Source organism: Aeromonas sp. QDB03 (assembly GCF_027707985.1).
Lineage (GTDB): Bacteria > Pseudomonadota > Gammaproteobacteria > Enterobacterales > Aeromonadaceae > Aeromonas > Aeromonas hydrophila.
Genome location: NZ_JAPCJG010000002.1, coordinates 170,569 through 228,239, shown reverse-complemented (window position 1 = coordinate 228,239; position 57,671 = coordinate 170,569). Strand labels below are relative to the sequence as shown.

At 57.9% G+C, this 57,671-nt stretch carries 49 protein-coding genes (1 of these 49 running past the window's edge); 21 read left to right on the top strand and 28 right to left on the bottom strand.

Annotated features, from left to right (window positions below):
- The first annotated feature begins 424 nt into the window (after positions 1–424).
- From glpT to tyrA, 6 genes are all read left to right on the top strand, one after another.
- Positions 425–1,780, top strand: coding sequence for a glycerol-3-phosphate transporter (glpT, locus tag PG900_RS05745; protein WP_076359829.1), 1,356 nt, complete (start codon positions 425–427; stop codon positions 1,778–1,780).
- Between the two features lie 101 nt (positions 1,781–1,881).
- Positions 1,882–2,640 carry a DeoR/GlpR family transcriptional regulator gene (locus PG900_RS05740; RefSeq protein ID WP_011705542.1) on the top strand — a complete coding sequence of 253 codons (759 nt, stop codon included), beginning with the start codon at positions 1,882–1,884 and terminating at the stop codon, positions 2,638–2,640.
- Positions 2,641–2,961: 321 nt separating this feature from the next.
- Positions 2,962–4,449 carry a glycerol-3-phosphate dehydrogenase gene (glpD, locus tag PG900_RS05735; protein WP_011705543.1) on the top strand — a complete coding sequence of 496 codons (1,488 nt, stop codon included), beginning with the start codon at positions 2,962–2,964 and terminating at the stop codon, positions 4,447–4,449.
- A gap of 102 nt (positions 4,450–4,551) precedes the next feature.
- Entirely contained in the window at positions 4,552–5,631 is a 1,080-nt protein-coding gene (gene glpQ, locus PG900_RS05730) for a glycerophosphodiester phosphodiesterase (protein WP_270831065.1), read from the top strand.
- Positions 5,632–5,950: 319 nt separating this feature from the next.
- Positions 5,951–7,024 carry a 3-deoxy-7-phosphoheptulonate synthase gene (locus tag PG900_RS05725; RefSeq protein WP_011705545.1) on the top strand — a complete coding sequence of 358 codons (1,074 nt, stop codon included), beginning with the start codon at positions 5,951–5,953 and terminating at the stop codon, positions 7,022–7,024.
- Between the two features lie 118 nt (positions 7,025–7,142).
- Positions 7,143–8,282, top strand: coding sequence for a bifunctional chorismate mutase/prephenate dehydrogenase (gene tyrA / locus PG900_RS05720; RefSeq protein ID WP_270831064.1), 1,140 nt, complete (start codon positions 7,143–7,145; stop codon positions 8,280–8,282).
- Between the two features lie 72 nt (positions 8,283–8,354).
- On the opposite strand, the gene hdfR is transcribed toward tyrA, so the two are convergent.
- The 10 genes from hdfR to PG900_RS05670 all read right to left on the bottom strand — a co-directional run bounded on the left by hdfR (position 8,355) and on the right by PG900_RS05670 (position 21,713).
- Positions 8,355–9,230, bottom strand: a complete 876-nt coding sequence (gene hdfR, locus PG900_RS05715; RefSeq protein WP_016350308.1) for an HTH-type transcriptional regulator HdfR — start codon at positions 9,228–9,230, stop codon at positions 8,355–8,357.
- The gene (maoP, locus tag PG900_RS05710) at positions 9,230–9,592 is read right to left on the bottom strand and encodes a DUF413 domain-containing protein (protein WP_016350309.1); all 363 of its coding nucleotides are present in this window, start codon (positions 9,590–9,592) and stop codon (positions 9,230–9,232) included. Before maoP ends, hdfR begins: the two co-directional genes overlap by 1 nt.
- A gap of 302 nt (positions 9,593–9,894) precedes the next feature.
- On the bottom strand, positions 9,895–10,377 hold the full coding sequence (gene eco / locus PG900_RS05705; RefSeq protein ID WP_005299572.1) for a serine protease inhibitor ecotin: 483 nt from the start codon (positions 10,375–10,377) through the stop codon (positions 9,895–9,897).
- Positions 10,378–10,608: 231 nt separating this feature from the next.
- Entirely contained in the window at positions 10,609–11,166 is a 558-nt protein-coding gene (locus PG900_RS05700) for an Lcl C-terminal domain-containing protein (protein WP_029301308.1), read from the bottom strand.
- On the bottom strand, positions 11,163–12,536 hold the full coding sequence (locus PG900_RS05695) for an Lcl C-terminal domain-containing protein (protein ID WP_024943715.1): 1,374 nt from the start codon (positions 12,534–12,536) through the stop codon (positions 11,163–11,165). The genes PG900_RS05700 and PG900_RS05695 overlap by 4 nt, the downstream gene beginning before the upstream one ends.
- A 60-nt stretch (positions 12,537–12,596) precedes the next feature.
- Positions 12,597–15,011: a proprotein convertase P-domain-containing protein gene (locus PG900_RS05690; RefSeq protein WP_270798345.1), complete on the bottom strand. Its 2,415-nt coding sequence runs from the start codon at positions 15,009–15,011 to the stop codon at positions 12,597–12,599.
- A gap of 32 nt (positions 15,012–15,043) precedes the next feature.
- Complete coding sequence (locus tag PG900_RS05685) at positions 15,044–17,122, bottom strand: prolyl oligopeptidase family serine peptidase (RefSeq protein ID WP_270831063.1); 2,079 nt, start codon at positions 17,120–17,122, stop codon at positions 15,044–15,046.
- Complete coding sequence (locus PG900_RS05680; protein WP_270831062.1) at positions 17,122–19,284, bottom strand: TonB-dependent hemoglobin/transferrin/lactoferrin family receptor; 2,163 nt, start codon at positions 19,282–19,284, stop codon at positions 17,122–17,124. Before PG900_RS05680 ends, PG900_RS05685 begins: the two co-directional genes overlap by 1 nt.
- A gap of 307 nt (positions 19,285–19,591) precedes the next feature.
- Complete coding sequence (locus PG900_RS05675; protein ID WP_016350314.1) at positions 19,592–21,442, bottom strand: DUF3413 domain-containing protein; 1,851 nt, start codon at positions 21,440–21,442, stop codon at positions 19,592–19,594.
- A 43-nt stretch (positions 21,443–21,485) separates the two neighbouring features.
- Complete coding sequence (locus PG900_RS05670; RefSeq protein WP_011705556.1) at positions 21,486–21,713, bottom strand: DUF1414 domain-containing protein; 228 nt, start codon at positions 21,711–21,713, stop codon at positions 21,486–21,488.
- Between the two features lie 73 nt (positions 21,714–21,786).
- Here PG900_RS05670 and yejK point away from each other — a divergent pair, with 73 nt between their 5' ends.
- The 5 genes from yejK (at position 21,787) to PG900_RS05645 (ending at position 28,250) form a co-directional block, all read left to right on the top strand.
- Positions 21,787–22,836: a nucleoid-associated protein YejK gene (yejK, locus tag PG900_RS05665; RefSeq protein ID WP_016350315.1), complete on the top strand. Its 1,050-nt coding sequence runs from the start codon at positions 21,787–21,789 to the stop codon at positions 22,834–22,836.
- Positions 22,837–23,231: 395 nt separating this feature from the next.
- Entirely contained in the window at positions 23,232–24,413 is a 1,182-nt protein-coding gene (gene malE / locus PG900_RS05660) for a maltose/maltodextrin ABC transporter substrate-binding protein MalE (protein WP_011705558.1), read from the top strand.
- Between the two features lie 75 nt (positions 24,414–24,488).
- On the top strand, positions 24,489–26,141 hold the full coding sequence (gene malF / locus PG900_RS05655; RefSeq protein WP_024943710.1) for a maltose ABC transporter permease MalF: 1,653 nt from the start codon (positions 24,489–24,491) through the stop codon (positions 26,139–26,141).
- Between the two features lie 12 nt (positions 26,142–26,153).
- Positions 26,154–27,044 carry a maltose ABC transporter permease MalG gene (gene malG, locus PG900_RS05650; RefSeq protein WP_005299600.1) on the top strand — a complete coding sequence of 297 codons (891 nt, stop codon included), beginning with the start codon at positions 26,154–26,156 and terminating at the stop codon, positions 27,042–27,044.
- A gap of 69 nt (positions 27,045–27,113) precedes the next feature.
- A complete protein-coding gene (locus PG900_RS05645) occupies positions 27,114–28,250 on the top strand; it encodes an ABC transporter ATP-binding protein (RefSeq protein ID WP_011705560.1) in 1,137 nt (378 codons plus the stop codon).
- A gap of 115 nt (positions 28,251–28,365) precedes the next feature.
- Here PG900_RS05645 and ppk2 read toward each other — a convergent pair whose 3' ends face one another.
- Positions 28,366–29,181 (bottom strand): polyphosphate kinase 2, encoded by an 816-nt coding sequence (gene ppk2, locus PG900_RS05640; protein WP_270831061.1) that lies wholly within the window; start codon positions 29,179–29,181, stop codon positions 28,366–28,368.
- 112 nt (positions 29,182–29,293) lie between these two features.
- Here ppk2 and PG900_RS05635 point away from each other — a divergent pair, with 112 nt between their 5' ends.
- On the top strand, positions 29,294–30,094 hold the full coding sequence (locus tag PG900_RS05635) for an alpha/beta fold hydrolase (protein WP_270831060.1): 801 nt from the start codon (positions 29,294–29,296) through the stop codon (positions 30,092–30,094).
- A gap of 85 nt (positions 30,095–30,179) precedes the next feature.
- On the opposite strand, the gene PG900_RS05630 is transcribed toward PG900_RS05635, so the two are convergent.
- From PG900_RS05630 to PG900_RS05620, 3 genes are read right to left on the bottom strand one after another with little or no spacing between them, the layout of a single operon-like run.
- Positions 30,180–30,983, bottom strand: a complete 804-nt coding sequence (locus PG900_RS05630; protein WP_270831059.1) for a MipA/OmpV family protein — start codon at positions 30,981–30,983, stop codon at positions 30,180–30,182.
- Between the two features lie 39 nt (positions 30,984–31,022).
- Positions 31,023–32,093 carry an AI-2E family transporter gene (locus tag PG900_RS05625; protein WP_029301299.1) on the bottom strand — a complete coding sequence of 357 codons (1,071 nt, stop codon included), beginning with the start codon at positions 32,091–32,093 and terminating at the stop codon, positions 31,023–31,025.
- Between the two features lie 15 nt (positions 32,094–32,108).
- Positions 32,109–32,351: a sulfurtransferase TusA family protein gene (locus tag PG900_RS05620; RefSeq protein WP_011705565.1), complete on the bottom strand. Its 243-nt coding sequence runs from the start codon at positions 32,349–32,351 to the stop codon at positions 32,109–32,111.
- Between the two features lie 128 nt (positions 32,352–32,479).
- Here PG900_RS05620 and PG900_RS05615 point away from each other — a divergent pair, with 128 nt between their 5' ends.
- A complete protein-coding gene (locus tag PG900_RS05615) occupies positions 32,480–33,934 on the top strand; it encodes a beta-barrel assembly-enhancing protease (RefSeq protein ID WP_348981351.1) in 1,455 nt (484 codons plus the stop codon).
- 119 nt (positions 33,935–34,053) lie between these two features.
- Here the strand turns inward: PG900_RS05615 and PG900_RS05610 are convergent, their stop codons facing one another.
- The gene (locus PG900_RS05610; RefSeq protein ID WP_270831058.1) at positions 34,054–34,536 is read right to left on the bottom strand and encodes a TlpA family protein disulfide reductase; all 483 of its coding nucleotides are present in this window, start codon (positions 34,534–34,536) and stop codon (positions 34,054–34,056) included.
- 60 nt (positions 34,537–34,596) lie between these two features.
- Between PG900_RS05610 and arsC the strand changes: the two genes are divergently transcribed.
- The 3 genes from arsC (at position 34,597) to PG900_RS05595 (ending at position 36,705) form a co-directional block, all read left to right on the top strand.
- The gene (gene arsC, locus PG900_RS05605) at positions 34,597–34,947 is read left to right on the top strand and encodes an arsenate reductase (glutaredoxin) (RefSeq protein WP_103827723.1); all 351 of its coding nucleotides are present in this window, start codon (positions 34,597–34,599) and stop codon (positions 34,945–34,947) included.
- Positions 34,944–35,339 carry a DUF2069 domain-containing protein gene (locus PG900_RS05600; protein ID WP_016350325.1) on the top strand — a complete coding sequence of 132 codons (396 nt, stop codon included), beginning with the start codon at positions 34,944–34,946 and terminating at the stop codon, positions 35,337–35,339. The genes arsC and PG900_RS05600 overlap by 4 nt, the downstream gene beginning before the upstream one ends.
- A gap of 295 nt (positions 35,340–35,634) precedes the next feature.
- The gene (locus PG900_RS05595) at positions 35,635–36,705 is read left to right on the top strand and encodes a linear amide C-N hydrolase (protein ID WP_270831057.1); all 1,071 of its coding nucleotides are present in this window, start codon (positions 35,635–35,637) and stop codon (positions 36,703–36,705) included.
- Positions 36,706–36,741: 36 nt separating this feature from the next.
- Here the strand turns inward: PG900_RS05595 and PG900_RS05590 are convergent, their stop codons facing one another.
- Positions 36,742–37,362, bottom strand: coding sequence for an acyl carrier protein phosphodiesterase (locus PG900_RS05590; RefSeq protein WP_270831056.1), 621 nt, complete (start codon positions 37,360–37,362; stop codon positions 36,742–36,744).
- Positions 37,363–37,538: 176 nt separating this feature from the next.
- Here PG900_RS05590 and iadA point away from each other — a divergent pair, with 176 nt between their 5' ends.
- A complete protein-coding gene (iadA, locus tag PG900_RS05585) occupies positions 37,539–38,669 on the top strand; it encodes a beta-aspartyl-peptidase (RefSeq protein WP_270831055.1) in 1,131 nt (376 codons plus the stop codon).
- 109 nt (positions 38,670–38,778) lie between these two features.
- On the opposite strand, the gene PG900_RS05580 is transcribed toward iadA, so the two are convergent.
- Positions 38,779–39,681, bottom strand: a complete 903-nt coding sequence (locus tag PG900_RS05580; RefSeq protein WP_043119622.1) for a lysine exporter LysO family protein — start codon at positions 39,679–39,681, stop codon at positions 38,779–38,781.
- 533 nt (positions 39,682–40,214) lie between these two features.
- Between PG900_RS05580 and PG900_RS05575 the strand changes: the two genes are divergently transcribed.
- The 4 genes from PG900_RS05575 (at position 40,215) to PG900_RS05560 (ending at position 43,465) form a co-directional block, all read left to right on the top strand.
- Positions 40,215–40,985: an ABC transporter ATP-binding protein gene (locus tag PG900_RS05575; protein ID WP_270831054.1), complete on the top strand. Its 771-nt coding sequence runs from the start codon at positions 40,215–40,217 to the stop codon at positions 40,983–40,985.
- 65 nt (positions 40,986–41,050) lie between these two features.
- Positions 41,051–41,824, top strand: coding sequence for an ABC transporter substrate-binding protein (locus PG900_RS05570; protein ID WP_011705575.1), 774 nt, complete (start codon positions 41,051–41,053; stop codon positions 41,822–41,824).
- A gap of 204 nt (positions 41,825–42,028) precedes the next feature.
- Positions 42,029–42,769: an ABC transporter permease gene (locus PG900_RS05565; protein ID WP_011705576.1), complete on the top strand. Its 741-nt coding sequence runs from the start codon at positions 42,029–42,031 to the stop codon at positions 42,767–42,769.
- A 3-nt stretch (positions 42,770–42,772) separates the two neighbouring features.
- Positions 42,773–43,465 carry an ABC transporter permease gene (locus PG900_RS05560; protein WP_270831053.1) on the top strand — a complete coding sequence of 231 codons (693 nt, stop codon included), beginning with the start codon at positions 42,773–42,775 and terminating at the stop codon, positions 43,463–43,465.
- A gap of 60 nt (positions 43,466–43,525) precedes the next feature.
- Here PG900_RS05560 and PG900_RS05555 read toward each other — a convergent pair whose 3' ends face one another.
- The 11 genes from PG900_RS05555 to PG900_RS05505 all read right to left on the bottom strand — a co-directional run.
- Entirely contained in the window at positions 43,526–44,839 is a 1,314-nt protein-coding gene (locus PG900_RS05555; RefSeq protein ID WP_270831052.1) for a capsule biosynthesis protein, read from the bottom strand.
- Between the two features lie 7 nt (positions 44,840–44,846).
- On the bottom strand, positions 44,847–46,931 hold the full coding sequence (locus PG900_RS05550; protein ID WP_270831051.1) for a capsular polysaccharide biosynthesis protein: 2,085 nt from the start codon (positions 46,929–46,931) through the stop codon (positions 44,847–44,849).
- Between the two features lie 89 nt (positions 46,932–47,020).
- Positions 47,021–47,767: a glycosyltransferase family 2 protein gene (locus PG900_RS05545; RefSeq protein ID WP_270831050.1), complete on the bottom strand. Its 747-nt coding sequence runs from the start codon at positions 47,765–47,767 to the stop codon at positions 47,021–47,023.
- Between the two features lie 3 nt (positions 47,768–47,770).
- Positions 47,771–49,381 (bottom strand): phosphotransferase, encoded by a 1,611-nt coding sequence (locus tag PG900_RS05540; protein WP_270831049.1) that lies wholly within the window; start codon positions 49,379–49,381, stop codon positions 47,771–47,773.
- On the bottom strand, positions 49,378–49,773 hold the full coding sequence (locus tag PG900_RS05535; RefSeq protein WP_270831048.1) for an HAD-IIIC family phosphatase: 396 nt from the start codon (positions 49,771–49,773) through the stop codon (positions 49,378–49,380). The genes PG900_RS05540 and PG900_RS05535 overlap by 4 nt, the downstream gene beginning before the upstream one ends.
- Entirely contained in the window at positions 49,770–51,455 is a 1,686-nt protein-coding gene (locus PG900_RS05530) for a hypothetical protein (RefSeq protein WP_270831047.1), read from the bottom strand. Before PG900_RS05530 ends, PG900_RS05535 begins: the two co-directional genes overlap by 4 nt.
- Positions 51,456–51,502: 47 nt before the next feature.
- Positions 51,503–53,779 (bottom strand): bifunctional glycosyltransferase/CDP-glycerol:glycerophosphate glycerophosphotransferase, encoded by a 2,277-nt coding sequence (locus tag PG900_RS05525; RefSeq protein ID WP_270831046.1) that lies wholly within the window; start codon positions 53,777–53,779, stop codon positions 51,503–51,505.
- 13 nt (positions 53,780–53,792) lie between these two features.
- Positions 53,793–54,875, bottom strand: coding sequence for a stealth family protein (locus PG900_RS05520; RefSeq protein ID WP_270831045.1), 1,083 nt, complete (start codon positions 54,873–54,875; stop codon positions 53,793–53,795).
- Between the two features lie 53 nt (positions 54,876–54,928).
- Entirely contained in the window at positions 54,929–55,807 is an 879-nt protein-coding gene (gene galU / locus PG900_RS05515; RefSeq protein WP_270831044.1) for a UTP--glucose-1-phosphate uridylyltransferase GalU, read from the bottom strand.
- A 92-nt stretch (positions 55,808–55,899) separates the two neighbouring features.
- Complete coding sequence (locus PG900_RS05510; protein ID WP_372588107.1) at positions 55,900–57,528, bottom strand: polysaccharide biosynthesis/export family protein; 1,629 nt, start codon at positions 57,526–57,528, stop codon at positions 55,900–55,902.
- 32 nt (positions 57,529–57,560) lie between these two features.
- A protein-coding gene (locus PG900_RS05505) for a sugar transporter (RefSeq protein ID WP_323937457.1) crosses the window boundary here: on the bottom strand, positions 57,561–57,671 show its 3' portion. 1,083 nt of this gene lie beyond the right edge of the window; only the last 111 of its 1,194 coding nucleotides appear in the window; the start codon falls outside the window, past its right edge; its stop codon occupies positions 57,561–57,563.

Below are 57,671 nucleotides of genomic sequence, written 5' to 3'. Positions count from 1 at the left end.
ATTATTGCGTCCGAAAACGTTTCTTCTTGTTTTTTGAGCTGACGCAAACGTTATGCTCGTTTACGCTCGTTCTCGGACGAGAGAGAAAATAAACCTAAATCGCCCATTCACCACACCCTCCCCGCAGGAAATGTGGACAAGATCCCACTCATTGCTAAGAAAATGTGACGGAAAGCAAGTTGATACAGTGGTTATACCACTTAGTGGGTAGCCAAAAGCCTTGCTACACAAGGGATTGCGGCTGATGAGTGATTGCTCATTTGGCACTTTCTTTTGTAATAAAACTGCAATATTTCAGCCTCCATCACAGATTAAATGTTCACATATGAGCACAATAGGCTCGCTTTCGAATCAGGACTCATCTGATTGGTCAGTATGGACAGGGCACCCTCAACCGCCCACAACAACAATAAGGAAGCAGAACATGCTTAGTCTCTTCAGGCCTGCACCACACATAGACAGGCTCCCGGCCGACAAGGTCGACCCCTTCTACAAACGCATGCGTTGGCAGGTGTTTTTCGGGATCTTCTTCGGTTATGCCGGTTACTACCTGGTACGGAAAAACTTCAGTCTGGCGATGCCCTATCTGATCGAGCAGGGCTTCTCCCGCGGCGATCTGGGTCTGGCGCTGTCTGGCGTCTCCATCGCCTACGGTCTCTCCAAGTTCCTGATGGGGAACGTGTCGGACCGCTCCAACGCCCGCTACTTCCTCTCCGCCGGTCTGCTGCTGTCGGCCGGCATCATGTTCATGATGGGGACCATGCACTGGGCCACCTCCAGCATCGCCATCATGTTCGTGCTGTTGTTCCTGAACGGCTGGGCACAGGGCATGGGCTGGCCGCCCTGCGGTCGCACCATGGTGCACTGGTGGTCACAGAAAGAGCGCGGCGAAGTGGTCGCGGTCTGGAACGTGGCCCACAACGTGGGTGGCGGCATGATAGGCCCGCTGTTCATTCTGGGGATGGGCTGGTTCAACGACTGGCGCAGTGCCTTCTATGTGCCGGCTGCCGCCGCCGCCGCCATCGCGGTGATCGCCTTCTTCGTGATGCGTGACACCCCGCAATCGGTCGGCCTGCCTCCCATCGAAGAGCACAAGAACGACTATCCGAAGGACTACAACGAAAGCCACGAGCAGGAGTTTTCCGCCAAGGAGATCTTCGTCAAGTACGTGCTGCACAACAAGCTGCTGTGGTATATCGCCATTGCCAACGCCTTCGTTTACCTCATCCGTTACGGTGTGCTGGACTGGGCGCCGACCTACCTGAAAGAGGCCAAGGATTTCAGCGTCGACAACTCCTCCTGGGCGTACTTCCTGTACGAGTGGGCGGGTATTCCGGGCACCCTGCTGTGCGGCTGGATCTCTGACAAGATGTTCCAGGGCCGCCGTGCGCCGGCCGGCATCCTGTTCATGGTGTTGGTGACCCTGGCCGTGCTGGTCTACTGGTTCAACCCGGCCGGCAACCCGACCGTCGACATGATGGCGCTGGTGGCCATCGGCTTCCTGATCTACGGCCCCGTCATGCTGATCGGCCTCTATGCCCTGGAGCTGGCGCCGAAGAAGGCGGCCGGTACTGCGGCAGGCTTCACCGGTCTGTTCGGTTATCTGGGCGGTGCGGTCGCGGCCAACGCCATGCTGGGCTACACCGTCGACCACTTCGGCTGGGATGGCGGCTTCATGGTGCTGACCGCCTCCTGCGTGCTCTCCATCATCCTGTTGGCGATGACCCTCAAGCACGAGAACCAGTCGATTGCCGCCAAAGCGGCTGCCCATAAGGCATAAAACGTGATCCTGCCCTTATCGATTGGAAAAGGGATCAGGTAAACTCCCCAAGGCCCCGCATCTGCCGGGGCCTTTTTTCGTCTCATCATCGGAGTTCAAGCGTGAAGCAAACCCAACGACATCTGGAGATCCTGGACGTCCTGACGCGGCAGGGCTTTGTCTCGACCGAGGATCTGGTGACCCACTTTGACGTCAGCCCCCAGACCATTCGTCGGGATCTCAACGATCTCGCCGAGCAGAACAAGATCCGGCGCCACCATGGCGGGGCCTCCCTGCATTCGAGTACCGTCAACACCGCCTACAGTGCCCGCAAGGTGATGCAGCTCAAGGAGAAAGAGCGTATCGCCCGTGAAGTGGCCGCCAATATTCCCGACGGCTCGTCGCTCTTTATCGACATCGGCACCACCACCGAAGCCATCGCCCGCGCCCTGCTCGATCACCGCGAGCTGCGCATCGTCACCAACAACCTCAACGTGGCCAGCATCCTCACCGCCAAGGATGACTTCACCGTCATCATCGCCGGCGGCGAAATTCGCAACCGGGATGGCGGCATCGTCGGGGAGGCGACCCGCGACTTCATCGGCCAGTTTCGCATGGACTACGGCGTCATCGGCATCTCGGGCATCGACAGCGACGGCTCATTGCTCGACTTCGACTACCACGAGGTGAAGATTGCCCAGGCCATCATCGCCCACTCCCGCCAGGTGTTCCTGGCCGCCGACCATACCAAGTTCGGCCGCAACGCCATGGTCAACCTCGGTAACCTCAGTCAGATCCACGCCCTGTTCACCGATCAGGAGCCGCCGGAGAAGCTGATGCGGTTGATGTCCCAACATCAGATCGAGTGCCACATCTGCTGAGTTGCCGTTAACCCGTTCCAGCACCAGGCCGCCATCGGGCGGCCGCTTCGTTTTCAGCCTTCCCGCGTTTCTGCCCGCCCTCATCCCACCGCCAATGTCGTGTTGATGTCCCCAAAAGCGCGATCTCGCTCACAGCCTTGCCCCCGTTTTCCCCAGACTGCGTCTCTTTATTACCGACCGGCAGCATTTTTAGCATTGCCAAAACAATCGCGATCACATTTTCTCCATAAAATGTTCGTTTATCATTTTTTCATGCTCTAATATGAGCGAAATCAAACATTGCGACGGTTTCGCAAGGTCAAAATAAGAAAGTAGGTGAACATGAGCGAACATTATGATCTGGTCGTCGTCGGCGGCGGCATCAACGGGGTAGGCATTGCGGCTGATGCAGCGGGGCGGGGTCTGAAGGTTGCCCTGTTCGAGGCACGCGATCTCGCCTCTGCCACCTCTTCCAACTCCAGCAAGCTGATCCACGGCGGTCTGCGCTATCTCGAACACTACGAATTCCGGCTGGTGAAAGAGGCGCTGGCGGAGCGGGAGGTGCTGCTCGGCATGGCCCCTCACATCGCCCGTCCCATGCGTTTCCGGCTACCCCATCGTCCGCACCTGCGCCCGGCCTGGATGATCCGCGCTGGCCTGTTCCTCTATGACAACCTGGCCAAGCGCGACAAGCTCAAGGGCAGCTGCGGCGTGCGCTTCCTGCCGCAGGATGGCCTCACCGCCGGCATCAGCAAGGGGTTCGAGTATTCCGACGCCTGGGTCGACGATGCCCGCTTGGTGGTGCTCAATGCCATGATGGCGCGCGACAAGGGCGCCGACGTGCAGACCCGCACTCGCTGCGTGAAGGCGGTGCGCGGCTCCAAACACTGGACCCTGACGCTGGAGCGGGAAGGGGGCGAGCAGTTCAACGTCACCTGCCGCGGTCTGGTCAATGCGGCCGGCCCCTGGGTCAAGACCTTCTATGACGAGAGCCTGCACGAGAAATCTCCGCGCGGCATTCGCCTCATCAAGGGCAGCCACATGATAGTGCCGCGCATCCATGAGCGCGAAGAGGCCTACATCCTGCAAAACGAGGACAACCGCATCGTCTTCGTCATCCCTTATCAGCAGGACTACTCGCTGATCGGCACCACGGACGTGGAGCACAAGGGCAGCCCGCGCGAAGCGAAGATCAGCGACGCCGAGATCAACTACCTGTGCAAGGTGGTCAACGCCCACTTCACCCGTCAGATCGCCCCCAAAGACGTGATCTGGACCTATGCCGGGGTGCGCCCGCTGTGCGATGACGAGTCCGACTCGCCGCAGGCGGTGACCCGCGACTACACCCTCGAACTGTCCGGCGAATCCGATGGTGCGCCGCTCTTGTCGGTGTTTGGTGGCAAGCTCACCACTTACCGCAAGCTGGCCCAGGCTGCCTGCAACAAGCTCAAGCCCTGGTTCAGCCAGATGGGGGATGACTGGACCGCCAACAGCCGGCTGCCCGGTGGCGAGTTCGACTGCTCGGTTCGCGAGCTGGCGCGTGCCTTTGCGCTGGAATTCGACTGGCTCGATGATCGCAGTGCCCTGCGCATTGCCGAGGCCTATGGCGCCCATGCCCGCCTCTGGCTGCACCAGGAGCGTGGCCAGCACTTTGGTGCCGGACTATACGAATCTGAGGTGCGCTACCTTATCGAGCGGGAGTGGGCCTGCAGCTTGGAAGACATTTTGTGGCGCCGCAGCAAGCTGGGGCTGCGACTCTCCGAAGCCGAGCAACAGCAACTGGCTGCCTGGCTCAGCGAACACCACCACGCCCTGCCCGAAGCCTGCTGATCACCCCCGGTGGGCGGCCCTGGCCGCCCGCCGTAAAAATGCAATAAACCTCTGTTATAACAATAACCTACATCCCATAAACAATAACAAAGAGCACCGCGCATGAAAAAACACACTCTCTCCCTGCTTGCCCTTGGTCTGGGGGCCGCCCTGGCATTGCCCGCACTGGCGGCCGATGAAGGCAAGATAGTGATCGCTCACCGGGGGGCCTCCGGCTACCTGCCCGAGCACACCCTGGAGTCCAAGGCATTGGCCTATGGCATGGGGGCCGACTATCTGGAGCAGGATCTGGTGATGACCAAGGATGACCAGCTGGTGGTGATGCACGATCACTTCCTCGATGGCATCACCGATGTGGCCGAGCGCTTCCCCGGCCGGGCCCGCCCGGATGGTCGCTACTATGTGGTGGATTTCACCCTGGACGAGGTGCGCTCTCTGCGCATGACCGAGCCGTTCCTGCTGGTGGACGGCAAGCAGGTGCCGGTCTACCCGGCCCGCTTCCCGCTGTGGAAGTCGAACTTCAAGATCCATACCTTCCAGGAAGAGATCGAGATGATCCAGGGGCTCAACAAGAGCACCGGCAAGAACATCGGTATCTACCCGGAGATAAAAGCCCCCTGGCTGTTCCGCCACGAGGGCAAGGATATCTCCAAGGCGGTACTCAAGGTGTTGAAGGAGTACGGCTACACCAGCAAGAACGACAAGGTCTATCTGCAGTGTTTCGATACCAACGAGCTCAAGCGCATCAACAGCGAACTGATGCCCGCCATGGGCATGGACTTGAAGTTGGTGCAACTGATGGCCGAGACTGACTGGAACGAGACCATGGTCTATGACGCCAAGGGCAAGGCGACCCCCTACAGCTATGACTGGATGTTCAAGCCGGGCGCCATGAAGGAGATTGCCGGCTATGCCGAGGGGATCGGCCCCTGGAAGCCGATGATAGTGCCGGAGCCGGGTACCTTGGGCAAACCGACCTTCACCGGCATGGTGAAAGAGGCACACGCGGCTGGCCTCAAAGTGCATCCTTATACCTTCCGTCAGGATGAGGGCCAGATCCCGGCCTATGCGAAAGACTTCACCGACCTGCTCAACATCTTCCTCTATCAGGCCGATGTGGACGGGGTATTCAGCGACTTCCCCGACAAGGCGGTCGAGGTGATCAAGGCTCACGGCAAATAATAAAAGAAGAGCAACACGGGAATGCAAGCGGGGCCAGGTGCCCCGCTTTTTTATGTCGGTTGGCAAGGGAAGACAGAATGAGTGTAATGATATGTTTACGATTTTGATGTGTGGAGCATGCGCGGAGCACTACTTTCTGGCCAAAAGGCTCTCTTTCGTGGTCGTTTATCCATCTGTCAGCGAATAAATCCACTGGTTTCACTTGATTGTTTGTTTTTAATTGGTAAGGTGAGGGCGGTTGCGTAACAAAGCGCTGACTTGTGTAAATAAAAGTGAACAGTCGGTGCGATTGGCTTAAAACAGTAGAGAGAATGAGAACATGCAAAGAGATCCCCTGAACAACATCCATATCCAGTCCGAACAAGTGATGATCACGCCTGCCCAGCTCAAGGAGAAACTGCCCATCTCCGATCGCGCGCTGGCATTCGTGCAAGGGGCCCGCAATACCATCGCCGACATCATCCACCGTCGCGATCACCGCTTGCTGGTGATCTGTGGTCCCTGCTCCATCCACGACATGGACGCCGCCAAAGAGTACGCAACCAGACTCAAAGCGCTGCATGATGCCTATCAGGACTCTCTCTACATTGTCATGCGGGTCTACTTTGAGAAGCCGCGCACCACGGTCGGCTGGAAGGGCTTTATCAACGATCCGAACCTGGACGGCACCTTCGACGTGGAGCTGGGGCTGCACCGTGCCCGCGAGCTGCTCTGCTGGCTGGCCGAGCTGGAACTGCCGCTGGCCACCGAGGCGCTCGACCCCATCAGCCCGCAGTACCTGGCGGAGCTCTTCTCCTGGTCGGCCATCGGAGCCCGCACCACCGAATCCCAGACCCACAGGGAGATGGCCTCCGGCCTCTCCATGCCGGTCGGCTTCAAGAACGGCACCGACGGCAACCTGGGCACTGCCATCAATGCGCTGCAGGCGGCCTCCAGCCCCCACGCCTTCATGGGGATCAACCAGCAGGGTCAGGTCGCGCTGCTGCAGACCCAGGGCAACCCGGATGGTCATGTGATCCTGCGTGGCGGCAAGCACCCGAACTACGACTCGGTCAATGTGTCGCTGGCGGAAGAGGCGCTGGAAAAGGCGGGCCTGCTGCCCGGTCTGGTGGTGGATTGCAGCCACGGCAACTCCAGCAAGGATCACCGCCTGCAGCCCAAGGTGGCGGACAACGTGATCCACCAGATCCAGGAGGGCAACCGCTCCATCATCGGGGTGATGCTCGAATCCAACCTGTTCGAAGGCAATCAGTCCAGCGAGCAGCCCAAGTGCGAAATGCGCTACGGTGTCTCCATCACCGATGCCTGCATCGACTGGGAGACCACGGATGCGCTGCTGGCCCGCTGCCACAGCCAGCTGGCGGCACCACTTTTGGCCAGAACCAAGGCATAAGCCGTGGTATCTTGTCAGCACTGATTGAACAATCGAGGTGTCACCGGCCGAGGCGGTGACACCTCGTTGCCTCTTGAATCACAGGGCGTCGCTGCGGGCGGCGCCGTAGGGACCGGATATGGCTGAAGAGTTGAATGCCCTCAGGGACAAAATCGATGCGGTGGACAAGCAGCTGATTGATCTGCTGGCTGCCCGTCTCGCCCTGGTGGGGGAAGTGGGGGAAGTGAAGAGCCGGCACGGCCTGCCCATCTATGCACCGGATCGGGAGGCGAGCATGCTGGCCCGCCGCCGCGCCGAGGCCGAGGCACTGGGGGTGCCGGGGGACCTTATCGAGGATGTGCTGCGCCGGGTGATGCGCGAATCCTATATTCTGGAGTCCGCCAGCGACAAGGAGCACCACTTCAAGTGCATGAAGCCTGAGCTCGGCAAGGTGGTGATCATCGGTGGTGAGGGGCAACTTGGCCGCCTGTTCGGCAACCTCTTCAGCCTCTCGGGCTACCGGGTCGAGACCTTGGGTCAGACCGACTGGCCGCGCGCCGACGAGATCCTGCACGGGGCCGGGTTGGTGATGGTGGCGGTGCCCATCGATGTTACCTGCGAGGTGATCGACCGGCTCGGCAACCTGCCGGCGGACTGCCTGCTGGTGGACGTGACCAGTGTCAAGAGTGAACCGCTTGCCCATATGCTGGCGGTACACCAGGGGCCGGTGCTGGGGCTGCACCCCATGTTCGGGCCGGATGTGGCGAGCCTCGCCAAGCAGGTGATCGTCTGTTGTCAGGGGCGCGAGCCCGCCGCCAGCCAGTGGTTGCTGGAACAGATGACCATCTGGGGGGCGCGTTTGCAGCAGGTGGAGGCCAAGGCCCACGACGAGGCGATGACCTTTATCCAGGCGCTGCGCCACTTCGCTACCTTCGCCTACGGCTGGCACCTCTCCCGCGAGCAGGCCAACATCGATCGCCTGCTGGCGTTGAGCTCCCCCATCTACCGGCTGGAGCTAGCCATGGTGGGACGGCTGTTCGCCCAGGATCCCCACCTCTACGCCGACATCATACTGTCGTCGCCGCAGAATCTGGCGATGATCCGCCGCTACTACCAGAACTTCGGCGAGGCGCTGGGTCTGCTGGAGCGGGGGGATCGGGAGGGCTTCATCGAGGCCTTCAGCCAGGTCTCCGGCTTCTTCGGCGAGCGGGCAGACGAGTTCCTGCGCGAAAGCCGTACCCTGCTGGCCCAGGCCAACGATCGTCGTCATCACGGCTGACGATAACGAAAAGCAAAAGGGGCCTGTCGGCCCCTTTTGCTTTTGCACTCCCGCTTGCGCGCTGCAGCGCTTTTATTCTGGCTGCGGCAAGCGCAGATCGGCGCCATCCCAGCCCAGCGGCAGGGTCAGCAACTGATCGATCAGCTCCCGGCGATCGGATTTTTCCAGATAGGCGAGGTAGAGCGGACGACTCAAGGCCTGGGCGCCTTCCACCAGGTGCAGGCGACCCTGTTCGAGGAAGGGGCTCACCATGCGCCTTGGCAAGTAGGCGGCGCCACCGTTGGCCAGCACGAACTGCAGCGCCATGTTGGCGGAGCTCGAGTGCAGCACCGGGGTCTTTTGCAGGCTCTGCAGCCGGCTGGGCTGGGGTTCGAAGCTGGTGCCCCAATCCAGATGAATGTGTGGCATCTGCATCAGGCTGTCGGCGTTTGCGGCGGCATCCCGGCTCACCAGCTCGAACACCAGCTCGCCGATGGGGTGCAGGGCAATCTCGTCGATCTTGGTCGGCTCGGAGAGCAGGGCGAGATCGAGGGAGCGCTCCAGCAGCTGGCGGCACAGGTGCTCGCGGGAGGCGGTTTCGAGCCGCACCGCGAGGCCAGGGGCCAGAGCATACACATGGTTGAGCCAGTCATTGAAATCGAGCTCCCAGAACACCGCGGGGGCGCCGATGGCGAGCTGCTGGCTGAAACCGGGGGAGAGGGCCACATCCTGCTTGGCGCGGCCCAGGGTATGCAAGATGGCGTCTGCGTAGGGCAGCAGACGCTCACCGGAGGCGGTCAGGCGGATGTTGTTGCGATGGCGGGCAAACAGACTGACCCCGAGTTGCTGTTCGAGCTGGCGGATCCGAAAGCTCACCGCCGACTGGGTCAGGTAGAGATTTTCAGCTGCCCGGCCGAAGTGCCGGGTCTTGCTGACCTCGATAAACGTCCGAAGCAGTTCGGTATCCATTAATCGATGGACTCGTCGCTGCCACCACCGCTGCCACCTTCAAAGCCGCCACCACCGGTTTCCTCGTTGGCACCGCCGGCGACGGTGCACAGCCGGTGCACGCGCTTGGGACCGATCACCTTCAGATACTTGAACCACACCTTGGCGTGGGGGTTGCTGCCGGCGGCGCCGGATTTGACCTGTTCGATAAAGGCGCTTTCTACGTCATCGCGCGGCGCCAGGTTGCCCTGATAGAGCGCGAGCATGGCGGTGCCGTATTTTTCCAGACTGTCCGCTTCGGCCACAGTGAATTCGCCACTGCGACGCAGGCCACGGGGAAAATGTTTGAAGTCGTTGAAACGCTTGTCTGATTCGAAGCTCATAGTGCTCTTTTTCTGGTTAGTTTGACCTTTGCGGGCAAGTATCATCAGGCCGTCGCAGAGTGCAAAATCAATTTTTTCACTATATGGATAAATATCTTTAATCGAAAGCGGTTTCGCCATGATCCAGTGGGTCTGAGCCGGGGGGAAGAGCAAAAAAGTGAGAAAAAAAGCGGAGTTATGTCAGGTTCTGTAAAGGTTCGAAGCTCTGGTCAGACGACATTTGGCTAAAAATAAAGCGCCATTCGGCGCTCTATTTTGTTGTATTCATGAACCAAAGCGGGAGGTTTGGTCTCGATGGAGACTCACTCTATCATGGCTGGCTGAGCCAGGGTGTCGGCACGCCACAGACGGTAGCGCACTTCATACTCCTGCGGTACGTAGAGCACGAACGGCAGCTTGGAGTTGTAGTTCACGAAGAAGCCCTGACCGTAGATCTGGACGAAGGTCTCTTTCTTCTGGCCATCCGGGCAGGCCATCAGGGTGCTGATGGGATCGGACACCTTGCCGAGCATCAGGTAGTTGTAGCCCCAGCCTTTGACACTGTGCTGTTCCAGGTTGCCGGCAAAGCGCGGCACATTGCAATCGACCATCATTTTCTTGCCGACCTGCAGCTCGACCATCATGTCGGCTTCGTTCTCGACTTCCGGCAGGCGGATCACCACACGTTCCTGGTTCACTTCGGCGGCCGGGAACATGCTGATATCAAATTTTTTCGGTTCGGCGGCGAAGGCATGGCCGCCCAGCAACAAGGCGCCCAGCAGGCTAAAACGCAATACGGTTTTCATCTGTACCTCATGGGGTTGGTTCAACGCCGCTAGACTAACCGCTCTGCCCGTTTCATGCCAGCGATCTGCTACGTAAAAACTGCGTAAAATGACGCAGATCCGGCACACAATGACGTGTTCTGGCTATTTTCTGACAGGACGGAAGAGAGGCTAAGCGACAGGCCGGGTGCCAAACGCGGGTGGCCAGCCGGGATCCTGTGCTCATCGGGATCCCCTGGCCACCCGGCTTCATCAGCGCACCAGCAACACCTGCTTGGCCCAGGCGCCGGGCGCCCGCATGCCGACGGCGCCGCTGGTGATATCCAGATAGGCGACCCCCTTGCTGGCCGGTACCGGGGTCGAGGACCAGAGATAGACGTAGCCGTCGTTCACCTCTTTTCCTTCACCGGCCATGGCGCGGGGGAAGATGGTTTCGTTGAGCGCCGGCTTGTAGCAGGCGGACTCCAGCACGCTGGCCAGCTCCTTGATGGTGGGCAGGCGCCAGCCGCCGTGGCCGCCGAAGTTGTAGAGGGCATGGCTCGGCTCGGTGCGGATCCGCTCGGCGGTCAGCAGGGCCTGCTGCCAGTAAAGCCGGGTCGGTTCGCCTTGACAGCTCTGGTTGCGCCAGGTCTGGCCGAGCTGGCAGCGCATCCAGGTCAGGCCGGTGGATCTATCCGTGACGGTGCCGTTGCCGCGGTCGATGAAGCGGGCGGTGGGGCTGGTTCTGGGCATGTTGTCATCACAGATGGCGGTGGCCAGGGCGAGGGGGCTGCCAAGGGTCAGCAGCAGGGTCAACATCAAGCGGTTCATCGGGTTACCTCCGCCACCAGTCGCAATTGCAGACCGTTGGCATCATCGCTGTTTTGAACTGTGGTGGCGTAGTCGGTGCCGGCGTCATCGCCAAGGAAGATGTGGGCAATGGCGCTGATGGGGGCGCTCTCCAGCCGGCGCGAGGGGGTCAGGGTCTGGCTCCAGTAGTAGCCGCTGAAATCCTTGCTGGTGGTGCCGACATCGGGGAAGTAGCGCACGTCCATGCTCACCGGCTGGTCGTCCTGGCGGGCGAGGGAGCCGTAGTGCTGCAGGCTCATCAGCTCGCGCGAGTGGGGCATGCGCCAGCTGGTAATGCCGCACAACTGCTGGGCGTTGAGCCACTGGCGGTACTGCTCCGTGGTGCAGATGGCTTCGCCATCCGGGCAGGCGTAGTCCAGTTCTTGCTGGGTGGGGTGATAGTCGCCAAGCTCCCAGGCGAAGGTACGGTGCAGATCGCGCGGGCTGGCGGGATCATCGAGCTTCTTCTCCCAGACCAGGCCGGTGTTGAGATCTTCCACGCACTCCCAGACGGGGGCGTCATCAGCCAGCGGCTGGCCCTTGCCATCCAGCTTGCGATAGTGCAGCGGCGCCTTGTTGAGGCTGGCCTCCTGCCCCGGGTGATCGGCGGGCTCCTGGGTGAGCAGGTAATCGACCCCGTCCGTGTAGGTGGTGACGCCACTGCCGGTGATCAGTGGATGGGAGTGCTGTTGCAGCAGCCGGGCGCTGACGTGCTCCTGCTGGCTGGCCAGCTCGCCGTGCAGGGCAAAGTGGCTGGCCAGCTCGGGCAGCAGGCTGCCGATGGCAGGCCACACCAGCATATGCAGGGTGGCGGTCGAGAAGCCCTCCTGCGCCTTCAGATCGGTCTCGACGACTGCCTGCAGCAGCTGGCCCAGCGCCAGGTTGAAGTCGCTCAGCCGGGAGAGGGCGGCCAGATCCTGGTCCGGTTGCAGCGGCGCCAGCGCACTCAGCAGCTGGTCGAGGGCTTGCCTCGGGGGCTGCCCCTCGGCGATGCGGTATTGCAGCAGGGTGCTGAGCGGGCTGGGGGTCAGATGCTGGCCGTCGAGCCGGGCGGCGGGGTGCAGCAGCACGGGGGCGGCCGGGTTGCTTGGTAAAAACAGCAAGGTACTGGTCAACAGCGCCGGGGCGCTGCCGCTCAACCGGTGAGTACCGGCCGCGCCGCTGACACTGGGCTCCCCCGCATCACAAGATGCATTCTGGTTGAGGTTGACGCAGAGGGTGCCGGCTTCGGGCAGGGTCACGGTCAGGCTGTAGTCGGGGGCCGCCAGCGGCGCCTCGTCCGAGCCGCCACCGCCACAGGCGGTGAGCAGGGGGGCCAGCAGGCAGGCCAGGCGGGAGTAATGTGGTGTCATCTCTTGTCCTTGGGCAAGGGGGCCTTGGCCCCCTCTTCTTATATATGGGATGGGGTGGATTCAGGTGCGCTGGCGCAGGCGGCGCCAGAGCGTCAGCGGCAGCAACCAGAGCAGGTTGGCTGACCCGCCGCCGCTGCCGTCGTCCACCTGGAAGTGGATGATGCCGTCATCAGGCGGAGTGACCGGCTTGCTGCACTGGGCGCCGGTGCGCTGGCTGATGCTCCAGCCGTTGATGCGGCCCCGATTGCCGGGCTTGCTGTCCACTATCTCCAGGGTCCAGCGGCCGGCCAGCGGCTCCCCTTCCAGCGCGCTGAAGGGCTGCAGGGGCAGCAGCTCGGTGGGGAACACCCCCTTGAGGCGCGGCAATGGGCTGTAGCCCTTGTTCCAGATCTGGATGCGGGTGCCGGAGGGGGAGTTGAGCCAGATCTCCAGCTCATCGAGCGCCGGGTGTTGCAGATCCAGGTTCAGTTGCAGCCGGTCGCTCACCCTGGCCTCGCTGTTCTCTATCAGCAGGCTGGTTTCACTGAGGCCACGCACCTCGTCGCTAATGGCATCGCTCAAGGTGAGCGGCTGGCCGCTGGCACGGCTGACGATGGGGGCGCCGATGGGCAGGGTCAGCGACTGCTGCCACTGGCGCTCGGTCGGGCTGGTGCCGCTCATGGCGAGGCTGACCGGCAGCGCTACCTCGTCGCCACAGGCGAGCGGGCTCTGGGCCAGCAGGCGCAGGGTGGTGGTCATGCTGGCACCCGCCGCGAGGGTCGCCGGTTGCCAGCTGTAAGGATCGGCCTGCAACCCGGTTGGCAGGGTGAGAGCCAGCTCATTGAGGGTGACCGGCGCCTTGCCCTGGTTGGTGAGGGTCAGCTGCACCGACTGGCGCTGCCCCAGCTCGATGACGCTGCCATCACTGAGGCCCACATTGACCGGAGCCTGCAACAGGCCATGCTGGCGAAACGCCTGCTCCAGCAGCCTGGCATAAGGGCGCGCCGGGTAGAGCCGGGCGGCGGTATCCACCGTGATGCGGGCCAGTTGCGGCATGCGGATGGCCGGGCCGAGACCGAAGTGGGACTCGATGATCAGGCGATCAAACTCGTCCCGCGCCCCTTCGCCCTGCTCGGCGACCGCGGCCAGCAGCGCCTGGAACAGCGGGGTGCCCCACAGCTGGTCGCCATTGCTGCCGTTGATGGTGCGGTGGGCCGGGTAGTTGTAATCCGGGTGGTAGCGGGCGCGCAGATCGTCCAGCTGACGTGGGGTGCGGTCGGTGAAGCGGGCATCCCAGTTGAACACCATGGCGGGTTCGAACTGGCGGCCGGCTTCGCTGCGCTGGCGGTGGCTGGCGGCCAGGTAGTCGCTAAAGCCTTCGCCGATGGCGCCCCAGTCAGCCTCGTCCCCGAGATCCGGCACTATGTGATGCTGCACCGCATGGCCGAACTCGTGCCAGATGACCATGGGATCCTCGGCATCGGGCACGCCGCTGCGACCCAGCTCCAGCCGGCGCTCGAACGGATCGTAGAGGGAGTTGTCCTGATAGCCGGCCTCGGTGTCGATGTCGAGCGCCCCCGGAATGAGATCGACAAAGCCGAGGCGCTTGAGGTGGCGCTGGGCCAGATCCAGGTGGTAGTAGGCGTTGATGTCGGCAAAGCCGCGATCATCGCGGGTGAGACGAAACGCCTGCGGGTTGTCGGCGCTGAAGGGGGCGGTGTCCGGCTCCATGGCATCCACCACCCGGGCGTGGGGGCCGCTCAGCAGATAGCGTCCACCCGCCAGAGTGACCGGCAGCGGCACCTTGTCCTGATAGGCGGCGTCCGCCAGTTGCAGGGCTTCGTGCCAGACCAGGCTGGCATCGCGCAGCTGGGTACGGGGATCCGGATCGAATACCCGAGCCTCCAGCTGGGTGTCGCCGGCGTCGGCGACGCGGCTGGCCTGGGTGGTGGCGGCATCCATCCAGCGACCGAGCTCGCGGCTGCCGTCACAGCTGGCGAAGAGCTGCACATAGCTGGCCTTGGCGTTGCCCGCCTGATGCTCGCGCACCCGTTGGCGCAGGGCCGGCACCAGGGTGTCACCGTCGCGCCAGTACCAGGCTTCGACCGGACCAAGGGTGTCGATGTCGCTGCCGCCATCGCGCAGCTGCTCCAGCAAGGGATCCAGATTGCCGGCGGCGTCGCAGCCGGGTTCGTGGCTCTGCAGCGGCCGGCTGTTGTGATAGATGCGCCAGGGCTTGCCTGTTTGATCGACGCTGACGGCGGCCTGAATGGTGGCCACCGGCAGGCCGTTGACCAGCTGGCGGAAGCTGTAGTGATGGCCGAGCAGGCTGGCCCGCTCGTAGTCGGGGGCCAGGCTCACGCCAAGACGCTGCTCGAGCCACTGCTTCGGCGTGGTGGTCAGCGGTTGCTCATCGACAAACTGCAACTCGGCCGCCAGCAGCGGCTGGGAGAGCAGGGTTGTCGCCAGCCAGAGGGCCAGGGAAGAGGGTTTCATGGTTTACTCCAACACAAAAATGAGAAAAGGGATCACCGGCCGACTCCCGCCAGGGTGAGCAGGAAGGCGTACTCGCGGGCCGCCTGCTGGCGCGCGTTGCCCGGGCTGGTGCGGTGGCCGCCGTCGAGGGCCGTGCTGAGCAGATAGGGGCCCGCTCCCGTGCTGTGTTCCCGCAGGCGGGCCACCCACTTGAGCGGCTCCCAGTAGGGCACCTGACTGTCGTACAGCCCGGCCGTCACATAGACGGGGGGATAGGGGGCCGCATGTAGGTTGTCGTAAGGGCTCAGGCGGCGCATGGCGGCGTAATCGGCGGCAATGGCCGGGTTGCCCCACTCGGCGTACTCCTGGCGGGTGAGCGGCAGTTCGGGATCGCTCATGGTGCCGATGAGATCGACGAAGGGCACCTGCAGCACGGCCCCGGCGAAGCGGGTCGGTGCCTGGTTGAGGGCCGCCGCCACCAGCAGGCCGCCGGCGCTGCCGCCCATGGCAAACAGCCGGGCGGGGTCGATGGCGGGATCCCGGGCCAGCGCATCGGCCACGGTCAGGAAGTCGTCCACGCTGTGCTGCTTGTGGCGACCGCGCCCGGCCAGATACCACTCATCCCCCAGCATGCCGCCGCCGCGCACGTGGGCGATGGCGTAGACGAAGCCGCGATCCAGCAGGCTCAGCACCTGCGGCTGGTAGTAGGGGCGCATGGGGGTACCGTAGGCGCCATAGCCGTAGAGCAGCAGCGCCTTGGGGGTGTGGATGTCCTTGCGCCACACCAGGGAGACCGGCACCTTGACGCCATCCTTGCCCACTACCCAGCGGCGCTCGCTCTGGTAGGGGGAGGGGAGGGCGGCCCGGGTGTCCGGCAGCCAGCGGCCGCTGGCGAGATCGAGCAGGCGTTGGTGCGGCGGCTCGGCCATGCCCTGACGGCGGATCAGGATCTGCCCGCTGGCGGGGTCGTGGGCGCCCTGGATCCAGGCCGTGCCGGCCCCCTCGGTCAGCAGCAGGCGATGGCTGAGCCGGCCGCGGCCATCCAGCACGTCGAGCCAGTCATCTCCGTGATGGCGATACTGCAGCACCGTGTAGTCGGCAAACAGGCGCCACTTCTCGAGAGTCCTCTGCTCGCCAGACCAGAGCGGCTGCCACTCTCCCTTGGCCACCTGGCTCAGGTCGGCCACCTGATAGAGGCCGAGGGCACCGTCCCGGTTGCTCTTGAGCAGTACCCGCTCCCCCTGGGTGTCCAGGTAGTACTCGAGGCCAGCCTGACGGGCCTTGAGCAGAGCCGGTGTGCCCTCGTCCAGCAGATACTGCTCGGCACTGTCGTGGTTGTTGCTCTGCAGCAGCAGGTGGCGCCGATCCGTGGTGCGATAGAGGCTGAGCAGCCAGGCGGGGTCTGCCTCCTGGTGGATTTGCTGCTCCTTGCCATCGCGCCAGGCCCACAGCTGCCAGGGGCGCAGGGTGCGGGGTTCGTTGGCGATGGTGTAGAGGGTCTTGCCGTCCAGGCTCCAGAGCAGATCGCTGGCCCGGTGGGTCAGGGTCGCCAGGGGCTTGCCGTCGGCCAGATCGAGCAGGGTGATGCGGTAATCCCGATCGCCTTGTAGATCTTCGGCCAGGGCCAGCCAGCGCCCGTTCGGATGCAGGGCCCAGCTGGCGAGCTCGTAGTAGCCGCTGGCCGGCTGGCGGGCTGCCAGCCGTTGGCGGGGCTCAGCCTGCTCGTCGCTGCGCTGCCACAGGCTGCCGTCGGTGTCCATCCGCCACTGGCTGCCTGCCTCGCGCAGCCACTCTTGCGGCATGGGCTCACCGCGCGCCTGCGCCTGCCACTCGGCCTGCAGCGCCTGCTCCAGCGGCCGCTGCGCGGCGAGCTGCTGCTCGGTCCAGCGGTTCTGCTCGCCGAGCAGGGCCAGCAGGGCGGGATCCTGACGGCTATCGTCGCGCCAGCCGCCATAGGGATCGAGCCGGGCCCGCTCCCCCTGCATTGGCGGCGGGCGGTGAGGGATAAGCGGGGCCACGATCGGCGCCGAGGTGGCGACAGCCTGGCTCGGGGTATCGACAGGTGCAATGGCGGTAGGCTGAGCCGGCGCCGGATTGGCCAGCAGGCTGGCCAGCATCAGGAGTGCGTGCATCAGAGCCCCACGAAGGTGTAGCGCAGGCTGGCACTCAGGGAGCGGCCCGTCTGGGTGTAGAGGCCCGCATCCGTGCCTGCTTCCAGCCCGGCCACATCCTGATAGCGGGTGTAGCGGGTGTCGAGCAGGTTGTCGAGCTTGAGGTTGGCCTTGAGGGCGTCGGTGATCTGCCAGTCGGCGGTCAGGGCGAAGCTGAGCCAGCCGGCGGTTTTCAGGCACTCGCCCTGCTGCTGGGTCAGGCTGTTGCCACAGCTGGGCACCCGGCTCATGGCGGCGGCGTAGTCGGCCTGCAGCCCCAGGCTCCAGTCGTTGGCCTGATAGCTGAGGCGGGTGTTGCCCTCGAGCGGCGTGAGGTTGCGCGGCGATTCGCCCTGGCTGGTCTTGCCGTCGACCCAGCCCAGCTTGGTGGCCAGCTCCCACTGCTGGGTCAGCCAGTAGCTGGCGGCGATCTCGGCGCCCCAGGTTTCAGACTTGGCGACGTTGCGGTATTGACGGAGCATGACCCCGTCGCTCAGGCGAAAGCCCACCTGGCGCCAGTCGACGAAGTTGTAGTAGCGGTTGTAAAAGAGGGCCGGCTTGATGCTCCACTCATCCCCTTCGCCGCTCACCCCCCACTCGAAGCTGTGGCTGGTCTCCTCCTTGAGGTTAGGGTTGGCGATGATCTCGAACGGCGGCAGGGCAAAGTAGTGGGGGATGTTGCCGTACACCTTGTCGTAGGAGGGGGCGCTGAAGCCGTTGGCGTAGCTCAGCCAGCTGCGCCACTGCTCGTTGAAGCGGTAGCTGGTGGCCAGGCTCGGCGAGATATGCCAGCTGTGGTTGCTCTCGCCCCGGCCATCCTGCGGGCTTAGCCACTGCTGATCCATACGCAGGGTCGGGGTGAACTGCCACTGGCCCAGGGTCGCCACGTCTCCCAGCCAGATGCCGGCCCGATCGGTGCGGGCGCTGCTGAAGGGGGCGGACTGGGTGGGCTGGGGAATGCCGGCTTCCAGCATCAGCTTTTCCACCGGGCGCTCGTGCCGGGTGCGCGCCAGCTCGATGCCGTAGCTCAGCTTGTGCTCGATGGGGCCGGTGACCAGATCACGGCGGATATCCAGCTCGCTGCCGATCAGCTGTTCGGTGAAGGTGGCCAGCTCCCGCTCGCTGCGATAGCGGGGATAGCCGCTCAGCTCGTCATTTTGTAGCAGGCTGCGCTTGTTGGCGGTGTTCTTGGCGTAGTTGCCGTGCAGGTTCCAGGTAAAGCGGTCGGCCAGCGGGTGGCCGAGATCCTGCGCCTCCCAGCTCAGCTTGCCGCCCTGGGAGCGCTGGGTACCGTTCTCGCGATACTGGCGCACCTGCCACTTGCCGTCGGGCTGGGGAATTTCGCGCGGCCCCTGATCCCGCTTGGCGTTGTCTTCGAAGTAGTCGAGCTCGAGGCGCAGCAGATGCTGTTCATTGAGGGTAAGGCTGGAGCTGGTGGAGGCGCTGAGGCCATCGAGATCCGCCGGGATGCGGCTCTGGTCGTAGTTGGCGGTCTCGTGCCCCTGCCAGCCGGAGAGACGCAGCAGGTGGGCGCTCTCACCCCAGCGGGCGGCGCCGGTGGCGCTCAGTTTCTGCTTGTCGCTGCTGCCGTCGTGCAGCACCTTGCTGCTGAGGTAGGCATCCTGTCCCTGCAGGTAATCTTCCGGCTGCTTGGTGGTGATGACCACGGTGCCGCCGATGGCGTCCGAGCCGTGCAGGGCGGAGCCCGCCCCCTTGGCCACCTCGATTTGCTTGACGTCATCGAGATCGAAGCTGAAACGGCCCACCTTGTCGTTGAGATCGTCGGCGCCGAAGCCGTCGCTGACCCGGACCCCGTCCTTGATGATCAGCACCCGGTTGCCACCGATGCCGCGGATGCTGATGTTTTGCGGTCGGCCCGCCGAGCCGGTCACCGAGACGCCGGGTTCGTTCTTGAACACGTCGGTGAGCTCGGTGGCGATCTGGCGCTCCAGATCCTCTTCGGTGATGACGGTGATGGAACCCGAGATGTCGGACAGTTTCTGTTCGACCCGCTGACCCTTGACGACTATGGTTTCGCGCGCCTTGGGCGGGGTGGTGCCGGAGGTGTTTATGCCGGCGTGATCGCCGGCGGCCAGCGCTGTACCGGACAGCAGCATGGGCCAGTAGTGAAGCAGTGTTTTCATGTTGAGAATAATTATTATTTGAGCCTGAAGGCCGCGGATTATTGCAGAGAGGTCCAGCCAGATCAACGATTGATAATCATTATCATTTTGTTTTTATGATCCTGATCAGACTGCATTTTTTGATGAAGGCATCAGTAGCAACGCGGGCCAACGTTTGCGCCGGCAGGGCACTGGGCGGGCAGACCGGGGATAAAACGGGGGAGGGGGGCAAGGTGTTGGCTGAGGGCTTGGCAGCTCATGCCAAGGTGATATCGGCAATAAAAAAACCCGCTGCAGGAGCGGGTTTTCAAGGGGCAGGAGGCGGCTATCAGGGGGCGCGATAGAAGCGGTTCAGCTCGTTCATCACCTGGATCATGACGCCCATGTCGGGGGTGCCGTGCTTGATGGGACGGTAGCTGTTTCGCTCCAGCAGCTCGAAGTCACCCTGTTTGTTGAAGTGGGTGATGGTGTTGCCCTGATAGATGGCAAAGTCGCGTTGATCCCCCGCCAGCAGCCAGTTGCGCGGGCTGGTGTCGAACAGGTTGCGGCCGATGCTGTAGTCCCGTGGCGCATTGCGCACTCCCAGCATGCTCTGCATCAGGGTCGGTACCAGATCCAAGTGGCTGCTCACCGGGCTCGTCGGCAGGGTATCGTTGCCCGGCCAGGCCAGCACGAACGGCACCTGCACCTGATAGGGCGAGTAGTTGGTGCCATAGCCCCAGCTGTTGTTCTGGGTCTCGTTGAACTCCTGACCATGGTTGGCGGTGACCACGACGATGGTCTGCTCGCCAAGCCCCTGCTGTTGCAGCTGGGCCAGCATCTGTTCCAGCAACTGGTCGGTATAGAAGACCGCGTTCTTGTAGCGGTTCTCCAGCTTCACCAGATTCTCGGCCTGATAGGCGGTGGCCGGGTTGAACTTGGTGAGCTCCGGCTGGAAGGGCCCCTTCACGTTGGCCGGCAGCTGGTAGTCACCCGGGCTCGACAGATAGACCAGCGAGAACCAGGGGCGGTCCGGTGAGCGCTTGGCAAGCCACTGCTGCCAGTCGCCGATGAGCTGGGTGTCGTCGGTCTGCTCGGAGACGAACACCTGCTTGCGCAGGCCGGAGAGAATGCTCTGACGGTACTTCTGGGCATCTTCCAGCGCGCCGAACAGGCCGAACTGGTAGTCCTGGCGCAGCATCTCGTCGAACAGCACCGGTGGCGTCTTGTCGTTGCGAATGTCGTCGTAGTAGTGGCCCGGCAGGCCGTAGAACAGGCTGAACATCCCCATCACATCGTCGTTGCCGCCGCTCATGTGGTTGGCAAAGTTGAGGTGCTGATCCGCATAGCGCTGCAGATTGGGCATGTTGATGTTGTTGAGCATGTCGGCCCGCAGGGAGTCGACCACCACGATCAGCAGGTTCTTGTGGGTCAGCGGAGCGTTGACGCTGAGCGGGCGCAGCGGGTAGCGCAAGCGGCTCGCATTGTCACCATCCTGTGATTCGGCCTTCTTCTCGTACTGATCCAGATCCAGCCAGCCGTGCTTGGCGAGGAAGCTCTTGGCGGTCATCGGGTAGGAGAGCGGGAAGTTGGCGCGCTGCATGGTGATGGGCTGATACAGGGTGGCATCGGCCCAGCTGTTGACCACGTGGGTCAGAATGAAGCAGACCAGCAGGGCCAGCCCCACCTGATTGCCGTACTGACGGCGCTTGCGCTTGTTGATCTTGCGCCAGACATAGGCCGACAGCAGCAGCTGCACCAGGAAGATGGTGGGCACGGCAACGAAGATGATGCTCCAGATCGAGCCCTCCTCGGTCTGGGCCTGATCCAGCAGCAACTGCCACACCTGGCCGTTGAGGTGGAACTTGAACAGCTGGAACACTTGGGTGTCGATGAGCAGCAGCACCAGCGCCAGGGTGGCGATGATGGCCGAGATGAAGCGCAGCGGCTTCTCTTTGGGCAGCACGAAACTCAGGGGGAAGATCGTCAACAGATAGGTGACAAAGCTCAGAAACGAGAAGTGACCGATCCAGCTGATGATGAGATAGGTCACGCCGAGCGTGGTCGACGGCCAGCTGATCGCCCCCAGGTAGCGGGTGGCAATCAGCATGGCCAGAATGATGTTGAAGAAGGAGAACCAATGCCCCCAGGTGATCAGGCGAGAAACATTATCACGATAGGGGTTGCCGGTTTCGACCATAGTGATCCATCTGCTTGAAAAACATCAAAGAATGCGAAGAGACTCAGTGAGCATCGTGGCGATGATCCACCGAGGCGGTGAGCGCCTGGATGTATTTTTCGGTGATCGCCTGACGCTGGGCCGGGGCCATGCCATTGATGATATTGGTGGTCAGGTTGCCGAGCACCATCAGACTCAGATCCACCGGCGCCTTGTGCTTCTCCAGGGCGGTGATCAGGTCGTTCATCAGGGCGTCAAACTGCTCGTTATTGTACTTTGATACGATGGGCATAATCTTGGGTTCATCTCGGTTCAAAGCGCCTTATAATACTTCACCCTTTCGGCTAACACTATGGCTTTGTGACATGAGTCTCGATATCGACAAGATCATTCTTCACTCCCTGCGCCAGGGCGGCGATGGTCAACCTCACGCCGACACCCGCAGCCAGCTTCTGCCTGCCGATGAGGCGGTACAGGGGCTGATGGCGGAGCTGCATCGCATTTACAACGGCAAGGGGGGCAAGGGCTTCGGCTTCTTTGCCGACCCCGAGGCCGCCGTCGCCGAGCTGGCGGAGGGGGAGAGCGCCCCCAAACAGCCTTCTCCGCTCTTTCGCATCGCCCTCGAACGGCTGCTCGGCGAACAGACCGACTTCGTCCCCTTTTCGGTCGAGATGACCCAGTTGCTGGTCAAGCAGCTGGTGGAGCACGCCCTCGACGAGCAGGGGGTGCTGCTGTTTGCCAAATACAACTACGTGGGGGTGGATTATCTGATGATCGCCCTGCTGGAGGGCAAGGAGAGCGTCACCGTCAGCGAGGCACTGGAGCTGCGTCACATCCAGTATCTGGATATCGGCAAATTGAACCTGGTGGCCCGCATCGATCTGACCGAATGGAAAACCCAGCCGGATTCACGCCGTTATATCACTTTCAGCAAGGGCCGGGTCGGTCGCAAGCTGGGTGACTTTTTCATGGATTTACTGGGTGCCCGCGAGGGGATGGATGCCAAGATCCAGAATAAGGGGCTGCTGCAGGCGGTGGACGATTATTGCGACAGCCGCCAGCTCGAGCCGGCCGAGCGCAACGACTACAAGAAACAGGTCTTCAAATATTGCACCGAGCAGGCCAGCGCCGGTGAAGAGATCGAGATCAAGGAGCTGTCGGCGGAATTGCCGGGCGATGGCGATCTCGATTTTTACAGCTTCATCGGTCAGGAGTATGAACTGGAAGATCGCTTCCCGGCTGATCGCTCCACCCTGCGCGGCTTGACCAAGTTCGTCGGCTCCGGTGGCGGGCTGACTTTGAGCTTCGAGCAGAAGCTGCTCAACAGCCGGGTGTTCTACGATCCCCAGACCGATACCCTGACCATCAAGGGGGTCCCGCCCAACCTCAAGGATCAGCTGCTGCGCCAGTCGTAATGTGATCTGCTTTCCAGTTTTGGCAAAAAGACACCGCACTTCGCTGCGGTGTCTTTTTATTTAACGGGGTAGGCAGCAGCGAAACCAACTCGGTGCTTTGTTAACAAATTAAACAGAATAATCCCCGTGAAAGGGTTTTCAGTGAGGTGAAAACCCTTTCATTCATGTTTTTTTATTTCTCTTTGGTAATTTACTTTCTTAATTTGGCGATAAATATGCCAATAAATGGCGATAACCCCCTGAAATAAGAAAATGTTTTCAGAACTTTCTGGAAGAAAATACGTAATTGCGTTTCAAAAATGCGAGTTGCGTCATGTGAGGCGGTAACGGCTTGGGATAATATTCATCTCGCACACAATGCTCTTACAGCGCGGAACTAATACAAGGAAAGGCTCATGAAAAAGAAATTGCTGTCATCCCTGATCGGTCTGGCTACTCTGGGCGTGGCTTGCTCTGCCACTGCCGCCATTGACGAAGGTCAACTGACCATCTGGATTAACGGTGACAAGGGATACAATGGTCTGGCCGAAGTAGGTAAGAAGTTTGAAGCCGAAACCGGCATCAAGGTGACGGTTGCGCACCCTGATCAGGTGGAAGTGAAATTCCAGCAAGCCGCTGCCACCGGCAACGGCCCGGACATCTTCTTCTGGGCTCACGACCGTTACGGTGAGTGGGTCAAGGCCGGTCTGCTGGTCCCCGTGACCCCGAATGCAGCCACCAAAGCCAAGTTTGAACAGTTCGCCTGGGATGCCATGACCGTCGATGGCAAGACCTACGGCTACCCGGTTGCCGTGGAAGCGGTCAGCCTGATTTACAACAAGGATCTGCTGCCGGAGCCGCCGAAGACCTTCGAAGAGATCGCCAAGATTGACGAGACTCTGAAGAAGAACGGCAAGCGCGCCATCATGTGGGCCTATGACACCCCCTATTTCAGCTACCCGCTGGTGGCTGCCAACGGTGGTTATGCCTTCAAGAAAACCGCTACTGGTTATGACGTGAAAGATACCGGCGTGGCCAACGCGGGTGCCAAGGCCGGTGTCGGCTACATCTCCGAGATGATCAAGTCCGGTCACCTGGAAAAAGGCATCGACTACGGTGTGATGGACGCCAAGTTCAACAAGGGCGAAGTGGCCATGATGATCAACGGTCCCTGGGCCTGGAGCAACCTGGACAAGAGCGGCATCAAGTACGGCGTAGCGCCGCTGCCGACCCTGAAGGGTAAACCGGCCAAGGCCTTCGTCGGCGTGCTGGGTGCCACCATCAACGCCGCCAGCCCGAACAAGGATCTGGCCATCGAGTTCCTGGAAAACTACCTGCTGACCGACGCCGGTCTGGCACCGGTCAACGCCGACAAGCCGCTGGGCGCCGTGGCGCTGAAGTCCTTCCAGAAGACCCTGGAATCCGACCCGCACATCAAGGCAACCATGCAAAACGCCCAGAATGGCGAGCCGATGCCGTCCGTGCCTGAGATGAGCCGTTTCTGGTCCTCCTTCGAAACTGCCCTCAAGAACGTAACCTCCGGCCGTCAGAGCGTTGACGAAGCCTTGGATACCGCTGCCAAGCGTATCGTTCAGTAAGCACGCACTACCCGGGAGGCCGCAACGGCCTCCCACTCTCTCAAATCTCTCTTGGCGTTATAAAGGTTAATTGGCATGGAAGTAGTACCTTCTATTGAATCCTATGCCGGTCCGAAGGATAAGCACACCTGGCTTAAGTGGACCATTGCTGCTCTGGTAGCCATCCTCAACGGTTATGCAGCCGTGATGATGTACGCCAGCGGTGAGTGGGTATTCGCTCTGCTGGATCTGGTGGTGGTCTCCGTCGGTCTGTATGTCTTCATGAACAAGAAGACCTATGCCCACCGCTATATCTTCCCCGGTGTGGCCGGCATGGTTGTTTTTATCATCTTCCCTCTTGCCTACACGATCGGCATCGCCTTCACCAACTATTCGGGATCCAACCTGCTCTCCATCGAGCAGGCGCGGGATTACCATCTGAAAAAAACCTACAAGGTGGCGGGCGGTGAATTCGATTTCACCCTCTTGGGTGGTGAGAACAATCAGTTTCAGCTGCTGCTGAAACAGGACGACCAATCCTTTATCAGTCAACCCGTTACCCTGATGAGCAACAAGGCCCGTGAACTGGCTGTCCGCGAGGGCAGAGTCCATGAACCGGTGCAGGTTGTTCAGCTGCAACACCTGGCAGGGGAGGCCGTGGACAAGGTGGCTCCCATCCGGGCCATCGTCGACCATCGCACCCACCTGAGCGCACTCGATCTGGTGCTGCCGGATGGCGGAACCCACCTGACCCTGAGCAGCCTGCGCAAGTTCGCCGCCCAGAAACAGCAGTACACCCGTCTGCTGGACGGTGCCGTGCTCAAGTCCGGGGTGGTGATCAAAGACAGCAACCTGCTGCGTGACAACCAGAGCGGCGAGCTGATGCTGCCCAACGGCGACACCGGCTTCTATCAATACATCGACGAGCAGGGCCAGTTTGTCGGCAAGAGCGTGGCGCCAGGCTTCGTGGTGAGCGTGGGCTGGAAGAACTTCGCCCGCATCGTCACCGATCCGGGTATCCAGGCACCGTTCCTGCAGATCTTCATCTGGACCGTGATCTTCTCCGCCTGTTCGGTGGGCTTCACCCTGGCCATCGGCATGGTGCTGGCCTGTCTGGTGCAGTGGGAGTCCCTCAAGGGGCGCGGCTTCTACCGGGTCATGCTGATCCTGCCCTATGCCATCCCGGCGTTCATCTCCATCCTGGTGTTCAAGGGCTTGTTCAACCAGAACTTCGGTGAGATCAACCTGTTCCTGGAAGCGGCGTTCGGCATCAAGCCGGACTGGTATACCAACCCCTTCCTGGCCAAGGTGATGATCCTCATCGTCAACACCTGGCTTGGCTACCCCTACATGATGATCCTCTGCATGGGGCTGCTCAAAGCCATTCCGGAAGATCTCTATGAAGCGTCCGCCATGGACGGTGCCGGTCCGGTGCAGAACTTCTTCAAGATCACAGTGCCGCTCTTGATGAAGCCGCTGACGCCGCTGTTGATTGCCTCGTTCGCCTTCAACTTCAACAACTTCGTGCTCATCCAGTTGTTGACCAACGGCGCGCCGGACATCATAGGCGCCAGCACCCCGGCCGGTACCACCGACTTGCTGGTGAGCTACACCTACCGGATCGCGTTCCAGGGCTCGGGTGGTCAGGACTACGGTCTGGCCAGTGCCATCGCCACCGCCATCTTCCTCATCGTGGGTGCGCTGGCCTTGCTCAACCTGAAATTGTCCAAAGCCGACAAGCAACTGTAAGGAGGCTTCAACATGGCAATCGTACAACCCAAATCAGTCAAATACCGGGTGTGGGCAACCCACCTGGTGATGTGGGGCTTCCTGGCACTGATCATCTTCCCGCTGATCATGGTCATCGCCATCTCGTTTAGAAACGGCAACTTCGCGGTAGGGGAGATCATCCCCTCCAACCCGACCCTGGATCACTGGAAGCTGGCGCTGGGCATGTCCATCACCAACGCCGACGGCAGCATCACGCCGCCGCCGTTCCCGGTGCTGACCTGGCTGTGGAACTCCATCAAGATCGCGGGCATCACCGCCCTGATGATCGTGGTGCTCTCCACCACCTGTGCCTACGCCTTTGCCCGCCTGCGTTTTCGTGGCAAGTCCACCATCCTGCAGGGCATGCTGATTTTCCAGATGTTCCCGGCGGTGCTGGCACTGGTGGCCATCTACGCGCTCTTCAACAAGATTGGTGACTACATCCCCTGGCTGGGTCTCAACACCCACGGCGGCCTGATCCTGGCCTACATGGGCGGCATCGCCCTGCACGTCTGGACCATCAAGGGCTACTTCGAGACCATCGACTCCTCCCTCGAGGAAGCGGCGGCCATCGACGGTGCGACTCCGTGGCAGGCATTCCGCCTGATCCTGCTGCCGCTGTCGGTGCCCATCCTGGCGGTGGTGTTCATCCTGGCCTTCATCGGTTCCATTACCGAGGTGCCCATGGCCTCCATCCTGTTGCAGGATGTGAACAATCTGACCCTGGCGGTCGGGGCCCAGCAGTACCTCTATCCGCAGAACTACCTGTGGGGTGACTTTGCCGCAGCCGCCGTGCTGTCGGGCTTCCCCATCACGGTTGTCTTCCTGCTGGCACAGCGCTGGTTGGTAGGTGGTCTCACTGCCGGCGGCGTGAAAGGTTAAGGTTCATGGCCGGGGGAGCCGACTCCCCCCGCCATCACGATTTGCAAAGATTCAAGAGCGGAGCTCGACATGGCTGAAGTAGTACTCAACAACGTTCGCAAAAATTACGACCCGGCTGTTCACAAGGACACCCTGCGCAATATCAACCTGGCCATCAAGGAAGGGGAGTTCATCGTCTTCGTCGGTCCGTCAGGTTGCGGCAAGTCCACCTTGCTGCGGATGATCGCGGGTCTGGAAGACATCACCAGCGGGGAGCTGACCATCGGCGGTCGTTACATGAACGACGTGCCGCCGGTAGAGCGCAACGTGGGCATGGTGTTCCAGTCCTACGCCCTCTATCCGCACATGAACATCTACGAGAACATGGCCTTCGGCCTCAAGCTCAAGAAGATGGACAAGGAGAACATCCACAAGCGGGTGATGCGCGCCGCCGAGATCCTGGGTCTCGAGCCGCTGCTGGACCGCAAGCCCAAGGCACTCTCCGGCGGTCAGCGCCAGCGGGTCGCCATCGGCCGATCCATCGTCCAGCAGCCGCAGGTGTTCCTGTTTGACGAACCCCTCTCCAACCTGGATGCCGCCCTGCGGGTCAAGATGCGCATCGAGATCGCCAAGCTGCACAAGGAGCTCAACTCCACCATCATCTACGTGACCCACGACCAGGTGGAGGCCATGACGCTAGCCAACCGCATCGTGGTGCTGAGCCCGCTCAAGGGCGAGGCGACCACCAACCTGGAGCAGTTCGGCACCCCGCTCGAGCTCTACCACAACCCGGACAACAAGTTCGTGGCCGGCTTCATCGGCTCTCCCAAGATGAACTTCCTGGCTGGCGAGCTGGTGGAGATTGGCGAGCAGGAGTGCGTGGTCAAGCTGACCACCGGCGATACCGTGCGTGCCCGGGTCGATGCCCGCAGCGGCGCGGTCGGCGACAAGGTGGAGCTGGGCATTCGTCCCGAGCACCTGGTGCCGCTGGATCACCCCCATGCCGACAGCAAGGTGAGCGGGGTGGTGCAGGTGGCCGAACACCTGGGGGCCGAATCCTTCGTCTACATGGACGTGGCTGGGCACGACTTCACCGTCAAGGCCAGCTCCGACGTGGATGTGGCCACCGGCCAGCAGTACAGCGTCGGCATTCCAGCCGAAGCCTGCTACCTGTTCGATGCCAAGGAGCAAGCCTTCCCGCGCACAGCCAAATACATCCGCACCTGACCAGGGGCGGCTGCCGAGGTTTTCCTTTCTTTAGATTCAATGCCTTTTTGCCGGTCGCAAGACCGGCTTTTTATTGCCTGCCGTTTGGCGAGAACGGCAGGCGAAGTGGCAGGGCTCAGCCCTCGAGTGCGGCGGTAATGTCGGGCACGAAGTGCTGGCTGGTCAGCGGTGGGCGCTCATACCCCTCGGTGTTGATGGGGGGCAGGGTGATGGGTTCGTAGTGGATCGCCTCATAGGGCACCTTGCCCAGCAGGTGGGAGATGCAGTTGAGGCGGGCGCGGCGCTTGTCGTCCGCCTCCACCACGAACCAGGGGCAATCCTCGGTGTCGGTGTAGGTGAACATGTCGTCCTTGGCGCGGGAGTACTCCACCCAGCGCGAGCGGGACTGCAGGTCCATCGGGCTGAACTTCCAGCGCTTGATGGGGGTGTTGATCCGCTCCTTGAACCGTTTCTCCTGCTCCTCGTCGCTGACCGAGAACCAGTATTTGATCACCGTGATGCCGGAGCGGATCAGCATCCGCTCGAACTCGGGGCAGGCGCGCAGAAACTCGCGATACTCGTTGTCGCTGCAAAAGCCCATCACCCGTTCGACCCCGGCCCGGTTGTACCAGGAGCGGTCGAACAGCACCATCTCGCCGGCGGCGGGCAGGTGCGCCACGTAGCGCTGAAAGTACCACTGGGAGCGCTCGCGATCCGAGGGGGCGGGCAGCGCCGTGACCCGGCAGACCCGGGGGTTGAGCGGCTCGGTGATCGCCTTGATGACGCCCCCCTTGCCGGCGGCGTCACGGCCCTCGAACAGCACCACCACTTTCAGCCCCTCCTGCTTGACCCACTCCTGCAGCTTGACCAGCTCCTCCTGCATATGGGCCAGGTGGTGTTCGTAGGTCTTCTTGTCCAGGCGCGGGCGTTTCTTGCTCTTGTCCTTCGGCATGCTCTTCTCCTTATTGACACTTTTCCAGATTGCACCAGGCAGGCGTCACTGCCAAGAGGGTCGTGCTACACTGCCGCCCCGTCAATAGTCGGCACCAGAAACAGGAGAAAACATGAAGCAATTTATGGAGATCGCGGGCCGCCAAATGGCCTATCTGGACGAGGGGCAGGGCCCGGTACTGTTGTTTGGTCACAGCTACCTGTGGGACAGCGCCATGTGGGCGCCGCAAATCGAGGCCCTCAAGGGGCACTATCGCTGCATCGTGCCCGAGCTGTGGGGCCACGGCGATTCCGACGTGCTGCCCGAGGGGGCCTGCACCCTGGCAACCCTGGCCCGCGATCATCTGGCGCTGCTCGATGCGCTCGGCATCGATGAGTTCGTGCTGGTGGGTCTCTCCATCGGCGGCATGTGGGGCGTCGAGTTGGCACGCATGGCTCCCGCACGCCTCAAGGGCCTGGTGCTGATGGACAGCTTCGTCGGCCTCGAGCCGCAGATCACCTGCGAGCGCTACCTCGGCATGCTGGCGATGATCGAGCAGCTTGGCACCATCCCGGCCCCCATCGTCGAACAGGTGGCGCCGCTGTTTTTTGCCGACCAGCCGGATGCCAACCTGATGAGCGGTTTCAAGGCGCGTCTCGCCGCCTGGCCGGCCGACAAGGTGGCCACCATGGTGGCAGTGGGCCGCAGCTTCGTGACCCGCGAGGATCGCATCGAGTGGCTGGAAGCGATCAGCGTGCCTGCGCTGGTGATGACCGGCAGTCAGGACAAGGCGCGGCCAGTGCTGGAAGGCTATCTGATGGCCGAGGTGCTGGGTTGCCCGTTCAAGGAGGTCCCAGCGGCCGGCCACATCGCCTCGCTGGAGAACCCCGCCTTCGTCAATGAGCAGCTCGGCGCGTTTCTGGCTGCGCTCTAAGGCGTGTGCCGCAGATGAAAAGGGGAGCCGATGGCTCCCTTTTTGTTTTGCGCGGATGTGATCTTGTCGTTGCCTGCTATGCCGACTACCAGATGTAGCCGATCCCCACGCCGGCATAGAGTTCGCCAGTGTGCTGGACCAGCGGGCTGTGCTCGATATCGCCGTCGTACCATTCGTAGTTCATGGCAAACATGCCGATCCAGTCGGGACTGAAGCGATAGCTGGTGATGAGCGCCGCCATGGGGGAGAGGGTGGCGCCGGTATCCCAGGCCGGCCGCTGGGCGTTGGCCTCATGCTCGGCGATGCCGCCGAAGTAGTAGTTGGCCATCTTGTCGCTGCGCAGCATCAGCCCCATCCCCGGCATGATCAGCAGCTTGTCGCGCAGGATGGGAAAATCGGCCCACAGCAGCAGCTCCTGACCCTTGCTGCGGCCGCTGATGTCGCTGCTGGCCCGCACGGTCAAGAGGGCGTAGGGAGTGATGAGGTTGCCACCGATCCCGCCTTCCAGCTGCCCCTTGCGCTCGTCCATGCCGGTAAACGCCGGTTCATCGGCGGGATCCAGGTTGCCAAAGCGCACCCGGCCATAACCGTAGAGGGCGACGCGTTCATCCTTGTGCAGGTAGTAGCGGGCTCGGTCTCCCAGGTACATGAATTGCTCGCCGAAATAGAGAAAGCCCGGGATGGGGTAGAGGGTGTTGTCCTGTGCCTGATAGCGGGCCTGCCCGCCAAGGAGGACGGCGCCGCCCACCAGCCCCCGCGGCACCGGGCTGCTGGGGTTGGCACTGGAGAGCAGATCCAGCGAGCCGAGGTCGATGTCGGCCCGGGCTGGCAGCACGGTGAGGAGCAGGGCCGCCAGCCCTGCCCGCTTGATGGATTGCAATACGCGCATGGACACTCCGTTGTCACTGATGGTGGGACGACTATCGCACTATTTGGTCGCTGCGGGCAGCTCTTCGCGCTTGGGCCAGGCGTTGAGCACCGCCTTGACCAGGGTGGCGAGGGGAATGGCGAAGAAGACCCCCCAGAATCCCCACAGGCCGCCGAACACCAGCACGGCGATGATGATGGCCACCGGATGGAGGTTGAGCGCCTCGGAGAAGAGGATGGGCTCCAGCACGTTGCCGGTGAGCACCTGGATCACGGTGTAGACCACCATCAGCCAGGTGAACTCCGGGGTCAGTCCCCACTGGAACAGGGCCACCATGGCCACCGGCACCGTTACCGCCGCGGCGCCTATGTAGGGGATCAGCACCGAGAAGCCGACCGCCACCGCCAGCAGCACCGAGTAGCGCAGCCCCAGCATGGCGAAGGCCACATAGCTGATCACCCCGACGATCAGGATCTCGATGACCTTGCCGCGGATGTAGTTGAGGATCTGCTCGTTCATCTCCACCCAGACCCGGTTGACCAGGGTGCGGTTGCGCGGCAGGAAGCGGCGCAGTCCGCCCATCAGGATCTGCTTGTCCTTGAGCATGAAGAACACCATCAGCGGCACCAGGATGGCGTAGATGAGGATGGCCACCACGTTGATGAGGGAGCTGAGGGAGGCGCTCACCAGCTGCTCGCCCCCGGTCAGGATGCGCTGGCGGATGTTGTCGATGATGGTCTCCACCAGGGTGACGTTGATGAGCTCGGGGTACTGCTCCGGCAGGGTGCGCACATAGTCCTGGGCATGGGAGAGCATGGCCGGGGACTCCTTGGCGAGGTTCAGCCCCTGGCTCGCCAGGGTCGGGATGAGCCCGAGGAACGCCATGGCGGTGAGGGCGATGAACAGCAGCAGGATGAGGCTGGTAGCCAGGGTGCGGGAGAGCCCGGCCCGCTGCAGCCGGCTCACCGGCCACTCCAGCAGGTAGGCCATCACCAGCGCCACCAAGAGCGGTGCCAAGAGATCACCGAACAGCCAGAGCACGGCGAAACAGGCCACCAGCAGCAGGAACAGGGTGACGGCATCGGGATCGGAGAAACGGGTCTGATACCAGCGCTTGATGACTTCTAACATGGCGACATCCTTAGGTTACTGGGGCTTGCCGTGGTGCTGGGCCCCGACCACCAACTGCAAAGAGAGGGTATTGTCTGGCGCCTCCTGCAACGTGAAGGCATGACCCTGGCGTTGCAGATAGGCGGGAATGTCCTGCCGGGAGCCGGCATCGGCCAGCCGGATGGACAGGGATTGACCGGCGTTGGCCTGACGCAGCCAGAGCTTGAGGCGGATCAGCGGCTCGGGGCAGCGCCAGGGGGTCAGGTCGAGGTATTCCATGGAGGCTCCATTGCGCGTGAGGCGGCTATTATGGCCGTGATGAGAGCGCGAAACAACGCTTGTAGCCCTTGATGGGCAAGGGTATTCTGCCGGTGTCCCGGTAGGGTCTGATTGGAGATAGAGATAACGTGGCACGCTTTTCCCCCCTGATGGCATCGCTCCCCCTGCTGGCTTCCCTGATGGGTGCCACTTTCCATGCCCAGGCCAACAACCAGCTTCCCGACATCGGCACCGCCGGGGTGGCCGCCCTGCCCATCGAGCAGGAGGTACGCTACGGCAACGCCTTCATGCGCTTTGCCCGGGCCGGCTTGCCGATCATCGATGATCCCGTCTTGAGCCAGTACATCGACGATCTGGGCCAGCGGCTGCTCTCCAACGCCGACGGCGTGCGTTTCCCGTTCACCTTCTTCCTCATCAACGACCCCAGCATCAACGCGGCCGCCTTCCTCGGCGGGCGGGTCAAGGTGCACACCGGCCTGTTTCTCTATGCCGACAGCGAGAGCGAACTCGCCTCGGTACTGGCGCACGAAATCACCCACGTGACCCAGCGCCACATCGCCCGCTACATGGAAGCGCAGGCGAGCAGCTCCGCCATGACCCTGGCCGGGCTGGTGGGCTCCATCGCGCTGGCGGTGATCAACCCCACCGCGGGCATCGCCGCGCTGCAGACCACGCTCGGCCTCTCCATGCAGTCAGCCATCAACTACACCCGCGACAACGAATACGAAGCGGACCGGATCGGCATGAAGACCCTCTACGATGCCGGCTTCGATCCCATGGGCATGGCCAACTTCTTCCAGAAGCTGGCGGCCGAGTATCGCTACGCCAGCAAGCCGCCTGAGATGCTGCTGACGCACCCGCTGCCGGAGACCCGGATCAGTGAGGCGCGGGCCCGGGCGGGCAGCTATGGTCGCCGGGATCTGCCGCCGAGCCTCGACTTCTGGCTGGCCAAGGTGCGCATCCAGGTGCGTTTCGGCACCGAGAGCCCGCAGGCCCTGCTCACCTATTTTGACAACCGCCTGCAGAAGGGGGACTACCCGCTCAAGGATGCGGCCACCTACGGCAAGGCGCTGGCGCTGCTGCAGCTCAAGCGCACCGACGAGGCCGATGCCCTGATGCAGGAGCTGGCGACTCGCCACCCCGAGGATCTGTTCGTGGTGGATGCCCTCACCGACATCGACTTGGCCAAGGGGCGCAGCGCCCAGGCCATCGCTCGGCTCGAGAAGTTCCGCACCCGCATGCCGGACAACGAGGTGGTGGTGGTGAACCTCGGCAACGCCTATCTGGAAGGGGGCAATTACAAGAAGTCCATCGCCATTCTCGACCCCTATGCCCGCGAGCACGAAGAGAACAACCTGGCCTGGAGCCTGCTCTCCGATGCCTATCGCAAGGCGGGCAGGATGACCGATCTGCACATGGCACGGGCCGAGATGCTCTCCCTGCGCGGTGACTACCAGGCGGCTATCGACGAGCTGATCGTGGCGCGTGGTACCACCAACGACAAGTTGACCCTGGCCAGACTGGAGGCGCGCATCACTGAGCTGGAGCGGGCCAAGAAGGATCTCGACAGCCTCAAGGGTTGACGGGCCAGCGGCTCTCACTCATGACAAGGGCGCACCTCGGTGCGCCCTTGTTGTTTTATGATGGCGAAGAGAATGGCGGGAACGCCAGCCGTCTGGCGCCGCCACCAGCGGCGTTGGCGTCAGTGGCCAACCGCTTTGACGGATGCCCTGAGGGCCTCGACCCGCGATGGGGTGAGCTCGCCCACCAGGGTCTGCCGGAGCTTGCCCTTGCCATCAAGCAGATAGCTGGTGGGCAGCCCGGCGGGGCGGGGGAAGGGGAGGCTCGCCTCCTGCCTTGCGATGAGCAGCGGCACCTTGATGCGGTACTGCCCGGCCAGTTTGGCGAGCTCGGCAGGCGTGGCCGGGTCGTAGTTGACCATCACCACGGCAGTTTGCCCTTCCCGAGCCAGCGCCTCCAGCAGCGGTATCTCCCGCAGGCAGGGGGCACACCAGGGGGCGAAGTAATTGACCAACAGCGGCTTGCCGGCAAAGTCGGCCAGAGCCACCGGCTGGTTCTGGCTGTCGGTGAACTGGGGGGGCGGGCTGCAGGCCGTCAGCAGGCCGGCCACAATCAGCCAACAAATTCGTTTCAATTCCTGCACTCTCGCGCTTACCCTGACCATCAGTTTCCCCTACAATAGCGCCGTTTCTTGTCCCATCTTGCGATTAATCAGGGAGTTATCATGAGCGAGACCCAAATCTACCACAATCCGCGCTGCTCCAAGAGCCGTGAAACCCTGGCCTTGCTGGAACAGCACGGGATCGCCCCGGATGTGGTGCTCTATCTGGAGCAGGCCCCGAGCGAGGCAGAGATCCGCACCCTGCTGAGCCAGCTGGGGTTCAGTGATCCGCGTCAGCTGATGCGCACCAAGGAAGATCTCTACAAGGAGCTGGGGCTTGGCGAGGTGAGCGGCGATGACCTCATTCGCGCCATGCACCAGCATCCCAAGCTCATCGAGCGGCCCATCGTCATCAAGAACGGTCAGGCCCGCATCGGCCGTCCGCCCGAGCAGGTGCTGGAGATCCTCAAGTGAGCACCCGCTTCGCCCGCCTGCTGACCCTGGTCGGCTTCTTTGGCCTGCTGGGCTGGGTCATCCTCTGGCATCTGTGGCTCTCGCCCCACCCGGATCTCAATCCCTGGCTGCTGCCGGTGATCTGGACGGTGCCGCTGCTGTTCCCGCTCAAGGGGATTGTACAGGGCAACCCCTACACCCACGCCTGGGGCAACTTCGTGCTGATGCCCTACTTCCTGCACGCCCTGACCCTGATCACCACGGATGAGGGGGAGCGTTGGCTGGCGGTGGTGGAGCTGGTGTTCACCGTGCTCGCCTTTATCGGCACCATCTATTACGCCCGCCTGCGCGGCCGCGAGCTGGGCCTGAGCATTCGCAAGAAGAAGGGCGAGCCTTCGGCGCAAGATCACTGAGGCCCGCGTCAGCGTGCCTGCCCTGTGCAAACCGGACCTGGAGTCCGGTTTTTTTATGGATGAGCAGCCCAGGCATGATACGACCAGAATCGACGCAACAGCGGGTGGGCCAAGGGCTTGCTGGCAGCGTAGATGCCAGGTGTCTCTCGCTGATCTTGCAGCCACTATGTCGACCTGATCACATCTTGGCCGCCGCGAGGTGGGAGGGGGGCGGGCAGCTGACTATCCTCATTAAGCTCCCATACAGCGGCCGCCGTTAGCCTGTCCTTTTCACCAGCCTTGAGTGATGCACCCTATGAAACGCCAATCCCGCCCCCTGTTCCAGAAAACCCTGTTGGCCTTGACCATGGCCCTGTCGGTCAGCTCGCTGGCCGATGCCTGCACCCGCGCCGTTTATCAGGGCGATGGCGGTCTGGTGGTGACCGGCCGCACCATGGACTGGCGCACCGCCATGCCGACCAACCTCTGGGCCTTGCCGCGCGGCATCGAGCGGAGCGGGGCGGCCGGGCCGCACTCCATGACGTGGAACGCGCGCTATGGCTCCCTGGTCGCCGCAGGGTTTGACGCGGGTACCGCCGATGGCATGAACGAGAAGGGGCTGGTGGCCAACCTGCTCTATCTGACCGAGTCCGAGTATGTGACTCCGAGCGACAAGGATCCGCGCAAGACACTCTCCATCTCCCTCTGGGCCCAGTATGTGCTGGACAATTTTGCCACCGTCAGCGAGGCGGTCGCCGCCTTGTCGAAGGACGAGTTCTATGTAGTGACCACCCTGACGCCGGATGGCAAGCCGGGCCAGCTGCACCTCTCCATCTCGGATGCCAGCGGCGATTCGGCCATTTTCCAGTACGTGGATGGCAAGTTGCAGATCCATCACGACCGCAGCTATCAGGTGATGACCAACTCCCCCGTGTTCGACAAGCAGCTGGCACTCAACGAGTACTGGGAGGAGATAGGCGGGCTCACCATGCTGCCGGGCACCAACCGGTCGGCGGATCGTTTCGCCCGGGCCTCTTTTTATATCAAGACCCTGCCCAGGACGGATCAGGCCAATGAGGCCGTGGCCGGTGTGATGAGCGTGATGCGCAACGTCTCGGTGCCCATGGGGATCAGCACCCCGGATCAACCCAACATCTCCACCACCCTGTGGCGCAGCGTGTCGGATCAGCAGCATCGCCGCTACTTCTTTGAGCTGACTCATCTGCCCAACACCTTCTGGGTGAGCATGGACCAGTTGGACTTGAGTGCGGGCGCCCCGGTCAAGAAACTCCCGCTGACCGAGCGTCAGCTCTATGCGGGTGAAACGGCGGACAAGTTTGTGCCGGCCAAGGCGTTCACCTTCCTGCCTGCCACGCCAGGGGTCTGATGAAGCGTTGGTAGAAGGCCCCTCGCGGGGCCTTTTTTATGGCCGCAAGCCGGCGTGGCCGCCGGTCTCGCGATAGTGGGCCAGCTGCTGCACGCTGTGACTCATCAGCTGGGGGTAGAAGCGCAGAAAGCCCGCCTCGCACCCTTGCCATTGCGCCTCCTTGAGGGTGAGCAGCGCATCGCCGAGCGGCAGGGGGCGACGCAGCCGGCGGCCGATGCCGTTGAGGGCCTGCGCCAGCCCCTCTTTGTGCTGATAGGAGGCGATCCAGTCCTGCTCCGCCATCCGTCTGAGGGGCAGCGGCAACCCATCCGGCAGGCGGTCTGCATCCACCAGCAGGTGCCGGTAACTCTGTTGTAGGAAGCGGGGCAGGGCTTCGTCATGAAACTGCGGCCAGTGCAGGCTGAGCCAATGGTCGTAGAGCATGTCCACCAGGATGCCGCCAAAGCGGCGCCAGGGGGCCTCGAAGCAGGCCACTGCCGCCCTGTGTTCGGGGTGACTGTCGGTGAAGGCGTCTATCTTGCGGTGCAGCCAGATCCCCTCGTCGAGTTCGGTGCCGAGTGCGCTCGGCAGGGCGCCCTTGACGAAATCCCCCAGCAGGTTGCCGGTGAGGGAGCTGTGGCTATGGGCAGCCAGATGCAGGTGGGCGAGATAGTTCATGAAGGGTTAAGTCAGTCAGGGGGGATTGTCGCTGAGCCTAGCGGATCCGGCGGCCCTTGCCTACGGGAACGGGCGCTTGGCCGTGAGGAAGTGCTTCCCTCCATGACCGCCGGCTGGGTAGAGTGCAGCATGGCTGGCGCTTTGTGGCGCCCATCATCATCACGAGGAGCATGCACATGTTGACCCTGATCGAGGGCGCCGAACTCTATGGCCCGACTGCGCTGGGCCGCCAGGATCTGCTGGTGGCCGATGGCCGCATCGCCTGGCTCGGCCGGGGCTTGTCAGTCCCCGCCGGCTGGCCGCTGGCGCGGGTGGACGGCCGCGGCCGCTATCTGGTGCCCGGGCTGGTGGATCCGCTGGCCCACATCACCGGTGGCGGCGGCGAGGGGGGCTTTGGTTTTCGCACGCCGGAGCTGGCGGCAAGGGAGGCGCTGAGGGCAGGGGTCACTACCCTGGTGGCGGCGCTTGGTACCGACAGCCTGACCCGCAGCCCGGCCCAGGTGCTCGGCAAGGTGCGCGAGTTTCGCGCCGCTGGGGTGAGCGCCTTCATGTATACCGGCTCCTACCATCTGCCGGTCAAGACCCTCACCGGCACGGTGGAGTCCGACATCATGCTCATTCCCGAGGTGCTGGGGGTGGGGGAGGTGGCCATCAGCGATCACAGATCCAGTGCGCCGACCCACGACGAATTGGCCCGCCTGGTGAGCGAGGCGCGGGTGGCCGGGCTGCTTGCCGGCAAGAGCGGGGTCAGCTTCTTTCATCTGGGGGACGGGCGCGGGGCGCTGGCGCCGCTGCGGGCTTTGCGCGATGGCACTGACATCCCGCTGCGCCAGCTCTATCCCACCCATTGCAACCGCAACCCCTGGCTGTTTGCCGAGGCCATCGAGTGGGGGCGGGCCGGTGGCTGGGTCGATCTCACCACCTCGAGCTTTCCGGACTTGCTGGACGATGGCGAGCGGCTGGCGGCCGATGCCCTGGTGGAGCTGCTGGCGGCCGGAGTGCCCGCCGATCGTATCAGCTTCAGCTCGGACGCCAACGCCAGCCTGCCGCGCTTTGATGGCGAGGGGCGCTTCATCGAGCTGCGCTGCGGCCAGATCGGCAGTCTGTGGCAGGCGTTGGTGGAGGCTTGCGGCAAGGGGGTCGCGCTGGAGGTGGCGCTGGCGGTGGTGACGGCCAATCCGGCCAGGGCGCTGGGGCTGGCGACCAAGGGCACGCTGGCGGTGGGGCAGGATGCGGATCTGCTGCTGATCGATCCCGATACGCTTACCATCGAGCGGGTGATGAGCGGCGGCCGCTGGCGCACCTGAAGGCCGCTAGTTGATCGGGAGCCTGTCATGCCTGCTCCCCTCTTTTAAACGACAAGCCCGGCAGCAGTGCCGGGCTTGTCGTTGTTGGCGGTGGGTGGCTCAGGGGCAATCAGATGGCCAGGAAGCCCAGGATCAGGATGGGGCCGAGCAGGCTCAGGATAAAGCCGGAGACGATGGCCACCGGCACCACCTGGATGCCGCCGGATTTCTGGATGACCGGCAGGGTGAAGTCCAGCGCCGTGGCGCCGCCATAGCCGATGGCGGCGGAGGGGTGGCGGCGCATCAACATCGGAATGATCAGGATGGCGATGAGCTCGCGCCCCAGATCGTTGATGAAGGCGGCGGAGCCCAGCACCGGCCCCAGCTTGTCGGCCACCAGGATGCCGGAGAGCGAATACCAGCCGAAGCTGGAACTCAGGGCCAGGCCGTGGGTCAGCGGCATGCCGAGCAGTTGGGCGGCCAGCAGGCTGCCCAGCCAGCTGCTGAGAATGACGGTGACGGCGATCTTCATGCCCCAGGGGTTGAGCAGGATCTGGCGCAGCCGCATGCCGGAGTTGCGCATCTGCACCCCGATGAGAAACAGCAGCAGCATCAGTGCCCACTCGCTCCACTTGTCGATGGGCAGGGCGCGCAGGTCGACCAGCAGCCCCAGCAAGACGCCGCCCAGCACCACGAAACAGAGCTGCAGCGACTCCCACAGCAGGTGCAGCTTGCTCGGCATCTGGCCATCGCTGGCCTCGTGGGTGGGAGGTGAGCGTCTGTCCAGCCACCAGAGGGCCAGCAGGTTGCACAGGGTAATGGCGGCGAGCATCACCCCGGCCACCTTGAAGATCACCGCCAGGTTGCTGCCCAGGTTCTCCACGTAGGCAAGCCCCAGTCCCATCAGGAACAAAATGAGATAGACCATCTTGCCCAGCGATTGATTGACCAGCTTGATCAAACGGGCAGAGGAGAGGGGTACCAGATAGCCTATTACCAGCGGCAGCAGGATCAGCAACACATTGAGCAACATCGGGGCCTCGATCACAAAAACTGACAAAAATGACACCTTATCATCACTTATTGGGCCTGTGTCACATATTTGTGTGTTTGCCTGCTCCATCCGGAGCTTTTTTATCAATATGTTATGTTTTTGGTGCGAAATGAGGCCCGCTGTTGGGGCGCCGGTCCATTCTGGTGCAGCCAGAACAGGGTCTGACAGGCCCATTTTTCAACAGGATGCGCGTACTGCATGGTTGAATAAAGTCAATCTGGGTGGTTTGCGGCCAAAACGTAGGAATCTTCTTGCCAGCCTTGCGCTGTGGGTATAAAAAGGCGGTGTCGTCAGGCAGGGTAGATTAGCGTTTTATGCAGACAAAGTGCTGAAAAATACCTGTTTGACCAATAAAAATACAGACAAAACACCAAAGACCTCGGTTCTGTATTGTTTTTTAACTATCCGAGTGATATTTTCGCTGAAGGTTGCCATCGGTTAACTTTTTGTTAAATAAACGATGGCGTGAGTCACGCCCCAGCGGCGTCTAGGGACAGACAAGGTTGTAATGGATGAGCGACGTTGCCGCACTGGAAGTTCGTGATCTGCACAAGTATTTCGGCACCCACGAAGTGCTCAAGGGCATCGATATGACCGCCCACAAGGGGGATGTGATCTCCCTTATCGGCTCCTCCGGTTCGGGGAAGTCGACCTTTCTTCGCTGTATCAATCTGCTGGAAACACCCTCTTCCGGCACGGTTTCCCTCCATGGCGAACTTATTCGCATGAAAACCAACCGGGCCGGTGAACGGTTGCCGGAGGACGTGCGCCAGGTGGAGCGCATTCGCAGCCGCTTGGCCATGGTGTTTCAAAGCTTCAATCTCTGGTCCCACATGACCATCATGCAAAACATCATCGAGGTGCCGATCCAGGTGCTCAAGGTGCCCCGCGCCGAGGTGATGGCCAAGGCGGAACACCTGCTCAACCGGGTGGGACTGTGGGAGCGGCGCGACTACTACCCAGGTCACCTCTCCGGCGGCCAGCAGCAGCGGGCGGCCATCGCCCGTGCGCTGGCGGTGGAGCCCGAGGTGATGCTGTTTGACGAACCCACCTCGGCGCTCGATCCCGAGCTGGTGGGGGAAGTGCTCGGTCTGATGCGCGAGCTGGCCGAAGAGGGGCGCACTATGCTGGTGGTGACCCATGAGATGTCGTTTGCCCGCGATGTGTCGAACAAGGTAATGTTTTTGCATCAGGGCCGCGTGGAGGAGGAGGGCAATCCCAAGGAGATCTTCGCCCATCCCAAGTCCGAACGGTTCAAGCAATTCATCTCCTCCATCTATTGATGGCCGGGGCTGAACCCCAATAATCTGCAATTGCAACAGTCGATGACTTTATCAAGGAGAGATACATGAACAAGCTGATGCTGGCGACCGCCATAGTCACTGCCCTGTCTTCCGGCAGCCTGATGGCCAAGGAGTGGAAAGAGGTGCGGATCGGGGTGGAAGGTGCCTATCCCCCCTTCTCCTGGACCGAGCCGAGCGGCGAGGTGAAAGGTTTCGATATCGACATCGCCAACGCCCTGTGCGAGGAGATGAAGGTGAAGTGCACCCTGATCAAGCAGGACTGGGACGGCATCATTCCGGCGCTGCTGTCGCGCAAGTATGACGCCATCATCGCCACCATGGACATCACCGAAGAGCGCAAGAAGAAGGTGGACTTCACCCAGAAGTACCAGCACATTCCGGCTCGCTTCGCCGCCAAGAAGGGCACCGAGATCAAGCTCGACAAGGAGTTCATGAGTGGCAAGACGGTGGCCGTGCAGCGCGCCACGTCCATGGACACCTACATCACCGACAACTTCCCCAACGCCACCATCAAGCGTTATGGCACCGCAGACGAGGCCTATCTCGACCTGAAGTCCGGCCGGGTTGACTACGTGATGGCCGACTCCGCTGCCATCAGCGACGGCCTGCTCAAGAAAGAGGGTGGCGATGCGTTCGAGTTCATCGGCCCGAAACTGACCGATCCCAAGTGGTTTGGCGAGGGTGCCGGCATCGCGGTGCGCAAGGCCGACAAGGATCTGAAAGAGAAATTCAACGCCGCCATCCTGGCGCTGCGTGCCAACGGCAAGTACAAGGCGATCAACGACAAGTACTTCGACTTCGACGTGTACGGCGAGTAACCCCGAAGGCGCGCTACCCCGGTAGCCGCCGGCGCAATTGCGGCGAATCATCACGACAGGTTGACCCTAGTCTGTAGTCATCGGGCCCGTTGTCTCTCGCAAGGGAGCGATGGGCCCGCTTAGTTGCAATGGAGCTGCATGTGTTTGGTTTGAAAGGATATTGGGACGGGAGATCCCGCTCAATGAGTTGCAATGGAGCCGCATATGTTTGATTTGAAAGGATACGAAACCTCCCTGCTGGAGGGGGCCTGGGTCACGCTGGAAGTGGCGCTGGCCTCCCTGCTGCTGGCGCTGGTGCTCGGCATGCTGGGGGCGCTGGCCAAGCTCTCCCCTTATAAATGGGCCCGCGGTTTTGCCACCGCCTACACCACCGTCATTCGCGGCATCCCCGATCTGGTGCTGATGATGCTGCTGTTCTTCGGCGGCCAGGTGCTCATCAACAATCTCTGTACCTGGGTCAACGAGAGCTACAACAACTACCTGCTGGCGAGCAATCCCAACCAGGAGTGGGTCTCCCTGCTGCCCGATTACATCGACATCAGCCCGTTTGCAGCCGGGGTCGCCACCATCGGCTTCATCTTCGGCGCCTACATGACCGAGACCTTCCGCGGCGCCATCCTGGCGGTGGACAAGGGCGAGCTGGAAGCGGCCCGGGCCTTCGGCATGCGGGCAACCCAGGTGTTTGTGCGGATCCTGTTTCCCCAGATGATGCGCCACGCCCTGCCGGGGTTTGGCAACAACTGGCTGGTCTTGCTGAAAACCACGGCGCTGGTCTCCATCATCGGGCTCGATGACATGGTGCGCAAAGCGTCCCTGGCGGCGGGCTCGACCCAGCTGCCCTTCACCTTCTACATGGCGGTGGCCCTGATCTTCCTGATCTTCACTGCGGTCTCCACCTCGGCACTGAAATGGGCCGAGCGTCACTATGCGATAAAGACGAGGTAAGCCATGGATTTCTCAATCATTCTCACCGAATGGCCCACCTACTGGCAGGGCCTCTACACCACGGTGCTGCTGGTGGCGGCTTCCTTGATCCTCGGGCTGATGCTGGCGGTGCCGCTTGGCATCCTGCGCAACAGCCGCAACTGGCTGATCAAGGGGCCGATCTGGGCCTACATCTACTTCTTTCGCGGCACCCCGCTGCTGGTGCAGCTGTTCATCATCTACTACGGCGCCGCCCAGTGGGAGTGGCTGAAAAACAGCGTTGCCTGGGATCTGTTCGCCGAAGCCTGGTTCTGCGCCCTGCTGGCATTCACCCTGAACACCGGGGCCTACACCGCCGAGATCGTGCGCGGCGCCGTGCTCAACATGCCCAAGGGGCAGATTGAAGCTGCCAACGCCTTCGGCATGACCCGCTGGCAGACCCTGACCCGGATCATTTTGCCCAACTCGTTTCGTCGGGCACTGCCGGCCTATAGCAACGAGGTGATCTTCATGCTGCAGGGCTCGGCGGTGGCGGGCATCATTACCATCGTCGATCTGACCGGTGCCGCGCGGATCATCAACTCCCGTTACTACAGCCCGTTCGAGGCGTTCCTGACCGCCGGCCTGCTCTACATGCTGTTGACCTTCGTCATCGTCTGGCTGTTCAAGAAGTGGGAAGCTCGCTGGCACGCCCACCTGCGCCCCCACACCGTGTAAGCGCCATAAAAAAAGCCCGCAATTGCGGGCTTTTTTGTCGCTCAAGAAAGGGAACAAGCGTTACAGCATGCCAAGGGGCGCCAACATCTCGTCCGCCACAAACCCAAATGAACTCAACATGCCGAGGGCACCGATAAGCCCGGCTGGATTAATGGTGCGTTGGCTCTGCCTGTTCGGTATGCGCTGCTCGTCGTGCTGCTGGATCTTCTGCACCACGGCCATGGCGCCGATCTCCAGATGTCGATAGAAGCTGGCATTGATCTGGGTCAGATGCAGCAGGGACTGGCGCATGCGCTCGAACGTCTCGCTGCAGACCGGGCTCTGCTTGTGCCAGAACTTCTCCAGCGTACCGCGGGTCGTGAGCCCCGGCAGATCATAGAGGGCACGCCCCATGCAGAAGGTCGGCACATCGTGCAGCAGGGCGGAGAGACCGACCGTGCTGTTGATGGTGATGACCCCTTTGAGCAGGGGATAGAGTGCCGGCAGCGGCAGGTCATAGCCATAAAACACCCTCCCTTCCAGCCCGAGCAGGGTGACCAACCGGTTTATCTGGGACTGGTAGCTGACATAACCCCGGTCCATGGGGTGGTGCTTGAACAGCAGTACATCCTCATTGCGGGCATGCTCGGCAAACGAGTTCATCACCTGTGCCACCATCTCCTCGACGCCGCTCAAGTCCGAATGCTCGCGGATCTGGAAGTCTTCGGTGACCTGCAGAGGGACAAAGAAGATATGCCCTTTGTGTGCCGGCAAGGCTTTCAGCAAACGGCGGTCTGCCCAGCGGTAACGCCATTTCACCAAGCCACCTGCAACCCAGCCGCTGGCTTCCTGATACAGGCTCCAGGGTCTGTGGTTGACGAAGTGAGGATAGCGCCAGCGAAACAGGCTCTTGTTGATGTGATAGCGGCTGGCATACCAGGCTCGTCTGGCAAAGGTCTTGCCCACCTGCAACTGTGCCTGATAGGGCTCAGGCCAGGTCAGCTCGGCCAGCTTGTCGCGCTTGGCATAGAGCGGGCTGAAGGCGTTGACGCCCCCTTGCTCCAGCGTCACGTAGTCGGGACGCAGATACCCCTCTTCCATGGCCCAGACGGCGATTTTCTTCTGCTTGCAGATACGAATGGCCTGCAGATGGTAATAGCGGCAATCCCCGTAGCAGATCAGGCTGTCGATACCGTTGCGCTTGATGAAGCGGCGAAAAAAGGTGTTCCAGCTCTCCGGCTTGCCGGTAAAACGCTCGTTATGGCCGGCGCATGGCCAGCACTCATCCCCCCCGTTGAAATGGATCTTGTACACCTGGTGGCCGGCATCGCTCAGTGCTTGGCTCAGGGTCTGGAAGAAGGGGCCGAGCGGCCCTTGCAACAACAAAATCTTCATGTACGGCTTATCTCATGAGCTGGGGGAGGGATGGTCGTTGCCACAGGGTCTGGGCCAGATAACTCAGCTTGATCTGCCAGCGTTGCCAGCGGCTCGACTTCTGGGTCGAGGAGTGGCCCTGCTGCGCCAGCTGGCGGATCAACTGTTCCGGGCTTATCCAGAGCCCGGTCTGCCAGTCGATATAGAGCGGATAAGCCACCAGGGTCAGATAGACCAGGGCTGCCAAAGGCAGATTGCGCTGGCGACGAGCCGGAGGGTGGGCATCCGTGGTCAGGCCCCAGCCACTGTAGAAGGGTTGGCCCCAGGTCGTGACCTTGACCCCTTGCACCAGTGCCTCGAACCCGCTCAGGGAGGTCATGGTATGCAGCTCATCCACATGGGGATAGAGGCTGGTCAGGCCGATATCGAGCACCTGGCTGTCGACGCACTCCGCCAGGCAGGCTGCCGAAATAGCCCCGGCCCGATTGCCTGCCACCACATCCGGATGCGGCTTGTAGATGATATGGGCCTCGGGTTTGGCTGCCCGCACGGCCCACAGCAACTGCTCATTGCTGCGAATGGTCGGGCTGCCGGTCAGGATGGAGGCATCCCCATCGACCTGACCCACTACCAGTACCCGCGTGCGACCATCGGTCGGCGGTGTGAACGGCTGCACTGTGCCCACATTGTATTTGCTGACGCCGTGTCGCTTGAGCAGGTCAAGCAGAGCCTGGCCTCGCATGACCTCCTGTTCGGTCAGTTGCTGGTAATTGAGCAGCTGCTCGAGCCCGCTTGGGGTGCGGCAGTCAAAGTAGATCCCCACCGGATCGATGGAGAGGGAAGAGGGACGACACAGGTTGGAACCCAGCCCGCGAGAGCGAATAAAGCCATCCTCCACCCGGATGGCCGAGGTGAGATCAGGATGGCGGCTACCCCAGACCAACACCTGCTCATCGCCGGTCAACCGCTTGGGAGGCTTGCGAACAAAACGAAGCTCCTCGGCCAGGTGATGGCAAAACGCCTGCATAAAGGCGCGCTTCCACAGCGAAAAACCGACCAGATAGAGCCTGCGCCAACGGGGAGCGGGCTTTTGTTGGCGGGCGATGATGGCGACCACCTCTTCCACTTCGCAGCGTTGGCCAAGTACGGGGTCAAGGTAGCGCGGGTAGTGGATCAAGGCCGCCGCCACCAGCTGGGCCAGCGACACCTGCAGGTTGCGGCGTTCGCACTGTTTGCTGTCGTGGGTCAGTCCCCAGCCGGCATAAAATGGCATGCCGAAGCAGTAGACCGGCTTGCCCAGCAGCAGCCCTTCAAAGCCGAGCTGGGATGAGACGGTATAGACGGCATCCACCAGGCTCAGCAGCGCGTGGGGATGACAATGGTCGGCCACGATCTCCACATCGCTGAGCTTCAGTCTGGCCAACACCCCGCTCTTCTTGCCAAAGCGGGTATCTGGATGGGTGCGCAGCAGCAAACGGGCATGGGGGTGGTTGCGACGCGCAGCTTCCACCATGGCAACAAAATCGGCTTCGCTGGCGAGCGCGCCGGGGATGGAGAGATCACCGGCCACCTGATCGACCAGCAAGACTCTGGGTCTGGCGTCTTGCAGCAGGCGCTGAGCCAGTGCCGTCGGCAGCCCTTTCACTTCGGCCACCGACGGGCTGCGGGGCCCGGCGACTGAGACGGTATCGGGGCGACTGGCATAACAGTTGTACTTGGTCACCCCAAGGCGGACCAGCTCGCCGATCAGTCGCTCGGCCCGCGCCAGCGTATCGGCATCGCAAGGGGTGGCAATCAGCTGTTCGAGCCGACTGGGTTGGCGGGCATCGTAATAGATGCCCACCGGATCGGCGATCAGCGACACCGCCATCCCCCCCTTGGCAGGGTGGCCGATATAGCCGATAAAGCCGTCTTCCAGTTGCCAGTAAGAAAAACCCAAATCTTTGGCCGTTCTGATTACTTGACGTGTGTTGTTTTTTTGCCCCCAACCTACGAATACGTCTCCTGATACTGGGGTATTTGAGGAGGTATATTTATTCAATTTGCGCTCTAGACATGCACTAATTTGCAATTGACGTGCAACGATTCCAGATGATGTAGTCCATAGGACCATACTTAACACCCGATATTATTTTATATGAGAAGTTTTCATATGAACATAAACAATGCTAATCTGAAGACATCGTTGACCATCTCGCAACATCAACATGAAGAAACATTCAAGTTTAAGAAGTCTTCATATTCTGATGGAATACCACAAAAAATCACATCGGCACATGAAATTACGCTGTATCTTATATCTCCCCCCTCAGCAATTAACTGATTGTACATCGGCGCGATATAATACTCCCCTGCATCAACTTCACTCAGCGATGTCTGTTGATAGGTTTCAAAAACCCTAATGAAATCTCTTGCATAACGCCAGTAATATAAACCAGTGCAGCAATATTTAGAAATCTCTTTCTTCTCCGCGGTAAGAGCTACCGCATAATTTCCGCTTTCTTTTGGAAGAATATTACTCCAGTTTTTCCCTTCACCAATAAACGTCTCTAAATATCCATCTACATTATTGATGTCAAAGTGATCAGGGTAGGAAAATCCAGGTCGAAATGTATCTATGTTAAAGATAAGAAGTGAAGTGTTGGGGGCCACTCCGGCATCATTAAGCCCCATGTAAACAGTTTGTGCTTGCCCCTGAGTTGGTGAATTCAAGATGGCAATTTCATAATTTTTGATACCAAGCTTAATACACTCTGCATCAATAAATTCTCGAGTTCCATATACATCAAGAGCAATAAAAAGAAATTTCTCTGAATTAAAGTAGTTCTTAAAGCTATAAAGGGAATGACTGAAAAGGGTCTTGCCATGTGCTTCTAGCATATATTTTGGTTTTACATAACCAGCCTTTTTAAAGCGAGAGGAAAGACCAGCCATTGGGATAACAATCATAGATTACTCTTTTATAAGTTTTTTATAAAGTCGAAACGCATTGCTGATAAATGCCGTTTGGCGGTCAGGCCTGTCGGAATGCAATGGAAGCATAGAAAGAAACAGATGTATAGTTATTGCTGTAATCTCATCCTCATCATATTTCAAGCCAGCAAGAACAATGTTTTTAAATTCTTTTTCAAGATTGCATTGATACTCATCATCAAGATAAAATTTTATATCCCCAGCTTTACCACTATTTATAAGTTCATAGTTTCCACTAATTATAAGGTCATAATTACCAACAATTGAGTGATATAGTTTTGCTAGATCATAACGTCGGTCACCATATATAGTTAGCTCTCCATGAGCATTAATCCCTCGAGGATCTATACATTTTATGGCACTCACTCTACTATCAAACAATAGATTGCTGAAACAAAAGTCGCCGTGAACGATAGATACATCATCACGACTAGCTTTATTTATAAACTCAGCACTTTTTTTAGCAAGTTCAAAGAGTGTTAACGCCTCATGGTTATCAGAAAAATTAAATTTTTTCTCAATGAACTCTATGCCTGTTGCGCAAGAGTGCTCGTTTAAACGTTCCAACGTCTTATACAAATACAATTCATCAAGAGATGTCAGGTTACATGACTCGGAACTGTATTGATGTAGGCTACTTAACACATCCTTCAGAGAATAAAGGATTTCTTTCCAGCTTGATAATGGTAATGCACCAAAAACAAACAGGTCACTTAATGGAAGAAGATACAGATATTCAAGGCTATATTCTGAACCAGAATAATCTTCTTCTCCTTTACTAAGTGAGAGCAGTTGTGGAGTATGTAATCTAATATCAGATGGTATAGAGTTAAACCAATTGCCTTCTGCATAGATTTTCTTGCCTTTTGAGCTGGATTTTTTCAAGACGGTTCGTCTTGATATCGCTAAATCATTAAAGGCCCGTTGAGTTGTCAGAAAAGTTCTAGAGTGAAAAAAACTATTGATATGCCCTAGATCTAACCATTGTCCTGATGAGTTGAAAGTCAATGGTTTTTCAATATGGTAGGAATTAATAGCGCCGATAAAATCTGACTTGCTAGATATTAAAGACTTGATAAACAACAATGGATTATCAAATGAAAAGTATCCGGATATGACTCTGTTTTCATTTTTTATCCATCCAATCTCATCAACGCTACGCCCTCCCGTCATCGGGGGTTCTATTGATGCTCTCTTGTAAAACCCTTTATTTTTATGAATGCTAATCTCATTTTTATGATTCAACTTAATATCAATAAAAAGAGTATCGCCGTGTAATATTATAAAGTCGCTATGATAGCTTGCAGATGAGTTCCAGCAATGTAGAACTGATTCACCAAGAGACAAGCCATCAGGAACCCTGACGATATTAACCCCGAGGTTTTTTATTTTTACTTCATCATAGGCATTAATATTGAAGCTTTCAGGAATGGAAATATATATATCATCATTTAAATCTTGCTCACGCAGCATTTCCACCTGAAGTTCATATAGCCGGCGATTTTGAACGGGTAGAAAGCTAGGAGGGATTAATCCAATTTCGCTAACAAATTCTTGGTCTACGTAAGCAGCAGATGTGATCAGTATCATTTATTACCGCCATCTCTGAAAGGATTTTCTTTTGCAAGCAAGTCTTTAATTTGTTCGTAAGTCAAAGATGAAAACTCTGATGGCCGAATAGATTTGTCATCGACATAAAAACCATCAAAGCCACACCATGGTTTTGCCAACACAATTTCATCATAAGGAACATCATGTTTATTGAGCCATTCAATAATGACTGGCAATGTATGAATGTTAATTTTCCCAACATTACCTTCATAGGTTCGCATGTTTCGGCTAGTCAAGATGGTAATATTGAAACCTAGGGACTTATATTCTCTAAGTTTTTGTACAACATCAATATTCACGGGCTTATTTTCATAAGATGTATCCGCGTCAATAGTCAAAGTACCATCTAAATCGATAATAATGTTTTTCATTTTTCATCCATCAATAAATATTCAACAAATCCGGTAACCCTATGATTGTTTATCAAGTGAGATGCTGAATTTTTGAAGTCATGAGCAAAGGATTTCTTTAATTCTTCTGGGATGTTTGTTTTAGAATTTACAAGAGAAAAATCACGTTTAATTAAAGGCTTTACAGGTGTTATTTTTTGCTCCAACATTCTAAGATACATGAGAGCATGTGCATCATATTTAGGGAACGATTCGAATGGAGAAATTCGACCTGCTGTAGTAGAGTGTCTCCATAAGTCTGCCATCTTAATGTGAGTATCCCTTCTGGATATATAGAATTGATCAATCGGCCCCACATCTAATGCCATGTCAACTGAGATCTCATTCGCTTTCAATCTGTCTAATAAATCAAATGTTAATTTATCCACAACAGCACAATCTGGTCTAGCCCTGACAACATAGTCATATTTTATATCATTATCTATTTCATGTTGCATCATTAGTTTTGTAGATTTATATATTCCATAAAACATCTTAGCTTGATTAAAATTATCACGAGTCTGAAAGTTTTCTTTATCCATAAGGGATTGTAAAAAATCATCCTCATTCTCAATCAAGAATGATGTAGGCTTAAGAAACGACAGCATAAACTCCGAAGTAAATTTTTTATAAACTGGACTTTCTATCGTTTTAGCACTTAAAGGAAACGAACTTTTAAAGTTTGTAAATGATTTTAGCATGTCAGGACAAAGCGCTCTACCAGTCTCACCAAATAAACGCCAAGTCCAACTATCTAAACCAGCACCACAAATACCAGACCAAGATTGCCAAACATCCCAACTATGCAAAAAAACATCAGCGCCTAGAGGGTCAATGATATTTTTATATAGACTTCTTATCGCAAGGTCATTCCCTCTAAACATCCCAGATATACAAACAGCTACTCTTGGTTTTTTGTTAATTTTATCTACCACATTTGTGCTGTTATGTTTTAATATTGCAGAATTGAATGTTTCATATAATGAATATGCACCGCTCTCATTTATATTTTTATGTATTAAATGAGATATTTTTTGAATGTGATTATAGTGTTCATTTCTTAACTTGAAGAATGACGTGTAATTTTTCCTTATTGATAAATTTAGTACCTTAGATAAAAGATACTTTTTCCTCACGTTATTAACTTGTGGGTTTTCTATTACATTTTGAGTGATTTTTATACATAAATCACTATTAACTAAGTCTGCATCAAAAAGTTGATTCAGTGCATAGTTCAATACCATGTTATCCTGAGCACTTGATGACTTATTTATCAGCGAATTTGAATTTTCTGTCAAATATTCTAAGAGAGAAGACTTTTCTTTATTAAAAGATAAGTGAAGTAGCATTGATGATGCATTTTCTTGTATCGGGGAGTAACGGCTTGGTATAAACCTTTCTTTTATAAATTTAAGACAGAAATCAATCGCATCAGGATGTTTTTGATGTGAATCCTGCGTTAACTCCTCAATAAAAATAAATCCATGGCGGTCAAAAACATTATATATAGTATCTAATTTACCAAAGTCGGCAAGCAGTTTTATATAATCAGAGAAATACTGAAACGTATGTTTCAATAACTCTTCATGTTGATTACAGGCATTATCAAAGCGCCATTCATTTAATGATATATTAATTTTTTTGTAAATATCTTCAGTTTTCATAAAGTGTATCTTTTGCTTTTTAAATTTATCTATGTTTTATAGGGGAATTATTTTTCTATTATTTCCAGGATTCGTTTAGTATTATTACTATCTCTATATGAGAAAAATTTATTTGCTATTTTTGAAAATGTCTTATCCAGTGAAAAACCTTTCTCGATATATTCACTCAGTGTAGAGATTAACACATCCTCTCCTGTTATTACTGGGCCGGGAATACCGGTATGAGGGCATACCAAAGGCCCCCCACGGGTTGCGAAAAACTTCTGTGAGTCAAACCAGTAATATAAAACAGGCTTTCTTTGATACAACATATCAAACGATGCAGAAGAGTAGTCGGTGATCATGATATCAGATGAAGTAATCAGAGACTGGACATCAACATCGTTCATACTGTGAAGTCTAATGTGTTCTGATTTTGGTAATAAGCTTAAATGCGAGTGCATTTTATGATGCAGACAGATATCTGCTTCAAGATCATTATCTTTTAGTAGACGATTAAAGCGGTCAGATGTAATTAATGAATGTATTTTACTAAAATATTGTGACTTTTGAAATTGTTGTGGGTTTGCATTGGATAACCAATCTCGCCAGGTGGGAAGAATAAGTACCCGTCTTGATTTTTTTTGTGGATGTTTTGGTAATTTGTCGAAACGTGATAGTCCCGTAACAGCGACTTCGTCTTTATCAAATCCAAATTGACGGCAAACTAAGTTCTTTTCAAAGTCAGAGCTTACAATAAATTTATCCGGTAACTCATGCCGCTTTTCCATAGAGTTCTTGTCATAGTATCCCGTAGCTCTGTTAAGAGCAAAGATACCGTGTTGCAGAAAGATCTTTCTCTTATGCTTGTGCTCTTCAGCAACACGCTGCCACTGGTGGAATACATCCCTCATGCTATCGCTGAATACATATGTAGATGCTCTGTTAAAAATGACAAAGTGTTTTAAACTGCCATATCTTATTACATTAGTAAAGCCATCAAGATTTATTTTTGTTTTAGCTTTACTATCGATTACATAATAATAGTCTTTGTTCCCTTTATATTTTTTAGTATCTTGAACATGGCAAAATACATGGTAACTAGAGTCATTTGCAGTTTTCCCTAATCGTTCACCTACAAGAACAATATTATCACTGTCTTTATATAGTGTTGCACTGACTATTTTTGATATGCCGTATTTAGCTTTCCATGCCGTATTGATGCATGATGACTTTACTTTATTTTTGATTTTTCTTATATTTACTTTGAATTTTTTGTTTTTCAAGCTGTGATAGTCTTGAATAATATCATTGTCGTTCTTTTCAATTCCCTTATTAAGGCATGACCTTTTAAATACGCCGTTCATGACTCTATGCGCTTCTGAATAGAAGCCATGGTAGATAAGTAATAAGGGTAGACGTCTCACTGGTGTAAAAACCCTCAAAGGTTTATCTCCAATATGAGAGGTTAGAAAATGTCTAAGATGTTTATATATGGGTTTTACTTCATCAATGGTAGAATCAACCGAATACTTGGTCAGACGGTATAATAGTCCCCGTAACACAAACAGTTTTGCAAGATATGTTTGTCGCTCCGGTAATCCAAATTGCAATGTCAATTCGTACACTTTGGTTAGATCATAGAATACTTTTTCGTTGACGATTTGTGTACATGAAGGATTATCCTCGTCATCACGTCCACGATAGAGGTAGCTTATATGTGGAGTCGTTGATATATGATTGGCCTTATACATAGCCTTCATTACAAATATCCAGTCCTCAGCTAATTTGATACCAACTGGAAACTCGATATTGTTTCTTAATAGCAGATTTCTTTTATACAACTTGGCCCATGGTGCCGGCGTTTTCACTAAAATAGAGTGATGAAAGAATTTAACCTTGCGAAGGGCCGCACTAGCTACTTCAGCATGGTCTTCAATAAACCAGCTTCTTCTAGAGTTAAATGCTTTGCTATGGGATACAATAACCTCCGAGCAAGTTTCCTTGGCCAGTTTATACAATGGCGATAGCGCATCGGCTGGTAATAAATCGTCAGAATCCAAGAAAAATATATACTCGCCAGAGGCGATCTTTATCGCATTATTCCTAGCTACCGACTGACCAGCATTTTCTTGCTGAATAAGATATATATTCTTATAAGTTTTCTGATATTCCCGTATTATCTCAACAGAATTATCTGGTGAACCATCATCGATGAGAATCACCTCTATTGAATCGTCAAAACAAAGGCCATCAACAGTTTGTGTTATTAATGAGTCGAGACAATCTCTTATATATTTTTCTACGTTATAGACTGGAATTATTATCGATATTAGTTTATGCACTTTTTTATCCCGATTACTCAGAAAAATAATTAGATAGCAATTTGCTTATATTGCATTTATGATTCAGATTTTTTGTATTAAAGTCATTTGCACAAAATGAGTGAGGTAGAGTTCCTTTCTTTTTCGCTAACTGGAGAGCATTGAAATAAGTTGCGGCCGCTGGAGATCTGACATTAAAGTAATAGCAGATATCTCTGGAGGGAACGGCAACTCCTCTAATATATGAGAGCCAAGGAACAAAAAAAGTTGCCAAATTCAAATCATAATTTGTCCTAAATCGATTTGGCAAAAACTCTTTCAGCTCTGTTCTATATAACCGCCAACTTGTCTCAAACATGCTCTTGCGTAGTGGTACATAAGTATGTACCAATGGGTGATCGATAAGAAAACTGAAATCATTATTCAAGATAGCGGCAGATTTCAATGAGGCCGACAAGGTCGGTGTGTCTGCTCCCTTCCCCTGCATAATGGTCAAGCTTTTCTTGGCCATAAAGAGGGAGGCGATACCATTGCTTCTGAAAAAATGCCCCGCAGGCAGTGGTCTGGCGACAAAGACATCGTCATTGAAATATATAAAGTGCTCTGCCAGATCAGGTATCTTGTGCAGATGCGCTTCAATCACGTGGGAATTGAATGTAGGTAGGTACTGTGACTCGATAATCTCGGAATGATCGACAATCCGGATTCTATCAGTGGGGGTCAACCATTTTGGGCACTGCTTATCAGTAACAATATATATTCGTCTAACCCATGGCAAGAACCTGAGCACACTACCAAGTGAATATCTCAATTCATCATGGTTACTAAATCGAGCCGAGTCAGTAGCATGCATACCGACGTGACTTTCATTTATTAATCGCTTGTAATGCTGGTAACGCTCTTGCCAGGAAGGATCTGAGTCATCTACCCATGTAAAAACCACATCAATAGGAAAATCAATTTCTATTTGACTTTCCAGTGCCAGATCATGGCGCATAAGGACATCTTCATCATTCTCGGCACATGCGATCTCGTTTCGGACGATTGGATATTTCTTATTCAGATGATCCCGAATAAAAATCCCCGGACTTTTGAAGAACTTTCTTAGTTTTCTCATGATGTTTAGCTTTATAAAGAGCGAGGAATCACCTCGCCCTGAATTTTATAAAATCAAACTAATGATGTTATAAACTCTCGGAAACTGTGCTGATAGTCTCTATGTCTAAGGCCATATTCAACAAAAGCTTTCATATACCCCAGCTTATCGCCACAGTCATGAGACTTTCCCTGCATACAGAAAGCATCTACTTGGCCATTTTTCAGCAATTCTGAGATGGCATCTGTTAGCTGAATTTCATCACCAGCACCAGGTTTGGTTGTACGCAGGTGTGGCCATATCTCTGGCGTTAACACGTAACGCCCAACAATAGCAAGATTGGATGGCGCTTCATCTTGTTCCGGCTTCTCAACAACATCAAATATAGTGGCAGACTCACCAGCATTCACATCAATAGAATGGCAGTCCACGATACCGTATTTTGATACATCTTTGATATCAACAGGTTCCACCATAATCTGGGAGTGACTTGACTCTTTATAATTTCGAACCATTTTTGCCAGATTATCTTTTTTCAGATCGCTTGCGGCGTCGTCGATAATCACATCAGGCAATACCACTACAAACGGGTTGTCACCGACGAGAGGATATGCGGAAAGCACTGCGTGGCCCAACCCTTTTGCCTCACCTTGACGGACATGCATGATAGTCACATCCTTGGGGCATATGGACTGGATCTCTTCCAGTAGTTGCCGTTTAACCCTGCTTTCCAAGGTCGCTTCTAGCTCGAATGACTTGTCGAAGTGGTTCTCTATGGCATTTTTGGATGAATGTGTAACAAGAATAATTTCTTTGATGCCTGCCGCTATGCATTCATTGACTACATACTGAATCAATGGCTTGTCTACAATAGGCAGCATTTCTTTAGGAATAGCCTTGGTTGCAGGTAACATGCGGGTACCCAGGCCAGCAACTGGAATAACAGCTTTCATTTTATCCCTTATTATTTATTTGTTTTTTATGTATAAAAAAGCAGGGCTGTGATTATTATTTCAGCCCTACCAAAAAGAATTAAAAGAATTACTTAAAGCAATACCAATGCTCTAGCCGAAATGGCGATCTGATAGAGCACTTCGGTAATATCCTTGGTGATCTGCAGTGACTTGGTATCGACCTGCGGCAGTACGAAGATCTCGTCACCCGGTTTGATGGCAATCTCTTTGTTGTCCAGATCGCTCTTCTCGATCTGGCTGAAGGTGCCATCACGGTGCAGCAACAGGATGCGGGAGTTGCTGGCTTTCTGGGTAAAGCCGCCGGCCAGATTGATGTAATCGGCCACGGTACGCTTGCTGTCCATCAGGATGGCGTTCGGGAACATTACATCCCCGTGTACCATGATGAGGTTGGTCTGGCGCGGGATACGGATGATATCACCCGGTTCGAGCCGCACGTCTTCCATATTGGTGCCGTTGGCAAGCACCACCTGGCCGTTGGGCTGAATGTCTTTGGCACGCTCCACCCACTGCATCAGAAGCTGAGCTTCGCTGTTGCGCAGCTTGGCCTCACCTTCAGACGAGGAGCGTGCGGTCAGGATGCTGGCTTCCAGCGCCTTGAGCGATGACTGCAGCATCTCTTTTTGACGAACCTTGACCGATTCCCGATAGAGCTGGATGGCACTGAGATCCGCATCCTGGGTCAGTTTCAAGCCGTTGAGGATGTCGCCAAGGCGAGCGCCGTACTTGAGCACATACTCCTGGGCACTGTCGTGTTCCCCTTCCACCCGCACCGCGATGGAGGCGTAACGCTTGTCGGCAATCACCTCCACGGTATCACCGGAGCTGACCATGTGGCTGCTCATCTGCTGATCATTGATGGGGTAGTAGTCCATGCGGATATCTTCCCCCTGATTGCGGCTCACCCGGATATGGGTGGCATCGGGGTCGGGCCTGGCCATCTGCATCAGCTCGGTCAGGGTGACATGGGGCTTGCTCAGCTCGAACTTGTTGGCGTTGGCAACCTTGCCTCTGACCGTGGTCTGATAACGCAGCGGTGCCACCACTATGATGTCGCCATCACGCAACTGGGTCGGCAGCAGGGTACCATTGATCAGGAACTGGTAGAGATTGTAGTGGCGCAAGGTTTGGCCATTGCGCTTGAGGGCCACATCCAGGTAGCTGCCACGCTCGGGGGAGATGCCACCCGCCTTGTCGAGAAAATAGAGGATGGAGTCCCCCGATTGGCCGGCAAACAGACCCGGCTGTTTGACAAAGCCGGTCACGAAGATCTTGACCGGTTGGCTGACATCCAGGGTGGCATACACGCTGACGTTCTTCTGATAAACGGTGGTGATGGCGCCCAGCAGGGTATCGTTGAGCTGCTCGTTGCGTACCCCGGCTACCTTGATGGGGCCCACCTTGGGCAGAAAGATATTGCCTTGATGATCGACCGTCAGCGGTTGATCAAACTCGACGCCGCCCCAGAGCTGTACCTGTACGCGATCGCCAATGGAGATGCGGTAATCCGGGTTGAAGCCATTGAAGGATTCGCGGGCGAATTCGCCGCGAAACAGCCAGTTGCCAAAGACCGGATCCTGGGTCTGGGTGTCGGTAATGACCTTGCGAACCGGGGCTGCTTCTTGCGAGATCTCGAGGGCGAACGCAGGTTGCAGCAACATGCTGAGGCCCAGCGCCAGCAGGCTGGGCTTCAGGTTCAAATGGGATAACATCTTCAAAAAATCACTCCTGATCAGTCCTGGTGTTCACGCAGGGTCGCCAGACCCATCACGACCAGACCGTAGAAAAGACAAAGCAGCACACCTATGGTTGCCAGGTTGTAGAGACGGCGGGGATATTCAGC

Coding starts and splice junctions, on each gene's coding strand:
- PG900_RS05725 (WP_011705545.1), top strand. CDS start 5,951: ATGCAAAGAGATCCCCTGAACAACATCCATATCCAGTCCGAACAAGTG.
- PG900_RS05610 (WP_270831058.1), bottom strand. CDS start 34,536: ATGGTCAGGGTAAGCGCGAGAGTGCAGGAATTGAAACGAATTTGTTGG.
- PG900_RS05555 (WP_270831052.1), bottom strand. CDS start 44,839: ATGAAGATTTTGTTGTTGCAAGGGCCGCTCGGCCCCTTCTTCCAGACC.
- PG900_RS05595 (WP_270831057.1), top strand. CDS start 35,635: ATGAAACGCCAATCCCGCCCCCTGTTCCAGAAAACCCTGTTGGCCTTG.
- tyrA (WP_270831064.1), top strand. CDS start 7,143: ATGGCTGAAGAGTTGAATGCCCTCAGGGACAAAATCGATGCGGTGGAC.
- PG900_RS05540 (WP_270831049.1), bottom strand. CDS start 49,381: ATGATACTGATCACATCTGCTGCTTACGTAGACCAAGAATTTGTTAGC.
- PG900_RS05590 (WP_270831056.1), bottom strand. CDS start 37,362: ATGAACTATCTCGCCCACCTGCATCTGGCTGCCCATAGCCACAGCTCC.
- PG900_RS05690 (WP_270798345.1), bottom strand. CDS start 15,011: ATGAAACCCTCTTCCCTGGCCCTCTGGCTGGCGACAACCCTGCTCTCC.
- PG900_RS05680 (WP_270831062.1), bottom strand. CDS start 19,284: ATGAAAACACTGCTTCACTACTGGCCCATGCTGCTGTCCGGTACAGCG.
- PG900_RS05575 (WP_270831054.1), top strand. CDS start 40,215: ATGAGCGACGTTGCCGCACTGGAAGTTCGTGATCTGCACAAGTATTTC.
- maoP (WP_016350309.1), bottom strand. CDS start 9,592: ATGAGCTTCGAATCAGACAAGCGTTTCAACGACTTCAAACATTTTCCC.
- PG900_RS05550 (WP_270831051.1), bottom strand. CDS start 46,931: ATGGTCCTATGGACTACATCATCTGGAATCGTTGCACGTCAATTGCAA.
- hdfR (WP_016350308.1), bottom strand. CDS start 9,230: ATGGATACCGAACTGCTTCGGACGTTTATCGAGGTCAGCAAGACCCGG.
- PG900_RS05625 (WP_029301299.1), bottom strand. CDS start 32,093: ATGTTAGAAGTCATCAAGCGCTGGTATCAGACCCGTTTCTCCGATCCC.
- eco (WP_005299572.1), bottom strand. CDS start 10,377: ATGAAAACCGTATTGCGTTTTAGCCTGCTGGGCGCCTTGTTGCTGGGC.
- PG900_RS05560 (WP_270831053.1), top strand. CDS start 42,773: ATGGATTTCTCAATCATTCTCACCGAATGGCCCACCTACTGGCAGGGC.
- PG900_RS05545 (WP_270831050.1), bottom strand. CDS start 47,767: ATGATTGTTATCCCAATGGCTGGTCTTTCCTCTCGCTTTAAAAAGGCT.
- PG900_RS05530 (WP_270831047.1), bottom strand. CDS start 51,455: ATGAAAACTGAAGATATTTACAAAAAAATTAATATATCATTAAATGAA.
- PG900_RS05675 (WP_016350314.1), bottom strand. CDS start 21,442: ATGGTCGAAACCGGCAACCCCTATCGTGATAATGTTTCTCGCCTGATC.
- PG900_RS05635 (WP_270831060.1), top strand. CDS start 29,294: ATGAAGCAATTTATGGAGATCGCGGGCCGCCAAATGGCCTATCTGGAC.
- malE (WP_011705558.1), top strand. CDS start 23,232: ATGAAAAAGAAATTGCTGTCATCCCTGATCGGTCTGGCTACTCTGGGC.
- malG (WP_005299600.1), top strand. CDS start 26,154: ATGGCAATCGTACAACCCAAATCAGTCAAATACCGGGTGTGGGCAACC.
- PG900_RS05695 (WP_024943715.1), bottom strand. CDS start 12,536: ATGACACCACATTACTCCCGCCTGGCCTGCCTGCTGGCCCCCCTGCTC.
- PG900_RS05565 (WP_011705576.1), top strand. CDS start 42,029: ATGTTTGATTTGAAAGGATACGAAACCTCCCTGCTGGAGGGGGCCTGG.
- PG900_RS05620 (WP_011705565.1), bottom strand. CDS start 32,351: ATGGAATACCTCGACCTGACCCCCTGGCGCTGCCCCGAGCCGCTGATC.
- glpQ (WP_270831065.1), top strand. CDS start 4,552: ATGAAAAAACACACTCTCTCCCTGCTTGCCCTTGGTCTGGGGGCCGCC.
- PG900_RS05700 (WP_029301308.1), bottom strand. CDS start 11,166: ATGAACCGCTTGATGTTGACCCTGCTGCTGACCCTTGGCAGCCCCCTC.
- PG900_RS05580 (WP_043119622.1), bottom strand. CDS start 39,681: ATGTTGCTCAATGTGTTGCTGATCCTGCTGCCGCTGGTAATAGGCTAT.
- PG900_RS05535 (WP_270831048.1), bottom strand. CDS start 49,773: ATGAAAAACATTATTATCGATTTAGATGGTACTTTGACTATTGACGCG.
- PG900_RS05685 (WP_270831063.1), bottom strand. CDS start 17,122: ATGCACGCACTCCTGATGCTGGCCAGCCTGCTGGCCAATCCGGCGCCG.
- glpT (WP_076359829.1), top strand. CDS start 425: ATGCTTAGTCTCTTCAGGCCTGCACCACACATAGACAGGCTCCCGGCC.
- malF (WP_024943710.1), top strand. CDS start 24,489: ATGGAAGTAGTACCTTCTATTGAATCCTATGCCGGTCCGAAGGATAAG.
- PG900_RS05520 (WP_270831045.1), bottom strand. CDS start 54,875: ATGAGAAAACTAAGAAAGTTCTTCAAAAGTCCGGGGATTTTTATTCGG.
- PG900_RS05670 (WP_011705556.1), bottom strand. CDS start 21,713: ATGCCCATCGTATCAAAGTACAATAACGAGCAGTTTGACGCCCTGATG.
- iadA (WP_270831055.1), top strand. CDS start 37,539: ATGTTGACCCTGATCGAGGGCGCCGAACTCTATGGCCCGACTGCGCTG.
- glpD (WP_011705543.1), top strand. CDS start 2,962: ATGAGCGAACATTATGATCTGGTCGTCGTCGGCGGCGGCATCAACGGG.
- galU (WP_270831044.1), bottom strand. CDS start 55,807: ATGAAAGCTGTTATTCCAGTTGCTGGCCTGGGTACCCGCATGTTACCT.
- PG900_RS05645 (WP_011705560.1), top strand. CDS start 27,114: ATGGCTGAAGTAGTACTCAACAACGTTCGCAAAAATTACGACCCGGCT.
- PG900_RS05630 (WP_270831059.1), bottom strand. CDS start 30,983: ATGCGCGTATTGCAATCCATCAAGCGGGCAGGGCTGGCGGCCCTGCTC.
- PG900_RS05570 (WP_011705575.1), top strand. CDS start 41,051: ATGAACAAGCTGATGCTGGCGACCGCCATAGTCACTGCCCTGTCTTCC.
- yejK (WP_016350315.1), top strand. CDS start 21,787: ATGAGTCTCGATATCGACAAGATCATTCTTCACTCCCTGCGCCAGGGC.
- ppk2 (WP_270831061.1), bottom strand. CDS start 29,181: ATGCCGAAGGACAAGAGCAAGAAACGCCCGCGCCTGGACAAGAAGACC.
- arsC (WP_103827723.1), top strand. CDS start 34,597: ATGAGCGAGACCCAAATCTACCACAATCCGCGCTGCTCCAAGAGCCGT.